The following is a 41546-nucleotide window of genomic DNA, read 5'->3' as shown; positions in this document are numbered from 1 at the left end:
CCGCCGACCTGATCCGACCCTGACCCGCCCCCGAGGCAGAAAGGAGGACGAGTGATGACGCACGGCAGATCCCGCGCGCGTGCCGCCGCCCACGCGGCGACCACGCACCGCCGGCTCGCGGTGCTGTTGGCCCTGTGCCTGGCGGCGCTCGCGCTCGGACCGCTGTCCGGCGCCCGGGCCGACCAGCCGCGCGGCGGCGAACCGGCACCGGCCGCCGAGCAGGTGCTGACCTGGACGGCGGACAACGACATCACCCGCTACCTGTCCGCGCCCACCACGGCGGTCGCCGGCGAGGCGACGCTCGTCTTCGAGAACAGCGCGGCCACCGGCAACACCACCGGCATGCCGCACACGTTGACGTTCGACAGCTCCAACCCGGCGTACAACAACGACGTGTCGGTGAACATCCTCGCCAACCCCAACGACGCCAACGGGGGCCGGTACGAGGTCGACGTCAACCTCACCCCCGGCACCTACCGGTACTTCTGCTCCATCCCGGGGCACGGCCAGATGCAGGGCACCCTCGTCGTCACCGACGGCGGCAGCGGCGAGGACACCACCCCGCCCGAGGTCACGGCCGAGGTGGACGGCGACCGGAACGCCGACGGCGACTACGTCGGCAGCGCCACCGTCAGCCTGTCCGCCACCGACACCGGCTCGGGCGTCGACCGGATCGACTACGCGGTCGACGGCGACGACTTCACCGCGTACGAGGCGCCGGTCGTGCTCAACACGATCGGCGAGCACACCGTGACCTACCGGGCGACCGACAAGGCCGGCAACGTCTCCGACGACCAGACGGTCACCGTCCGGGTCGTCGAGCCGTCCGGCGACGACACCACCCCGCCCGAGGTGACGGCCACCGTGGACGGCGAGCGGAACGCCGACGGCGACTTCCTCGCCATGGCCACGGTCACCCTCACCGCCACGGACGACGACTCCGGCGTGGCCGCCGTCGAGTACTCGGTCAACGGCGGCGCGTTCACCCGGTACACGCAGCCGGTGATGGTGCACAGCGTCGGCGACCACACGGTCGCCTACCGGGCGACCGACAACGCCGGGAACTCCTCGGAGCCGGGCACCGTCGCCTTCACCGTCGTCACGCCGGAGGACCCGGGCGAGCCCGGTGAACCCGGCGAACCGCCGGTGGAGTGCCCCGAGTCCGACGACCGGCCGCTGGTCGTGGTCGGCGAGGAGGTGACCGGCGTGCCCAACAGGACCGCGCCGGACGGCTGCACCATCAACGAGGTCATCGAGGACGAGCGCGGCTGGTCGTCCAAGGGCTCGTTCCTCAGCCACGTCCGCACGGTGACGGACCGGCTGTACATCGCCGGGCTGGTCGACGAGGCGGGCCAGGCCGAGATCGAGGAGGCCGCAGAACGCTCGGACGTCGGCGAGCCCGGCAACCGGGCGGGCTACGAGCGGATCCTCACGGGCACCGAGCAGTCCCTCGACCGGTGGACGCACGTCGGCGGCGGGGCCTTCGGCCTCAACGACGACGGCTCCATCACCAGCAGCACCTCCGTCCCCGGGATGGGCATGCTGTGGTTCCCCGAGGCGCAGTACGGCGACTTCTCGCTGCGCCTCAAATTCCGTGACGACGCCGGCGGTTCCGCGAACAGCGGGGTCTTCGTCCGCTTTCCCCGGGTGTTCAACCACCCGGAGGAGTCGCGTCCCGAGTGGGTGGCCATCAAGTACGGCCACGAGATCCAGATCTTCGACGGCCGGAACGGCGACCAGTACAAGACCGGTTCCGTCTACGGCTACGACCTGGTGAACCGGGGCGAGGGCATGCCGGTGCCGGGCGGGGTCTGGAACGACTACGAGATCCGGGTGATCGACCAGCACTACTGGATCTACCGGAACGGCTTCCTGATCAACGAGTTCGAGAACGCGCCGGGGCAGCTGTTCTCCCCGCCGCGCGCCGACGACCCGGGCACGGACGGGCGGCAGCACGACACGGGGTACATCGGGTTGCAGACCCACGGCACCTCGGACGTGATCTCCTTCCGCGACATCCGCATCCGGTCGCTGTAGCGACAGAACGCGCCGGCCGATGACCGACGGATGCCGTGGAGCGACAGGCGGCGCCTGATCCGCGACACGGCGAAGCCGGCCCCCTCCCGTGTGTGCGGATTCCAAGGGCCGTCGCAACACGGCTGATCAACTGGCTGTTGCCAGGAGGTTAGCCAGGCGCTCGGCTGGGGTTTCCCAGCCGAGCGTCTTGCGTGGGCGGCTGTTGAGCTCGGCGGCGACCTTCCCCAGGCGCTCGACGGCCTCAGGAGCCTGCGGGCGCAGGGCGTCACCACCTATCCGGAGTTCGACCCCGACGCGGTGCTCACCGCGCTGACCCGTGCGGCGCTGCCGCAGGCCGTGGCGGTGCCGTTGCTCCGCGCCCGGCACGACGAGCGGGTCGGAACTCGTCCTGCACTACACGGGTGAGCGCGTACCGGGGGGTGACGCCGCGCCGCGAGCTGACGTCCCATCTGCCGGAGGCGGCGGTGCCGAAGGTCTACCGCCATGTGGCCGAGTTCCGTTGAACTCCAACCGCGAGGTGGACCGGAAGGCACTGGCCCAGGAGGCGGCCGGCGGCTCAGGCGGGAGTCTTTGAATCAGCCCGCCGCACGTCCTCCACGACGGCCTGGAGCGCCTCGGCGAGCGCGGCACCCGTGGGGGCGTGCTCGGGGTCGACGACCCACTGCATCATCACGCCGCTGAGCAGGGCGTGGTAGAACTGCCCGACGGCGACGTGGACGTTGGGCGGCAGATCGATGTTGCCCAACAGCAGCCCCACCAGGCTCTCCTGGGCCTGGAGCTGCGCCTCGACGAAGAAGCGGCGCACCTCGGGCACGTGGCCGATCTGCGAGACCGCGTCGAACTGGGCTGCCCAGATCGGTCGGTGACGGTCGAACAGCTCGATCACCTGGGTCCACGCCTGCTCGAAGCGGCCGATCGGGTCCTGCGGGAGGTCCCCGGCATCGCTCAGGGCGGTCCGCAGCTCGGTCGCCCACTCGTCGAGCGCCTCCATGATCGCGGCGTTGAGGAGGGCCTCCTTGGTGCCGTAGTGGTAGCCGATCGACGCCAGGTTGGCCCCGGACGCCTCGACGATGTCCCGAGCGGTGGTGCGGGCGTAACCCTTCTGGTAGAGACAGCGCTTCGCTCCGACGAGCAGATCCTCTCGGTGTCCCATGCGAGACAGTCTAATCACAGGTTCAGAGATCTGTTTAGCACGAACGTGGTAGACAGATTTCGTCATAGACAGATTACTCATACAGATCTATGGTGCTCGCCATGAGTTACCAACGTGCCACCCGTAAGGAGTGGGCCGCCCTCGCCGTCCTCGTCCTCCCGGTCCTTCTGTTGTCCATGGACATGACGGTGTTGTACTTCGCGGTGCCCTTCCTGAGCGCCTCTCTGGAACCCAGCGCCACACAGCAGTTGTGGATCGTGGACATCTACGCGTTCATGCTGGCCGGGCTCCTGATCACGATGGGAACCGTCGGTGACCACATCGGCCGCCGGAGGCTCCTGATGATGGGTGGGGCGGCTTTCGGTGTCGCCTCGTTCGCCGCCGCCCACGCCGGCAGCGCGGAGTTACTGATCGCGGCCCGCGCCGTCCTCGGCCTGGCGGGTGCCGTGCTGGCGCCGTCCACCCTCTCCCTGATCCGCAACATCTTCCACGACCCCGGCCAGCGCCGCACCGCCATCGCGGTGTGGACCGCCGGCCTGTCCGGCGGCGCCGCACTGGGCCCGATCGTCTCCGGACTCCTGCTCGAACACTTCTGGTGGGGCTCGGTCTTCCTCATCAACATCCCCGTGATGGTGCTGCTCCTGATCCTGGGCCCGATGCTGCTGCCGGAGTCGCGCTCCCCCGACCCCGGCCGCTTCGACGTCCTCGGCGCCGTGCTGTCGCTGGGCGCCGTGCTGCCCTCCATCTACGGCATCAAGGAACTGGCCGAGGACGGCTTCAGGTGGTCGCACGCGGCCGTCACGGCCGCCGGGATCGTCATCGCCGTGCTGTTCTTCCTCCGTCAACGCACCGCCGCCAACCCGCTCATCGACCTGAGCCTGTTCCGTGACCGGGGGTTCAGCGCGTCCATCGGCGTCAACCTGGTGGCGCTCTTCGCGATGGTCGGCTTCCTGCTGTTCTCCACCCAGTGGATCCAACTGGTTTACGGGCTCGACCCGTTGGAGGCAGCGCTGTGGACTCTGCCGGCGCCGGTGGCGGTGGCGATCGCGACCTCGGTGGCCGCCCAGCTGGCCAAGTCGGTCCGGCCCGGCTTCATCATCGGCATCGGCATGGTCGTCGCCACCGTCGGGTTCGGCATCATGACGCAACTGGCGGCCGACTCCGGCCTGGCCATGGTGGTGGTCGGGGCGACGGTGCTGTCGGCGGGTGTCGGCATGGCGATCCCGCTGACCGCGGACATGATCGTCTCAGCGGCTCCGCCCGAACGGGTGGGCGCGGTGTCCGCACTGCCGGAGACCAGCAACCAGTTGGGCGGGGCGTTCGGCGTGGCCGTCCTCGGCAGCGTCGGAGCCGCCGTCTACACCAACGAGATCGACGACGCGACGGGCGGACTGCCCCCCGCCGCGGCGGAGGCCGCCGAGGGCTCGCTCGGCGGGGCCAACGAGGTCGCGAACCAGCTGCCGCCCGAGGTCGGCGAGCCGCTGCTGACCGCCGCCGGCGAGGCGTTCACCGACGGCATGAACCTGGCCGCCGTGGCAGGAGGCGCCGTGATGCTGGCGGGTGCGATCGGCGCCGTCATCCTGATGCGTCACGTCCGTATCCCCACCGGCGAGACGCCGGTGCCGCGGACGGAGCGGGCCGAGCCGGTCGACGCGGCCGACTGAAGGGCCCGCCCCCAGACCTCCCCCGTGCCTTCGATGCGGGCGAGGCCGCCGCGTGGTGACCCGGCTCGCCGCCGTGGTGTGGGTGGTGTGGCGCGGCAGCTCGTCGACCGCCGTGGCTGTGACGCTCTTGTCCTCGCACCAGAGACTCGGCTCGTCGGGGTGGTCGAGGAGGGCGAGGACACCGGTCGCGATCACGTTGGTGGTGGCCGCGAAGCCGGCGGTGAAGAGGAAGAGGATGAGGCGGTCAGCTCCTCCTCGTCGGGCTTGCCACCGTCGGCCGCCGCCGGAGCGCGGCGGCGCGCGCCGGCGCCCAGGCACCCCGCCGGCCCGGCCATGGAAGGCCGGCCGCCGGCGGGGGCGCCTTCGTGACCCGCCGGCTAACCGGGCTCGCGGAGCAGGCCGGCCGCGGCCAGGTCGTCCCAGAGTGCGTCGGGCACCGGCACGGTGGCGCGGGCCGCGTTCTCGCGGACCTGTTCCGGTGCCTGGGCGCCGACGGCGACGGCGGCCACGGCCGGCGCCCGGCGCGGGAAGGCGAGCGCGGCGGTCGGCAGGTCCACGCCGTGGCGCGCGCAGACCGCCCGGATCGCGGTGATCCGCTCGAACACCGCGGCCGGCATCGGCCCGTACTCGTAGGGCAGCGACGGGTCGGGCGTCGGGTGGCTGAGCGCGCCGGAGTTGAAGACGCCGGCCGCGACCACGGCGACGTCCCCGTCGGCGCACTCGGCGAGCAGGGCGGCGGCCGGCTGTTCGAGCAGCGTGTACCGGCCGGCGACCATGACGACGTCGACCAGGCCGGTGCGCACCGCGGCGGTCAGGGTCGGCACCGACTTGGAGCCGACGCCGACGGCCCGCACGACGCCGGCGTCCCGCAGCGCGGCGAGCGCCGCGAGCCCGGTGGCCAGCGCCGCCTCGGGCCCGGCCGGCGGGTCGTCGCCGACCGCGGCGGCCGGGTCGTACTCGTCGGGGTCGTGCAGGTAGAGGACGTCGACGTGGTCGAGGCCGAGCCGGTCGAGGCTGTCGGCCAGCGACCGTTCGACGCCGGCCCGCGACACGTCCCACACCCGCCGGTGGGTGCCGGGCACCGCGAAGCCGTTGGCGAGGTCGTCGCCCACCGGTTCGGGGCGCGGGGCGGCCGGCACGATCAGCCGGCCGACCTTGGTCGACACCTGGAACTCGGCGCGGGGCCGGCCGGCCAGCGCCGCGCCGAGCCGCCGCTCGGCGAGCCCGAGCCCGTAGTGCGGCGCGGTGTCGAAGCCGCGGACGCCCGCCGCCCAGGCGGCGTCGACCGTGGCCCGGGCCGCCGCGTCGGTGATCTCCCGTCCCAGGTTGCCGATCCCGGCGCCGCCGAACCACCAGGGTCCCGCGCCGGTGACCGGCGGGCCGCCGCTCCCCGTCACGCGAGGCTCCACACGAGGGGCAGTCCTTCGTCCTCGCCCGAGTAGTCGTCCTCGACCTCCAGCAGCTCGGCCATCCTGGCCTGCCAGGCGAGGTTGACCGGGTCGTCGGCGAGGGCCAGGCGCATCGCCCGGTAGTCGACGACCTCGATGTCGTGGAAGAGGTCCCGGCCGCTGCGCCAGATCCGCCAGTCGACGACGCCGGCGGCCCGCAGCCGCTCGGCCAGCTCCGGCGGGATGGTGGCGTGCACGCGGTCGTACTCCGCCTCCCGCCCCGGCTTGAGGCGGGTGTGGACGGCGATGCGCTGGGTCACGCGCCCTCCTCCTCCGCCGCGGCCTCCTCGGTCAGGAACAGCTCGACCACCGGGACCGCCACGTCGGGCCTGACCACCGGCAGGGTGAGCGTCAGGGTACCGGCCGGCTGGCCGCCGATGCCGGTGGTGACGGCCTTGATGTCCGGGGCGATCTCGCGGTGGGCGAGCTCGGACGCGTCGTGCAGGAACTGCGCGTAGGCGACCTTGCCGGCGAGCCCCGGCAGGTGCAGGTGCTCGAAGGGCCAGGTGAAGAGGTGCAGGTAGAGGCGGTCGCCGCGCCGGGTGTAGCGGGCGTCGGGCGGGGCGGTGAAGGTGGCCGGGCCCGCGCCGCGGATGGACCGCTCGTGCCGGCGCATCCAGGCGCCGATGCCCTCCAGGGTGGCGAGCGCCGTGGGGTCGAGCTCGCCGCGCCCGGTCGGGCCGACGTTGAGCAGCATGTTGCCGTTCTTCGAGACGCCGTCGATCAGCATCCGCACCAGCAGGTCGACGCTCTTGACGTGGTGGTTGTCGCGGTCGTATCCCCAGCTGCCGTTGAGCGTCTGGCACGCCTCCCACGGCACGGGCACACCGTCGACCTCCATCGGCCGGTCGGGCTGGTACTGCTCGGGGGTGACGAAGTCGCCCGGGATGTCGAGCCGGTCGTTGACGACGATGCCGGGCTGGAGGCGGCGGGTGAGCGCGAGCAGTTCCTCCGAGCCCCAGTCGTCGGCGCCCTTGCCGCCCCAGACGTCGTGGTGGTCGTCCTGCCGGTAGGAGAAGTCGTAGAAGAGGTAGTCGATCTTGCCGTAGCCGGTCAGCAGCTCCTCGACCTGACCGTGCAGGTAGGCGCGGTAACGCGCCATGTCGCGCCCCTCGTTCAGCTTCTCGACCACCTCGCGCGGCTCGTCGCGGCGCGGGTGGTGGCCGTCGACGGTGAAGTCGGGGTGGTGCCAGTCGATGAGCGAGTGGTAGAAGCCGACCTTCAGGCCCTCGGCGCGGACGGCCTCGACGAACTCGGCGACCAGGTCCCGGCCGATCGGCGTGTGCGTCGACGTGTAGTCGGTGAGTTTGGAGTCCCAGAGGCAGAAGCCCTCGTGGTGCTTGGTGGTGAGCACCACGTACCGCATGCCGGCCTCCTTCGCGGCCCTGGCCCAGGCCCGCGGGTCGTAGAGGTCGGGCTCGAAGCGGTGGAGGTAGCGCTCGTAGTCCTCCACGGTCCGGCGCTCGCGGTTCATGACCCACTCGTGGCGGGCGGGCAGCGAGTACAGGCCCCAGTGGACGAACATCCCGAAGCGGTCGTGCGTGAACCAGGCGGGTACGGACATGGGGTGGGGCGTTCCCTTCGTGATGGGGGGTGCGTGTGGTGGGGTCGTGCGCGGCGGTCAGCGGCCGCCGAGGCCGCTGGTGACGATGCCGCGGACCAGGTGTCGTTGGAGCAGGAGCAGGATGACGACGGTCGGCAGCATGGAGATGACGGAGGCGGCCATGACGAGGTGCCACTGGCTGCCCTGCTGGCCGAAGAACTGTTGGAGCCCGAGGGGCACGGTGGCGTGGGCGTTGACGTCGTTGACGACGATCAGCGGCCACAGGAACGAGTTCCAGTAGGCGATGAAGGTGAAGACGGCCAGCACGGCGAGGGTGGGCCTGGCCAGCGGCAGCATGACGCCGAGGAAGGTGCGGACGACGCCGGCGCCGTCCATCCGGGCGGCGTCGTCGAGTTCACGCGGCACGGTGAGGAAGAACTGCCGGCAGAGGAACGCGCCGAAGGCGGTGAACGCCCAGGGGATGATCAGCGCCTGGAACGAGTCGACCCAGCCGAACTCCTGCATCATCACGTACATCGGGATGACGAGGACGTCCTGCGGGATCATCAGGGTGGCCAGGAACAGCGCGAAGACCAGGTTCCGGCCGCGCCACCGCAGCCGGGAGAAGGCGTAGCCGCTGAGCACGGCGACGGTGACGTTGATGAGCGTGCCGACGACGGCGACCAGCACGCCGTTGAGGACGAAGCGTTGGAACGGCAGGTAGCTGAAGACGTCCGCGTAGTTCTGCCAGCGGATCTCCGAGCCCCACAGCGTGGGCGGGCTGGAGAACGTCTCGGCGGCGGGCTTGAGGCTGGTGGCCACCATGTAGACGAGGGGTGCGAGGAAGACCAGCGCGATGGCGACGAGCAGCGCGTAGCCGACGGCCTGCCGGGGCCGCGAGGTGGTCTGGAGGCTACTCATAGTGCACCCACCGCTTCTGGCCGAGGAACTGGACCGCCGTGACGCCGAGGATGATGACGAAGAGCACCCACGCGCCGGCCGAGGCGAGGCCGAGTTGCTGCACCTGGAACCCCGTGTTGTAGATGTACTGGACCAGGGTCTCCGTGGAGGTGCCGGGACCTCCCTTGGTCAGCAGGAACGGTTGCGCGAAGACCTGGAACGAGGTGATGAGCGTCATCATGGTCCCGAAGAAGATCGTCGGGGAGATGGCCGGGAACTTGACGCGCCAGAACGTCTGCCAGGCGTTGGCACCGTCCAGTTGGGCGGCCTCGACCAGGTTCTCCGGGACGGCGTCGAGGGCGGCGGAGAACAGCAGCATGTTGTAGCCGAAGCCCTGCCAGACGCTCATCGCGACGATGGCGAGCATCGCCCAGTTCTCGTCGACCAGGAAGTTGGGCGCCTGGACGCCGACGGTCGAGTCGAGCGTCGCGTCGATCAGCCCGCCCGGCTCGTACAGCATCCGCCAGACCACGACGTTCGCGACGATCGGCGTCACGGTGGGGATGAAGAACAGCACCCGGAACACGTGCCGGTGGCGGATCCTGGGGGTGAGCCAGGCCGCGAGGCCGAGCGAGATCATCAGGTTCAGCGGCACGTAGAGGACCACGAACCCGACGGTGTTGAGGATGACGGTCCTGAAGACCGGGTCGGAGAAGAGGTCGGAGTAGTTCCCGAGGCCGACCCAGGAGCGTTCGCCGACCATCGGCCAGCTCATGAAGCTGACGACCAGGGAGGCGACGATCGGCAGCAGGGTGAAGATCGCGAGGCCGACCGAGTGGGGGCCGGCGAAGACCGCGCCCCACCACGAGCGGCGGCCGGGTTCCGGGCCTCCCGAGCCCCGGCGGGCACCCGCCGCCCGGTCGGCGGCGGCGGGCTTCCGCCCTGGTCGGTGCTCCGGTCCCCGCGGGGGGCGTAGGGGCATCACACTCGTCACGTGCTCACCTCCGCCGGTTATCCGAGCTGGCCGGCGATGGATTCCATCGTCTCGGCGCCCGACCGCTGCCCGTTGACGGCCTGCACGGCGTACTGCGTGAGGAGCTGCGCCAGTTGGTCGCTCTGCCGGTTGCCGGGCAGCGGGGTGGACGCCTGCTGCGCCGCGGTCAGCACCTCCTGGGCGCCCTCGATGTCCGCGCTGTCGTACCAGGTCTGCTGCGCCGCGGTCCTGGACGGGAAGGCCCGGCCCTGCTCGGCGAGCGACGTCAGCACCTGCTCGCTGGTCATCGTGCGGATGGCCTCGAACGCCCGGTCCGGGTGGGCGCACTCCTTGGAGACGCCGAAGCCGGAGCCGGCGGAGAAGGTGGAGGGGCCGGTGGTGCCGGCGGGGATGGTGGTCACGCCGAGGGTGAAGTCGACGCGGGACTTCTGTGTCAGCAGCGACCAGGGGCCGTCGATGTACATGCCGGCCTGGCCGTTGACGTAGGCGTTGTCGTCCGCGCTGGCCTCGGAGCTGGCCTGGGTGGCCTGGCCGGCGTCCACCAGCGACGACATCCAGTCGAGCCCCTCGGCGAACCCCGGGTCGGTGGCGTCGAGGCCGCCGTCCTCGGCGATCACGCGGCCGCCGTTGTAGCCGAGGATCAGCGACTCGACGAACAGGTCCTCGACGGAGGAGGCGAGGATCGGCGTGCCGGCCTCCGCGAAGCGGGCGGCGGCCGCCTCGAAGTCGTCCAGGGTCCAGCCGGGGCGCGGTGGCTCGGCGCCGACCTCCTCGAAGAGGTCCTGGTTGTAGAACATCACCACGGGCCCCGTGTCGTAGGGCAGCGCGTACAGGTCCCCGTCGACCCGCATGCCGTCCAGGGCGGTCTCGTCGAACTCGGAGAGGTCGACGCCGGCCTCCTCCGCGAGGGAGTCGATCGGCATCAGGACGTCGGTGAAGTTGGCGGCGCGCAGGCTCTGGATGCTGACGATGCAGGGCGCGTCGCCGGCGCTGAGCTGGGTGCGGAGCTTCGTCCAGTAGTCGGTGAACGGCGAGCCCTGGATGGTGACCTCGGGGCCGCCCTCCGCGCTGACGGCGTCGGCGACCTCCTGCCAGGCGGCCTGGTCCTCGCTGCCGGAGATCCACATCGACCACACGAGGCTGTCCTCGGTCTGGCTGGCGGCGTCGGTTCCGGAGGAGCATCCGGTCAGCATGAGCCCCGTGATGGTGGCGACCGATATGACGCCCAGGGTGAGTCGTCGTCTCATGGCATGTTCCACTTCGTTGCGTTTGGCGGCGTTGCCTGGTGCTTGGTGTGGTGCGTGCGGGGTCTCGTGTCAGCCGGCTGAGTCGATGGTGCGGCGATGAAAACATCCGATGTCTTCGACGTCAAGGCGTTGGAGCAAACCGCGATTATTCCGTTCGTCGCATCTGGGTCCTCGGGAGGCGTTCAGCCGGCCGCACATTGGTCGGGTGTCTGGGTGTACTCCTCGATGGACTGTGGGTGCATCTCGGTGCCGGCGCCGGGGGCCAGGGGCGGGTGGTAGCGCCCGTGGCGGACGTCGACCGGGGTCACGAAGTGTTCGTGGAGATGGTCGACGAACTCGATCATCCGCTCCTCGACGGAACCGGAAACCGCGAGGAAGTCGAACATCGCCAGATGCTGGACGGCCTCACACAGACCCACGCCACCGGCATGCGGACACACCCGCACCCCGAACTTCGCCGCCAACAACAGGATCGCCACGTTCTCGTTGACCCCCGCCACCCGCGTCGCGTCCAACTGCACCACCGACAACGCCTCCGCCTGCAGGAACTGCTTGAACACCACCCGGTTCGCCGCATGCTCACCCGTGGCCACCGGAACAGGCGCGACCGCCCGGGCGATCGCCGCATGCCCCAACACATCGTCCGGACTGGTCGGCTCCTCCACCCAGGCGAGGTCGAACGGCCGCAACGCCTCGATCCACCGGATCGCCTCGGCCACATCCCACCGCTGGTTGGCATCCACCGCGATCCGCACCCCAGGACCCACCGCCTCCCGAGCGATCCCCAACCGACGCGTGTCGTCGACCAGATCACCCCCCACCTTCAGCTTGATCTGGCTGAACCCCTCGACCACCGCCTCCCGACACAACCGCGCGAGCTTCTCATCGTCATAACCAAGCCAACCGGGAGTGGTCGTATACGCGGGATACCCCTCGGCCAACAGCCGACCCTCGCGCTCGGCACGCCCGGGCTCCGCCCGCCGCAGGATCTCCAGAGCCTCCTCCCTGGTCAACGCGTCACTGAGATAACGGAAGTCGACCAGGCCGACGATCTCCTCCGGACTCAACGAGGCCAACAGCCGCCACAACGGCTGACCCGCCCGCTTCGCCCGCAGATCCCACAACGCGTTCACCACCGCACCAACGGCCATATGCATGACACCCTTCTCGGGCCCCAGCCACCGCAACTGCGAGTCATGCACCAACTCCCGCCACACCCCACCCAGGTCGGCCAGCGTCGCCTCCACCTCCCGACCGACCACAAACCCCTCCAACGCCCGCAGCGCCGCGACCTGGACGTCGTTGCCACGACCGATCGTGAAGACGAAACCGTGACCCTCCAGACCATCACCCGCATCGGTCACCAAACGGAGATACGCGGCCGAGTAGTCCGGATCCGGATTCATCGCATCCGAACCGTCCAACGTCCGCGAGGTGGGGAAACGTACATCGTGCGTATGCATGCCGATCAGTCGAGCCACAGACACACTCCCTCTACGGGATCTACGTCACGGCGCACCCTAGACATCCGATGAATCACCGTCAAGACTGCGGTGGCTTCCGCTGTTTGATCCCCACATCCCGGAGAGGTTTCGTCAAGACACCCGACCAATAGCGGGCCTTGAAGTGAACACGGGTATCCGGCCCACCGATCGGTGGGCCGGATACCCGTGTTCGCCTCCGGCTCAGGCGGACGTGGCCGCCGCCTCCTCGGCGGTCAGGCGCGGCGCCGCGGTCGCCATGGCGCGCGCCCTGGACGTGGCCGTCGTCGGGTCGGCCGGGCGGCGCGTGTGCCAGTCGGTGACCGCCTGGTAGGCGGCGACCACCTCGAGCAGCCGGTCCTCCTCGTAGGGCTGGCCGCCGAGGATCACACCGGACGGCACGCCGTTCACGAAGCCGGCGGGGAAGCCGATCTCCGGCAGGCCCAGGATGTCGAACGGGACGACGTCGGTCTGGAACACCACGTCGCACTCGCCGAGCACGCTCTCGAAGACCTCCCGCAGCAGGTGGTTCTTGGCCCGCTGGGCGGTGATCCACTCGTCGCCCGACAGCATCAGCCCCTGGAGCCAGGACAGCAGCGAGACGCCGAACTTGCGCGGGTCGTCGCGCAGCCAGTGCCGGAACGGCTCGGTGCGTTCCGCGAGCCGCGCGCTGTTGAACGCGCCGGTCAGCAGGGACCAGTCGTCGGGGTAGGCGACGTCGACCAGGGTGACGCCGGGGATGGCGTCCAACTGGTCGAGGAGCGCCCGGCGCACGTCGGTCGCGGAGTTCAGGAAGTCGGCCGGCACCCCGATCCTGGTGGCCCGGCGCAGCCGGACCCGGCCGCGCGAGGAGACCGGCGTGGCGGCCTTCACCAGGTCGGGGACGGACGGCAGGCCGAGGGTGCGCGGATCGTCGCGGTCGGGGCCGGCCATCACCGCGAGCATCAGGGCGGCGTCCATCGCGTCCCTGGCCAGCGGTCCGACGTGGTCGCGGGTGTAGGAGAGCGGGATCACCCCGTGGACGGAGGCCCGGCCCATGGTGGGCTTCAGGCCGGTGAGGTTCTGCCGGTTGGCGGGCAGCACGATCGATCCGCCGGTCTGGGTGCCGATGGAGGACGAGGCGAGCCTGCCGGCGACGGCGCAGGCGGGGCCCGTCGAGGAACCGCCGGGATCGGTGGCCGGGTTGTCGGGGGTCCAGGCGTTGACGGTGGTGATCTCGCCGTTGGGCCTGGTCGCCCTGGTGGTGGCCAGCGGCCCCATCTGCCCCTTGCCCAGCACGATGCCGCCCGCGCCGGTGAGCCGGGCGACCACGGTGGCGTCGTAGTCGGGGACGAAGTCCTCGAAGACGTAGGAGTTGCAGCGGGTCGGGACGTCCTTGGTGAAGAAGTTGTCCTTGATGCAGAGCGGTATCCCGGACAGCACACCCCGCGGGCCGCTGCCCCGGTCTGCCGCCCGCGCCGCGGCCCGGGCGGCGTCGGCCGTCACCTCGGCGTACGCCTGGTAGACGGAGTCGAACGCGGTGACGCGGTCCAGGTACGCCTCGACCAGGGTGGACGAGGTCAGCTTGCGGCGCTTGATCAGCACGGCGGCCTCGGCCAGGGTGGCCTCGGTGGGGTCGCGGCGCGCCTCGTCCCGGACGTCGATGTCGGGCAGCCGGGGCTCGGCCCGGCCGCCACTCGCCGTGCGCGACGGTGTCACGGCGGCGGGGGTGCTCGCGGCGGCGGGGGCGGCGAAGGCCGCGCCGCCGGCCACGGCCCCGGTGGCCGCGGCGGAACTCGCCAGGAAGGTCCGGCGGTTGAGGGCTCGACTCATCGGGCGTCCGCCCCTCCGGTCCAGGCGTCGGTGATCGACGGGTAGAGCAGTGGCGGTGCGGCCTGCTGCGCGTAGGCGGCCGCTGGCCGCCCCTCGACCGGGGGCGTCCAGCCCGCGATCGCGACGGGCGACGACGTGACGAACGACCGCAGGGAGCGCAGCGCCTGATCGCGCGTGGGCACGCCGGTCTCGGGGTCCGGCTGCTCGGGCAGCCGGTCCAGGTCGAAGCCGGCCAGTGCGAGTCTCGTTCGTATGTAGGCGTCCACCTGTTCCGAGGTGGGCGGCGGGGGTTGGCTCAACGCATCCTCCGTGGTGCTGGGCGAGGAGTGACTCGGCGTGACTTCATCACCCGTTCGTGACCGCCCGATTGAGGCCGCATATCACCATTGTTACCGCTGTTACCGGTGGTTCACCGAACGCCCGGCACCGACCGTTACGTCACGTCACCGGTGGCCGCCGGTCCGCGCCCGCGCGGACCGGCGGCCCGCGGGCGTCAGCCGGTGGGTTGCGGCAGGTCGGCCTGGCGGTCGTCGTCCTCGCGGTCGCCGCCCTCCCGCTCCCGGGACCGCGCGGTGGCCGGCCCCGAGGGGCGGAGGCGGTGGGCGACGGCCACCAGGACGAGGGTCAGCGCCAACAGCCCCGTCCAGATGACCCACTGCTCGGGCCAGAGCCCCGAGGAGGCGCCGTCCGGCGTGCGGCCGCCGTCGGTTCCGGAGACGATGACGGCGGCCAGGCCGACGATGGTGGCGACGACCGCGAGGCGGCCGGCGACGCGGGCGGTCAGCGGCAGCGGCCGCGGTTCCCGGCCGGGTCCGCGCAGCCGCAGCCGTTCGCTGGGCCTGGCGGGCGCCAGCAGCCGGAGCAACAGCAGCCCGGCGAGCGGCATCTGCAACGCCCAGACCAGCGTCCGGAAGGAGCCGTCGTACCAGACGTTCGTGCCGTACAGCAGGGTGTGCCACACGCTGAGCACGTAGACGACGATGATGAAGCGGTGCAACGCCCGCCACATGCGCGCGCCCGTCCGCTGACGCACGTAGTAGGCGAGCCCCAGCACGATGCCGAGGTAGAAGGCGATCAGCCCCAGCAGGATCGCGATCCGGCCGGTGCCCGACGGGTATCCGCCTGGCACGAACGCCTCAAGGAACGCGGTCCGCACCAGGTCGCCCGCGGCCTGCCCGTCGAAGTTCGCCTGGATCTCGGCGCCGAAGAAGGTGACCGCGTGCATGAACATCAGCCCGATGGTCGTCAGGCTGGTGGTGCGGTGCCACTTCTCGACGCGGGCCGCCGTCATCCAGCGCCACGGTGGACGGCTACCGGACCTGAGCAGGCCGAAGACGATGGTGACGTAGGCCCACAGCAGGCCGGACCAGCCGAACGCCTGGCACAGCCAGTACAGCCAGTACCGGGGCGCGTCGGCGAGGAAGGGCATCACCTCGGTGGTGCCCGAGGTGCCGTTCTCGACCCGGACCCACAACCACCAGAAGACGAGGCCGGTGATCACCAGGGCCAGGCTGGCGTCGGGCACCGCGGCGCGGGTGTCCGCCCAGAGGCCCCGCCCGTCGAAACGCCTGGCGACTCTTCGCCTTCCGGCCGGGGGCACGACGGGTTTCGTGGAGTCGGTCATCGGAGTCCCGTTCTCTCGGAGTGACTTCGCGGCCCAGCCCCCGGTGACGACCTCTCACATGTGTTGTCCCACGAGACTAATCGTGATGTCGACGGGCCGGAAGACGCGGGAACCCGGCGGTGTCCCGCGCCGCCCGGCCACGTCCGGGGCGCCCGGGGCGGTCAGGCCGCGGGACGCGCGAAGACGAGCGCGATGTCCGCCGCGTCGAAGCGCCAGCCGGCCGGTGTGCGGGCGGCGGCGCAGACCACCCGGACGCCGGCCTCCCGGTGCGGCGGCCGCCCCTCCCGGTAGAAGTACACGAGCTGGGTCGCCGAGGCGGACCCCCGGTCGCCGTCGACGGCCACCTCGACGTCACCGTGCAGATGCAGGGTGCGCTCGCCCTCGGGGCGGGACCGGCGCAGGTGGTCGGTCACCTCGTCGATCCCGCTCAGCCGGCCGCCGGTGGGCGACCGCACCGTCACGTGGTCGGCGTAGACGGTGTGGGCGTCGCCGTACCGCGCCTCGTCGAGGACGCGGGAGAGCCGCGCGAACAGGCCGGCGATCTCGGCCCGGTCGGTGGTTTCCGACATGAACCCATCCTTTCGTTGGCCACTCCAACGTTCTTTCGACCGACGATACCGCCGATCCATTGGTCACGCCAACGATTGCGCTCCTGTCACGCGGGCCCGCGCGTGGGAGGCTTGGAGCATGCGCCCCCGCGTGCGGCAGGTCGCGTCGGACACGTTCCTCGTCTCCGGCAGTGACACCAACTGGGTCATCGTTCGGGACGGCGACACCGCCACGTTGATCGACAGCGGCTACCCCGCGGACCGCGACGCGGTGCTGGCCTCACTGGCCGCCGTCGCGGTGGCGCCCGAGGCGGTCGCCGCACTGCTGTTGACGCACGCCCACGCCGACCACCTCGGCGCGGCCCAGTCGCTGCGCACCCGGTACGGCACGCCAGTGCTGGCCCACCCGGAGGAGGTGCCGCACGCCAGGCGGGACTTCCTCGACCAGGTGTCGCTCGGACAGGTCGCCGCCCGGGCGTGGCGCCCCGGGGTGGCGTCGTGGGCGGTGCGCGCGCTCCGCGCCGGGGCGACGGCGGACGTGGCGGTCGCCGAGCCCCGGCCGTTCCCGGCTCCCGGCCGCCTGGACCTGCCGGGGGCGCCGCTGCCGGTCCACACCCCGGGCCACACGCGCGGCCACTGCTGCTACCTGCTGCCGGACCGCGGCGTCCTGGTCGGCGGCGACGCGCTGGTCACCGCGCACCCCACCTCCCGGGTCGCCGGCCCGCAACTGCTGCCCGCCATGTTCCACGCGGACCGCGCCCGGGCACTCCGCTCCCTCACCGCGCTCGAGACGCTGCCCGCCGAGCTGCTGCTGCCCGGCCACGGGCCGGCGCTGCGGACCGACGTGCGGACGGCGGTGGCGCGGGCCCGGGAGTCGGCGACACGCACTGGCTACAGTGGGTGACCGGGTGGGCGCGGCACGTTCCGCCGGCCGGCAGCTCGCCGACGAGTCGAGGAGAGGTGTGGCATGACGAAGCGGATCACCTGTCGCAGGGTCTACGAGGACGTCTCGACCGACGACGGGCAGCGGGTGCTCGTCGACCGGGTCTGGCCACGCGGCCTGAGCAAGGAGGCCGCGCGGCTCGACGAGTGGCTGCGGGACGTGGCGCCCTCCACCGGCCTGCGCCGCTGGTACGGCCACGAACCGGCGAGGTTCGACGAGTTCAGGCGCCGCTACCTCGCCGAGCTGCGCGACGCCGAACACCAGCCGGCGGCCGGCCGGCTGCGCGAGCTGGCCGAGCACGACCGGGTGACCCTGCTGACCGCCACCCGCGACCTCGACCACAGCCAGGCGGCCGTGCTGGCGCGGTGGCTGGCCGACGGCCCGGCCTGAGGCCGGCCCGTCGCCCGACCGTGGCCGGACCGCCGCGCTCGCCACCGCGCCCTGCGGGCCCGGCGGCGAGCGGACGGCGGGGTCGAGCCGCGGTCAGGCCGTGGCGCAGGCGCTGCCGCTGAGGGTGAACGCGGTCGGAACCGCGTTGGTGCCGCCCCGGTTGGCGAGGAAGCCGAGGGTGACGGAACCGGCCGCCGGGATGCTGTTCGTGTACGCGGCCGGGGTCACGCTCACGTTGGCGCCGCTCTGGGTGGGCGTGCCGCCCCACATGTTGGTGACGGTCTGCCCGTTGGCGAACGCGAAGGCGAGGGTCCAGCCGTTGATGGCGGCGGTGCCGGTGTTGCGGATGGTGATCTCGCCCTGGAAGCCACCGCCCCAGTCGCCCACCACCCGGTAGGCGACGGCGCAGCTCGCGCCGGGCGTGCCGCCCCCGGAGGTGGTGACGGCGACCGTCGCCGAGCGGGCCGACCGGTTGCCGGCCGCGTCGCGCGCGTACACCGCGAAGGTGTAGGCGGTGCTCGCGGTCAGCCCGGTGACCGTGACCCGGTTGGTGGTGGAGGTGGCGACCTGGGTCTCGGCGCCGCCGCTCACCCGGACGACGTCGTAGGCGGTGACCCCGACGTTGTCCGTCGAGGCCGTCCAGCCGAGGGTGACCGCCGACGACGTCACCCCGGAGGCGGTCGGCGTGCCCGGCGCGGTGGGTGCCTGGGTGTCCCCGGGGCCGCCGCCACCGCCGAAGACGGTGGCCTCCCTGGACGTCTGGGTGATGCCGTTGACGCCGTTGAAGATGCGCTGGCCCCAGGAGCTGAGCTGGTCGGGGTCGAAGCCGATGGACAGGTCGAGGATCGGGTCGGTGTTGCCGCTCCAGGACCAGGCCAGGTAGCCGAGCCCGAGTCGCTGGGCGGTGGCCAGGATGGTGTCCTCGTCCGGGTCGCCGTACTGGTCGGGGGGACCGCCGAACTCGCCGACGACGATGGGGAGTCCGGCGTTGACGAAGGTGTTCAGGTAGTCGGTGATCGACTGGGCGGTGCTGTAGACGCTGTACATGTGGATGGAGAACAGCAGGTTGCCGGTCGGGTCGGCGTCGTACACGGACTGGGCGTTGGTCCGCATGACGTTCTGCCAGTCCTGGCCCCAGTTGGGCGCGTCCACCATGATCGTGTGCTGGAACCCGGCGGTGCGCAGCTTCTGCACGGCCGCGATGGTCGGGGCCGTCCACCCCGCCGGGTTGGTGTTGCCCCACGGCTCGTTGCCGATGTTGATGATGACGTAGTCCTCCTGGCCGACCAGCACGTCCCGGAGGCCGATCCAGTAGTCCGCCGCGCTGTCGAGGGTGGCCGCCGCGCCCTCCTCGCCGTAGCCGGTGGTGTCGTGCACCTCGAGCACGCAGATCATGCGGTTCCGCTTGCAGAGGTCGATGACGTTGGTGACGTCGGCGGCGTCGTTGCGGGTCCAGCGGTGCCCGTTGGAGAGCACGACGCGCACGGTGTTGGAGCCGTACGCCTTGATGTCGGCGAACGACCCGGTCTGGTTCGTGTACCAGGTGTGGGCGTGGTTGACGCCACGCATCACGAAGTCGTTGCCGTTGCCCTCCACCAGACGGCCGTCGCTGATGTGCAGGCCGACGGCCTCCGTGCCCGGCGACTCGGCCGGGGCGGACGGCGCGGCCTGGACGCTCTGGCCCAGGCCGAACAGGGTGACCAGCGCGGCCAGTAGGGCGACGAGGGACCTGGCCCGCGCCCGCGCGGCCCTCGTTCTGGTTCTCGATCTCACTGCGGCTCCCGAGAGGTGTCGGTCGAGCACGATGGAACCCGGTTGGATGGGAGCGCTCCCAGGTCACACGGATACACCGTTTCCCCGCGCCGTCAAGACCCGCGGAGCCGCCACGCCGACCCTTGACTGACTTTTGCCACGAAACCCTCCACCCGATGAGCTGGCCATATTCCCCGCGAACTGGCGACGTCACATGTATGGACACGACGCGAAGAGCGGGGTTAGGTTCTGCGCCGAAGCCAACGCCGGCCCGGATCACCGCAGATGGGCGCTGGCTGAGAACGATCGATCGGGACGGAAGACACTCCATGCGCGTACGGATTCCGCGTCGACTCGCCGCGCTCGCGGCGGTCACGGCGCTGCTGAGCTCCTGTGGCCTCGCCGGCGGTGACGACGATGTCGTCACCCTGGACTTCTGGTGCTGGGGGGATCTGCAGACGGCGCGGGTCGACGCGTTCAACGCCGCCCACCCGGACATCCAGGTGCGTCGCACCGACGCGGGCGGCGGAAACGACTCCGCGACGAAACTGTTGACCGCCAGCCGGGCCGGCAACGCCCCGGACGTCACCTGCGTCGAGTACCAGACGATCCCGGCGCTCGTGGTGTCGGACGTGCTGGCGGACATCGCCGACCACGTCGGCGGCCTCGCCGACGAGTTCACCGACGAGACCTGGCAACTCACCAGCTTCGAGGGGCAGGTCTACGGCGTCCCCGACGACGTCGGGCCGATGGTGCTGCTCTACAACCGCGCCAGGTTCGAGGAACTGGGTCTCGCGGTGCCGGCCACCTGGGAGGAGTTCGCCGAGGTCGCGGCGGAGGCCAGGGAGCGCGACCCCGACACCTATGTCGCCACCTTCTCGCCCACCGAGTTCGGCAACTTCGCGGGGCTCGCGCAGCAGGGCGGCGCCACCTGGTGGGAGGTCGACGACCGCCGGTGGACGGTCGGCATCGACGACGAGGCGTCCCAGCGCGTCGCCGGCTACTGGCAGGACCTGATCGACCGGGACCTGGTGAACGCCGAGCCGCTGCTGACGCCCGAGTGGAACAACCGGGTCAACCGCGGCGAGGTGCTGACCTGGCCGGCGGGCCTGTGGTCGCCCTCGGTGATCTACGGGATCGCGGAGGGGCAGGCCGGCGACTGGGCGATCGCGCCGCTGCCGCACTGGGAGGGCGAGTCCGACGCGGTGGCGTTCCAGGGCGGTTCGGCGCTCAGCGTCACCAACGACGCCGAGAACGTGGAGGCGGCCGTCGAGTTCGTCAGCTGGATGGAGACGGCCGCCGAGTCGACCGACGTCCAGATCTCCGGCGGGCAGTACCCGGCCTCGCTGAGCGGCCAGGAGGCCGCGGTCCTCAGCGATCCGCCCACGCTGACCGCGGGACAGGACGACTACTGGGACGTGGCGACGGCGGCCGCCAGGAACACCGTGCCGCACATCCAGTGGGGGCCGAACGTCACCACCGCGAACGACGCCTACGCCGACGCCTTCTCCGCCGCGATCCGCGACAGGACGCCGCTGACCGACGCGCTCGCCCGCACCCAGCGGGAGGTCGTCGCGGAGATGGAACGCGTCGGCTTCCCCGTCACGGGCTGAGGCCCGCCGCGCGCCGCCCGGACGGGCGGCGCCCCGGCATCCACCACCACCGTTCCGTCAGCAGCCCGGAGGGCACCACCCGCATGTCAGAAACCACCTCAGGCCCCGCGTCGGGCCCGGCCACGGACCTCGCGGCAGGCGCCGCGCCGGCGGCCGTGTCGGCTCCCGCGCCCGACTCCGGATCAGGGAACGGCGCCCGCGGCGCCCCGCCACCGCGGGCCGGCGGCGGCCGGCGCGGCCTCGGCGGGTTCCTCGCGCCCTACGTGTTCCTCACGCCGGCGCTCGCGCTCTTCGTCGCCTTCCTCGCGATCCCCGTGGGCTACGCGCTGTACCTCAGCGTCCAGGGGCTGCGGATCGTCGACGAGGGCGTGTTCGGCACCCGGAGCGAGGTGTTCGTTGGGTTCGCCAACTACGCCGACATCCTCACCGACTCCACGTTCTGGGCCGGGTTCGGGCGGATGGCGCTCTACGGGGTGATCGGGGTGCCGCTCACCCTGGGCGCGGCCCTGCTGTTCGCGCTGCTGCTCGACTACGGTGGCGCGCGGGCCCGCCGGTTCTCGCGAGCCGCGATCTTCCTCCCCTACGCGGTGCCCGGCGTCATCGCCTCGCTGCTCTGGGGCTTCATGTACCTGCCGTCGACCAGCCCGTTCAGCCATGTCACGGAGGAGTTGGGGCTCGGCGGGATCCCGTTCCTGGACGGCGGGTGGATCTTCCCCTCGCTGGCCAACATCGCCGTCTGGGGCGGCATCGGCTTCAACATGATCATCATCTACACGGCGCTGCGCGGCATCCCGCCGGAGTTGGCCGACGCGGCGCGGATCGACGGCTGTTCCGAGTGGCGGCTCGCGTTGCGGATCAAGGTGCCGCTGGTCGCCCCGGCCCTCGTGCTGACCGGCCTGTTCTCGCTGATCGGCACGCTCCAGGTGTACGGCGAGCCGACGATGCTGCGGCCGATGACCGTCGAGATCGACCAGACATGGGTGCCTTTGATGTACATCTACCGGGACGGGTTCATCAGGGACGACCTGCCGATGGCGGCGGCCGGCTCTGTGGTCCTGGCCATCGGCACGCTGGTGCTGTCGCTCGCCCTGCTGCGGGTCACCCAGCGTCGCACCTTCGGAGGGGCACAGTGAGCGCGTCGACCACCGGGGCGCGACGTCCCGGGCTCCTTCCGCACCAGCGGGCCCGGCTGCTGCCGACCGTGGTGCTGCTGATCGGGGCGTTCTACTGCCTGGTGCCGCTGGCGTGGATCGTCGTCGCGGCCACCAAGTCGAACACCGAGCTGTTCTCGACCTTCACCTTCACCCCCGGCACCGGGCTGCTCGACAACCTGCGCGAGCTGTTCACCTACCAGGACGGGGCGTTCGGGCGGTGGGCGCTCAACAGCCTGCTGTACGCGGGGCTCGGCTCGCTGCTGTGCACGCTGATCTCGGCGGTGGCCGGATACGCCTTCTCGCGCTACGAGTTCCCCGGCCGCACGGCGCTCTTCTACCTGATCCTCGCCGGGGTGCTGCTGCCCGGGATGCTGCTGGCGATCCCGCAGTACATCATCATGACCAAGATCGGCATGGTCGGCAGCTACTGGTCGGTCCTGCTGCCCGGGCTGATCTCGCCGTTCGCGATCTACCTCGCCCGGGTCTACGCCGACGCGGCGGTGCCGGTGTCGACGATCGAGTCGGCGCGGATGGACGGCGCGAGCGAGTACCGGATCTTCGGGACCATCGCGCTGCCGATGATGCTGCCGGGGATGGTCACGATCTTCATGCTCCAGTTCGTCGGGGCCTGGAACAACTTCCTGCTGCCGTACGTGATGCTCTCGGACGAGAGCAGGTTCCCGATCAACGTCGGCCTGTACACGCTGCTGTCCAAGGGGTCGGGTGAACCGTCCCTCTACAGCCTGGCGATCGTGGGCACCGCCGTCTCCGTCCTGCCGCTGATCGCGCTGCTGCTCTTCCTCCAACGGTTCTGGCGGCTCGACATGATCAGTGGAGGGTTGAAGGGATGAGCGGATACTCGTGTGAGACCGGCGGGCGGACGCTCCTATCCTTCGTCTGGTGAGCGGTCTTCAACGGGTGAGCGGCGGTCAACACGGAGACGGGCGGGGGCCGACGTCGGCCATCGACGCCTGGCGGGCGGCGCCGCGGCCCGCGCGCCCGGTGCTGCGCGAGCTGGTGATCCACGGGCCGCAGTCCCGCACCGACCTGGCCCGCCGGCTCGGACTCTCCTCGGGGAGCCTGACCCGGCTGACCAAGCCGCTGGTGGAGTCGGGGCTGGTCGTCGAGCGCGACGTCCGGCACGACCCGGTCAACGGCCGCCCGACCCGCCCGCTCGAAGTGGTCGCGGACCGGCTGCTGTTCCTCGGGCTGAAGCTGACCCCGGACCGGGTCCACGCCACGCTCACCACGCTGCGGGCCGAGGTGGTGGCGCGGGAGAGCGCCCCGCTGACGGCGCCGAGCCCGGAGGAGGTGGTGGCGGTGGCGGGCCGGCTCGCCGACCTGCTGACGGCGGCCGGCGGCCCCGCGGTCGCGGCGGGGGTCACCTTCGGGGGCGACGGGACGGTTCCGGCGCTGGTCGAGGAGAGCGAGCTGGTCGACTCCGGCATCCTCGGCTGGCAGCGGGTGCCGATCCGCCGGCTGATGGCGGACCGGCTCGGCGTCCCGTGCTTCGTGAAGAACGACGTGGCGGCGCTGGCCCACTCCTACCACTGGTTCGGCGAGGCGCGTGGCGTCGAGGACTTCGCGGTGGTCACGGCCGGGGACGGCGTGGGGTACGCGCTGTTCGTCCACGGTCGGGCGATGCGGATGACGGAGGCCGACGTCGGCGAGTTCGGGCACCAGATCCTGGACCCGGGCGGCCCGATGTGCCCGGCCGGGCACCGCGGCTGCGCCTCCTCGTACGTGACGACCCGCTCGATCCTGATGACCGCGGCCCAGGGCATGCGGCGCTTCCCCACCTACCGGGAGGTGCTGCGGCTGGCGTCGGACGGCGACCCGGTGTGTCGGGAGGCGGTGCGGCAGGCGGCGTGGGGGCTGGGCGCGGTGATCGCCAACGTGGTCAACGGCACCACCGTGAAGCGGGTGTTCCTCGCCGGCGAGGGGGCGGACGTGGCCCGCGGCTGGCGCGCCGACGTCGACGCCGGCCTGGCGGCCCGCCGCCGGGACACCGCGGGTGTCGAGATGACGGTGCGGCCCCACGACTTCCACGACTGGGCGCGCGGCGCGGCGGTGGTGGCCATCCGGGCCCACGTCTCGGACGCCGGCTGAAGGGGGCGAGGCGCCGGTGCGTCGCGTCGTGGGCGGATTCACGCGGCCGGACCGCAGCGACGGACAGTCGTCGAGCACGCGCCCCCAGGACGCGCAGGCGGCTTCCACGTGCCCCATGTGGAGTTGCCGTTCGGCGAGTAGCGCCCTGAATCGGACACCCGAGCTCCTCCACCCGCCAACTCGACCCGCCGACCCGCGCCAGCGTGGCGAGCACGTAGCCGACCTGGCGCTCTTCCAGCGCCGCCCGCGGCTTTCCTCCCCGGCCCACTCGGCGATGCTCCAGCAGTTCTCGCGCGGCAGGTCCGAAAGCAGCCCCGGCACCAGGTACCTGACCCGGCGCCGGGGTTCAACCCGTGCGAACCGGCCTGCTGTTCGGGACATCAGGGTCTACGCTGTGACCTGCGGCCGCCGCATGATCTTCGGTCTTCACGCATCGGTGATCACGGGTGGCCGTACCCGTCTTCACCACCTCGCGGTCACGACGTGCGACGACGGGGCCGTATCCCTTGCGTATCCCGCTCGGGACACGCGGCGTTCGCCCGCCGTCTCGTGCCAGGAGGACACATGCAACGCGGCGAAGTCTGGTGGGTCGACTTCGACGAGCGACGCCCGGTCGTGCTGCTGTCGGACGAGGAGTCATCCGAGTTCCAGGCGATGCAGGTCGTTGCGCCAGCGGGCGTCGACATGAGCGGCCTGGGCGTTGAAGTGGCGCTGGACGCCCTGGAGGGACTGCCCTTCGAAGGCGTGCTGCGGTTCGCGTTCCCGCGTCCGGGCTTTGCTCCTTGCACCTGGCTGACCACCGTGGCCCGGGACGACCTGATCGAGCGGGTGGGCGTGTTGTCCTCCGCGAAGCTCAGCGAGGTCGGGGAAGCCCTTCGTGCCGCTGAACAGAGGAGGGAGTGGACCCCGATGACGGCTGCCAGGTTCCACGAGATCAGGAATGCCCGCCGTCTCGGACGACTCGGGTAGGGCCCGCGTCTCGGACGCCCGCTGGCCGGTCCACCGTGTCGAACGGCTGCCGGGCCATGATGGGCGGCGGACGAGAGGAGCCCTGTGGTGGTGTGGGAGCCGGAACGGGTGGCCGCCGGGATGCGGTCGGTGGCGGAGTTGGACGAGCGGATCGTCGGGTGCCGGGCCTGCCCGCGGCTGGTGGCGTGGCGGGAGGAGACGGCCCGGGTGCGGCGGCCGGCGTTCCGTGACTGGGAGTACTGGGGCCGGCCGGTGCCCGGGTTCGGGCCGGCGGACGCGGCGATGCTGCTGGTCGGCCTGGCGCCCGCGGCGCACGGCGGCAACCGCACGGGCCGGATGTTCACCGGGGACCGGGCGGGCGACGTGCTGTTCCGGGCGCTGTACGACGTGGGTCTCGCGAACCAACCGACCTCGACGCACCGGGGCGACGGCATGACGCTGCGCGGGGTGCGGATGACGGCCCCGGTGCACTGCGCCCCGCCGGCCAACCGGCCGACGGTGACCGAACGCGACACCTGCCGCGCCTGGTTGACGAACGAGCTGCGGCTGTTGCGTCCCACGCTGCGCTCGGTGGTGGTGCTCGGCGGCTTCGGCTGGCAGGCGGCCTGGCCCGCCCTGGCGGCCACCGGCCGCCCGGCGCCCAGGCCGCGCCCGAGGTTCGGTCACGGCGTCCGGGTCACGCTGCCGGCCGTGCCGGACGTCGCGGGCCCGTTGGAGGTGTTCGGCTGCTACCACGTGAGCCAGCAGAACACCTTCACCGGCCGGCTGACCCCGGCGATGGTCCGCGAGGTGCTGACCGCGGCGGCGGAGTCGGCCGGCCTGCGGTGACCGCGGGTCAACCGATGCCGGAGAACTCCAGGCTGGTGATCCGATCGGTCGCCAGGTCCATCGACGCCTGCCAGACGCACGTGCCGAAGTCGCTCGCGACCGCGTGAGACCAGTCGCGCTCCCATTCGGACTGCCACCACTCGTCGCAGATCCCGTTCACCAGGAGCTCGCGGCGGCCGTCCTCCCCGGTCAGCAGGGTGTACTGGCGCTGGTAGCCCTCGTCGACGGCGATGCTCTCCGGTCCGCTCGCCCCTGGGAACTCCGCCGTCGGCGGCAGCACTTCCTCGAACCGCTCGACGTCGGACGCCTCCGGCAGGCTGGACTCCGCCGCCGTGCCGTCCCGCAGCGGCATCGGCTCCGTCGCCAGCAGCACGCCGTGCCAGCCGTCCCCCTCGACCCGGGTGACCTCGTCGCCCCCGCCGCCGCAGGCCGTCAGGAGGGCGCCGGCCAACAGGGCCGCGGCGACGCGCGTCTCTGGTCTCATGCCGATCAGACGGCGGCGAACGGCGTTCGGTTCACCCGCCGGCGGTGCCCGGGTCAGGAGAGCGGCGCCGTGGACTCCCGGATCACCAGGCGGCTGGGGACCGTCTCGACACCGGAGCGCGGCTGGCCCTCGATGGCGGCGAAGAGGGCCTGCGCGGCGGTGCGGCCGACCTGTTCGAGGTTGAGGTCGACGCTGGTCAGCGGGGGGCGGGAGCCCTGGGTGAGGATCTCCCAGTTGTCGAAGCCGAGGACGGCGACGTCCTCAGGGACCCGCCGGCCGCGTTCGCGGGCGGTCTCGACGACGCCGCGGGCGATCTGGTCGCTGCCGCACACGATGGCGTCCAGCGCGGGGTGCCGGTCGAGGAGCATGCCGGCGGCGGCCCGCCCCCAGCCCTCCGACCAGCTGCCGAACAGGACCTCGCCGACCGGCGGCAGGCCGGCGTCCGCCAGGGCGGCGGCCGCGCCGTCGGCGCGCTCCCTGGCCGCCGCGTATCCGGGGTCGCCCGAGACATGGGCGACCCGGGACCGGCCGCAGGCCAGCAGGTGCGCGACGGCCAGCCGGCCGGCGCCGACGCTGTCCGGCACGATCGAGAGGTCGGCCGGGTCGAGCGAGGGCGCGTAGGCGTAGACGACGGGCACCGGCAGGTCGGGGCCGAGTGACGGCCTGGGGTCGGTGCGGCTGCCGACCACGATGAGGCCGTCGACGCGACGGCCGAGCAGCGCCTGGACGTGGTGCTGTTCCCGGAGCGCGTCGCCCCTGGCGTCGCAGAGGAAGACCGCGACCCGGCCGACGCCGAAGGCGTCCTCGGCGCCCATCAGGATCGGGATGCTGAACCGCCCCTCCAGGTCGCCGGTGAGCAGGCCGACGGTGCCGGTGCGGCCGGCCGGGAGGCCGCGGGCCAGCGGGTTGGGGTGGAAGGCGAGCCGCTCGGCGGCCTCGATGACCCGGGCCCTGGTCTCGGCCCGCACCTGGCTGCGCCCGTTGAGCGCCTTGGAGGCGGTGGCCAGCGAGACGCCGGCGAGCCGGGCGACGTCGCTGAGCTTGGCGACCGGTGGCCGCGCGGGCGGCGACGGGCGGTCCGGTGGCTGTGCCATTGCCTGGTTCCCTCCCGCCTGTCACGGCGGCCGCGCGCCGTGCCCCGGGGTGAGTGTAGCCGAGCGTCGGAACGGCATACCGAAAGCTGTTTCGGTCCCGTGACCTCCGGCGTCTCGGCCACCCAAATCCGGTCTTGGCAGGACGGATTGACGGGCCGTCGATCCGCCTCTACCTTGCGCCCGAAAGCGCTTTCGGAAGAGAGCGGCACAGTCGGAAGGTTGCGCACAGAGGAGTCAGACCATGGGAAAGGCTGTGTCCGGCATCGCCGCGGCGCTCGTCGTCGCCGGCCTGCTCACCGCGTGCGGGGGCGGCGGCGGGAGCGGTGCCGCCGGCACCGGGGACCCGGAGGGGGTGGACGACGGCGCCACGCTGACGATGTGGACCCGGGCGGCCACCGGACCGCAGAGCGAGGCGCTGGTCGAGGCGTACAACGCCACCCACGAGAACACCATCGAGCTGACCGTGGTGCCGACCGACGACTACCAGGCCAAGGTCGGGGCCGCCGCCGGCTCCGGCGAACTCCCCGACCTGTTCGCCTCCGACGTGGTGTTCGTGCCCAACTACACGTCGAGCGGCCTGTACGCCGACCTCACCGAGCGGATCGAGGCACTGCCCTACGCCGACGACCTGGCCGGTTCGCACCTCGACGCCGGCACCTGGGAGGGCGCCCGGTACGTGGTGCCGCACACCCTCGACCTGTCCGTGCTGTTCTACAACCGCGAGCTCTACCGGCAGGCCGGGCTCGACCCCGACCGGCCGCCGACCACCCTGGCCGAGTGGGACGAACAGGCCAGGGCGGTCGACGCGTTGGGCGGCGACGTCGACGGCACCTTCTTCGGCGGCAACTGCGGCGGCTGCGGCGTCTTCACCTGGTGGCCGTCGATCTGGGCCGCCGGCGCCGAGGTGATGAACGAGGACGGCACCGAGGCCGACCTCGACTCCGACGTCGCCCGCCGGGTCTACGACACCTACCGCGGCTGGGCCGCCGACGACATCGCCGCGGCGGGGGCCAGGGACGAGACCGGCACCACCTGGACCGGGGTATTCCCCGAGGGCCGGATCGGCGTCATGCCGATGCCCTCCACCACCCTCGGCCTGATGCCGGACGACCTCGACTTCGGCGTCGCGCCCATCCCGGGGCCGGACGGCGGCGCCAGCACCTTCGTCGGCGGTGACGCGATCGGCGTCGCCGCCACCAGCGACTCCCCCGACCAGGCCTGGCACTTCCTGCGCTGGTCGCTGGGCGACGAGGCGCAGCTCGACGTCGTGGCGGCCGGCGGCGACGTCGTCGCCCGCACCGACCTGGCCGCCAACGAGCACTCCGCGGCCGATCCCCGGATGGTCACGATCAACGAGCTGGTGGCCGAGGGACGCACGCCGTACTCGCTGCGTTTCGGCCAGACCTTCAACGACCCCAACGGCCCCTGGCTGGCGCTGATGCGGGACGCCGTGTTCGGCGACGGCGGGTCGCTGGAGTCGGACAACCAGGCCGTCAGCGACTCGCTGAGCGACTGAGGCCCGGCGAACGATGAGGAGAGCCACCGAGGTCACCGTGTCCGGGGTCCGCGCCCGCGCGCCCTGGTGGCGGTCCCGTGCCGCCCAGGGCGTCGCCTACGCCGCGCCCACCGCCGTCTTCGTCGCCGTCTTCTTCGTGCTGCCGCTGCTGCTCGTGGGCCGGATGTCGGCCAGCGAGTGGCCGCTGCTCGCCGGCGACCGCGGCCTCAACCTGCCCGACAACTACACGGACGTGGCGGACAACCAACTGTTCTGGCCGGCCGTCAGGTTCACGCTGCTGTACACGGCGATCGTCACGGTGGCGCTGCTCGGGCTGGCGCTGCTGCTGGCGCTGCTGGTGCAGGAGGCGCGCCCGGGCGTCGGTTTCCTGCGCACCGCCTACTTCCTGCCGAGCGTGCTCGGGCTCGCCTCGGCCTCGCTGCTGTTCTGGGGGCTGTACAGCCCGTCGATCGGCCCGATCGGCCCGCTGCTGGAGCGGCTGGGGCTGGTGGACGGGCCGGTGTCGTTCCTCGGCGGTTCCGACTCGGCGTTGGCCTCCACCGTGTTCCTGGTGGTGTGGAAGTTCGCCGGCTTCTACATGCTGATCCTGCTGGTCGGCCTGCAACGGATCCCGGCGGAGGTCTACGAGGCGGCGCGGATCGACGGTGCGGGGCGCGGCCAGATCTTCCGCTCCGTCACGCTGCCGCTGCTGCGCCCCTCGCTGGCGCTGACGCTGATCCTGTGCGTCACCGGCTCGCTGCTCGCCTTCGACCAGTTCTTCATCCTCACCAAGGGCGGCCCGGACAACAGCACCGTCACCGTGGTCCAGCTCGTCTACCGGGAGGCGTTCCAGCGGCTCGACCTCGGCACGGCCGCGGCGCTCTCGATGCTGGTGCTGGTGGTCCTGCTGGTGCTGAACGCCCTCCAGTTCCGCGGCCTGCGCCGCCCCGACGAGATGTGAGGCGAGGGTTGACTTCCTCTCCCTCGTGATCGAGGGGGATTCCTACGGCTCGCGCCGTGGGGTTTTCTGCTTCGTCGCCGACTGCCCGCCCGGAGGACTCCGTTGAGGTCTTACACCGGCTCCACAGACTGTCACCGCCAGCCCGGCGGCCTTGAGGTTCTTGGCCATGTTGCGCACGGTCAGGTCCTCGATCACGAGCGTTTGGTTCTCACGCACGAGTCGAGTGGTCAGCTTGTGCGGGTGGTCCCGCCTGCGGTCGGTGATACGGGCATGGATCCTGGCGACCACGCGCCGGGCCTTGACCCGGTTCGCCCCGTCCCCCCTGGCCTTCTTCGCCAAGTGACGCTGTGCGAGGGCGAGACGGGCACGATCCTTACGTTCGTGCCGGGGGTTGGCGATCTTCTCACCCGTCGAGAGGGTCAACAGGTGATCCAGGCCCACGTCGATACCGACCACGCCATCGGTCGCGGGGAGCGGCTTCACGGTGGGGTGCTCGCACAGCATCGACTTGAAGCGGGGATACCTCGCCCGCTTGCCGAAGAAGTTCGCGAACGCCGTCTGCAGGTGCCGAAGTGTCTGTCGGAGCGGCACCGAGGACACCTCGTTGAGGTAGGCCAACTCCTCCGTCCTCCTCCACGCGGTCAACACGGCCGAGGTCTGGTTGTAGTTGACCCGCTCCTGCCGCGCCCACGCCTCCGTACGAGCCGCGAGCGCCAGGTTGTAGACCTTGCGGACGCACCCGAACGTGCGCGACAACTCAGCCGCCTGCGCATCGCCCGGATAGAAGCGGTACTTGAACGCCCGCCTCACACACTTCAAGGCCACCATCACAAACCATCGCCGCAACAGGTGAAGATCGAACCTGCGGGTCACGGCACCGCGATCCGTCCTGGCCGCGCATCGCAGCTCCCTGCGCTGCTCCGCAGGAGTCCGATTCCTCCCCCGCCTGAAGGCGGGGGTCTCCTCGGAGGCAACCGATGACACTCGGCCGCGCCTGGGGGCGGACCCCCTACTACGTGCTCGCCGGTGGTCTGGCGATCATCTTCCTCTTCCCGATGGTGTGGACGGCGTGGGCCTCGGTGGCCGGCCAGCCCGGCACCGCGCAGGAGGCCGGCTTCGGCCTCGGCAACTACCGCCGGCTGCTGGAGTACGACGCGGGCCTGTGGCGCTACCTGGCGAACAGCACCGTCGTCTCGTTGCTCACCGTGGCGCTGACGCTCGGGGTGTCGCTGCTCGGCGGCTACGCCTTCGCCCGCTTCGACTTCCCCGGCAAGAACCTGCTGTTCCTGCTCACCCTGGCCATCCTGATGGTGCCCTACGCCACGCTGCTGATCCCGCTGTACGTGCTGCTCGGCGACCTCGGCCTGCAGAACTCGTTCATCGGGCTGAGCCTGGTGCTGGCGATGTACCAACTGCCGTTCGCCACCTTCATGATGCGGATCAGCTTCGAGGCGGTGCCGCGGGAGCTTGAGGAGTCGGCGCTGATGGACGGCTGCGGCACCTTCGGGGCGCTGCGGCGGATCCTGCTGCCGGCGGTGGTGCCCGGCCTGATCACGGTGGGCCTGTTCGCGTTCCTGGCCGCCTGGAACGACTTCATCGCCCCGCTGATCCTGATCAGCGACGGCGACAAGGCCCCGCTGCCGCTGGCGGTGGCGAACCTGCGGCAGCAGAGCATGGGCGCCGTCGACTACGGGGTCACGGAGGCCGGGGTGGTGGTGCTCGCGCTGCCCTGCCTGGTGCTGTTCCTGCTGCTGCAACGCCACTACCTGCGGGGGTTCATGTCCGGGGCCCTGAAGGGATGACGGACCCGATGACGGACCCGATGACCGACCCGATGACCGACCCGATGACCGTGAGTGCACCGGTGCTGCCCACCACGGGCCGGCTGCGCCCGCTGTCGCTCGCCGACGTCCGGATCACCGGCGGTTTCTGGGGCCGTGGGCAGGACGTCAACGCGCGGGCGACGCTCGGGCACTGCCTGCGGTGGATGGGGCGGGAGGGCTGGCTCGACAACTTCCGGGCGGCGGCCGGCGGCCGGATCGCCCGGGACCGGCGGGGCCGTGAGTTCGCCGACTCCGAGGCGTACAAGCTGCTGGAGGCCGCCGCCTGGGAGCGGGCCCGCCCGGGCGGCGTCCCGCCGGCGGACGCCGCCGGGGTGGCGGCGCTGGTGGCCGCCGCCCAGGAGCCGGACGGCTATCTGGGCACGGCCTTCGGCCGCGCGGGACAGGCCCCGCGCTACAGCGACCTGGAGTGGGGGCACGAGCTGTACTGCGCGGGCCACCTGATCCAGGCCGGGGTGGCCCAGGCCAGGTCGGGCGGCGGCCCGCTGGTCGGGGTCGCCCGCCGGTTGGCCGACCACGTCTGCGACACGTTCGGCGCGGACGCGCCGGGCCCCGGCCTGTGCGGCCATCCGGAGATCGAGCCGGCCCTGGTCGAGCTGGCCAGGGAGACCGGCGAGCAGCGCTACCTGGACCAGGCGGCGCTGTTCCTCGACCGCCGCGGCCACGGAGCCCTGCGCCGCGCCGAGTTCGGCGCCGGCTACTTCCAGGACGACGTGCCGCTCCGGGCGGCCACGGTGTTCCGGGGCCACGCGGTGCGCGCGCTCTACCTGGCGGCCGGCGCCGTGGACGTGGCGGTGGAGACCGGCGACGACGAGCTGCTGGCGGCGGTCGTCCGCCAGTGGGAGGCGACGGTGGCGCGCCGCACCTATCTCACCGGCGGGATGGGCTCGCACCACCTGGACGAGTCGTTCGGCGAGGACTTCCAGCTGCCGCCCGACCGCAGCTACTGCGAGACGTGCGCCGGCGTGGCCTCCGTGATGCTGGCCTGGCGGCTGCTGCTCGCCACCGGTCAGCCGCGCTTCGCCGACCTGGCCGAGCGCACGCTGTTCAACGTCGTCGCGGCCTCGCCGGCCGAGGACGGCCGGTCGTTCTTCTACACCAACACCCTGCACCGGCGCGGCCGTTCGACGGTTCCCGACCCCGAGGCGGCCAGCCCGCGCGCCGCGTCGGGGCTGCGCGCGCCGTGGTTCGCGGTCTCCTGCTGCCCGACCAACGTGGCCCGGCTGCTGGCCAGCCTCGGCGGCTATCTGGCGACCACGGACGAGACGGGGGTGCAGCTGCACCAGTACGCGGACGCCGAGTTGACGGCGGCGCTCCCCGACGGCCGCCGGCTCCGCCTTCGGGTCGCCACCGGCTATCCGGTCGACGGCACGGTGTCGGTGCAGGTCACCGAGGCGCCGGGCGGCCCGGTCACCCTCTCCCTCCGGGTGCCCGAGTGGGCCCGCGCCGGGGCGGTGTTGACCGCACCGGACGGCGCGGGCCGGCCGGTCGCCCCCGGGGTCGCCGCCGTCACCCGGGAGTTCCGTCCCGGGGACGAGGTGCGGCTCGCGCTGCCCATGGCGCCCCGCTGGGTGGCACCCGATCCGAGGATCGACGCGGTGCGCGGCACGCTCGCCGTGGAACGGGGTCCGCTGGTGCTGTGCGCCGAGTCCGTCGACCTGCCGCCGGGCCACGAGGTCGACGCGCTGCGCGTCGACCCCCGGGTTCCGCCGGCGGACGAGAACGGCCGGGTCGTGGTCCGGGCCGAGCTGGCCGGCGCCGCGGACCTGGCCTGGCCCTATCCCCCGCACCAAGGGCCCGACGCGCCACGGGCCCCCGCCGAGGACGGCTTCCGCGCCGTCCTCGTGCCCTACCACTCCTGGGCCAACCGAGGCCCCTCCACCATGCGGGTCTGGCTGCCGGCCAGGGACCCCGACCGAGGAGGTACGCGATGCGTTTCCGGCACCGAAGAGGGCACCGCAGAGGGCGACGCGGCGCGGTCCTGACCGCCGCCCTCGTCATGGCGTTGACGCTGAATCCGGCCGGCGTCGCGCCGGCCGCCGCGGACAACGACGCGATCGGCTACCCGGAGTTCGGCGGCTCGGCCGAGCCCGTGCCCGAGCTGTCCGAGGGGTTCGCCGTCACCGGCACCCTCCGGGCGCAGTACGAGGCGGACCTGGCCGCCGGCGACGGCACCAGCTTCTGGATGGACCGGATGCTGGCCAGGCGCGGCGCCGACCCGGCGGGCGACTGGCTGTTCACCCGGGGCCGCGCCGTCTTCATGAAGGAACACGACCCGTCGCGGCTGGGCTTCGGCGGCAGCGTCGCCTACTGGGAGAGCATCGACAACCGCGCCGCCTACACGATCACCCTGAACGCCGGCGGCCAGGACGTCCGGCTCACCGAGAACGTCGGGCAGCGGGTCCAGACGCCCAGTCACTGGCGCAGCGAGTTCACCGGCGGTGGACTGCGGGTGGTCCAGACGAAGTTCATCACCGAGGCGAACGTGGCGGTGACCAACCTCCAGGTGACCAACACCGGTTCGGCCGCCCGGCAGGTCGGGGTGCGGGCCGTCTCGCCCTACGCCACCACGGCCGACGGCGCGGAGCTGACCGGCACCGTGCCGGCCCGCAACAACCTCACCACCCTCTACCCGCGGCTGTCAGGCGACGGCCTGACCCCGGGCGGCGCGGCCCTGACCGGCACGCTGGACCTGCCGGCCGGCGGGTCGGCCACCACCAAGGTGCAGCTGGGCTTCGTCACCGACGAGATCGCCGACTCGCGGGCCGCGTACGACGCGGTCGGGGACGCCTCGCCGGCCGCCGCGTTCGCCGGGCACGTGCGGCACTACAACAGCTGGTGGGTGGAGAACCTGCCGTACATCGACATCCCGGACGACGACATCGAGAAGACGCTGTACTACCGCTGGTGGCTGCTGCGTTACAACTACCTCGACGCCGACATCCCGGGCGGCGACTACCAGTTCCCCACCTCGATGGAGGGGGTACTCGGCTACAACAACGCCATCGTGCTGACGACCGGCATGTTCGTCGACGACCTCAAGTACCTGCGGGATCCGGTCTACTCGTACGGGCCCTGGGTGTCGGCGGGCGAGGTGTCCCGCAACGACCGCTACACCGACAACCCGGGTGATCCGGAGAACTGGTCGAACAGCTACACCCAGTACCTCTCGGAGTCCGCCTGGGACTCCTACCAGGTGCACGGCGGGCCCGAGGGCGTGGTGCGGAACCTCGCCCAGTACGCGGCGGCCGACGTGCGCGGGCAGCTCGACGCCTACGACACGGACGGCAACGGCCTGATCGAGTACGACTGGGGCGCGATGACCGGCAACGACGCCGACGCGGTGTCGTTCGACTGGCGTCCCGGCAACCTGGACCGCGCCGAGTCCGCCTACGTCTACAGCAACGCGCTGGCCGCCGCCGACGCCTACGCGCAGCTCGGCGAGGACGCGGCGGAGGACGAGATGCGGGCGGTCGCCGAGCGGGTGCGGGACGGCGTGCTCGAGTACCTGTGGAACGACGAGGAGCGCCTGATCCAGCACCGGCACGTCGCCTCGGGCGACCTGGTGCCGTGGAAGGAGATCAACAACTACTACCCGTACTCGGTCGGGCTGATGCCGACGCCCGACGAGGACCCGCGGTACCTGGAGGCGCTGCGGCTGTGGGCGGACGCCGACGAGTACCCGATCTTCCCGTTCTTCACGGCGAACCAGGCCGACAAGCGGGAGGCCGCGGAGCAGGGACACCCGGGCAGCAACAACTTCTCCGTCATCAACTCCACGGTGACGTTCCGGTTCCTGGCCTCGGTGCTGCGCCACTACCCGAGCGAGTACATCGACAACGACTGGTACGCCAGGCTGCTCTCCTGGAACGCCTGGGCCCACTACATCGACGGCGACAACAACTGGCCCGACCAGAACGAGTTCTGGGCCGACGGCAGCGCCGACCCGCAGGACATCGGCTACCGCTCCTGGATCCACCACACCATCCTCGGCACCACCAACTGGACGGTGATCGAGGACGCGATGGGCTTCCAGCCGCGCTCCGACGACCTGGTCGAGCTGTGGCCGATCGACATCGACTGGCCGTCGTTCGCGGTGACCGACATCAACTACCGCGGCACGGACCTGGCCGTGGTGTGGGACGAGCCGGGTGACGGCGACCGCCCGTACGGCACCGCGGTGCCCGAGGGCTACTCCGTCTTCCTCGACGGCGAACGCGCCTTCACCGTCGACGCGTTGACGCACCTGGTGTACGACCCGGAGACGGGCGGGGTGACGTTCCCCGAGGGCGGTGGCGAGGTGATCGCCGCCACCACCGCGGAGCTGGCCGCCCCCGACGAGGTGGTCTTCGACGCGGACGACCGGGTCACCGACGTGTTCGCCAAGGCCGGGCGCGACGTGACCGTCTCCGAGGAGACACGGAACCTGGCGGAGGGCGCGACGGTCAGCGCCTCGCACCAGGCGTCCGGCCGGCCGGCCTCGGCGGCCGTGGACGGCTTCACCATCAACGAGCCGTTCTGGGGCGCCGCCGGCTCGGGCGACCCGGAGGACTGGCTGGCGCTGGACTTCGGCGAGCCGGTCGACGTCGACGCGCTGCGGCTCCACTTCGCCAGCGACAAACGGGCCGGCGGCTACGCCGAACCCGCCATGTACACCGTCCAGTACCGGGACGGCGGCGGACAGTGGCGGGACGTGGAGTCCGCGGTGCGCGCCCCGACGGTGCCGCGCGCCAACCTGAACGAGGTGCGCTTCGACGAGGTGACGACCACCGGGCTCCGGGTGGTCATGACGCACCAGCCGGGGCACAGCGGCGGCCTCAAGGAGATCCAGGCGTTCGCCACCGGCGCCGGCGGCGCGGACGTGCCCAACGAGCCGCCCGGGGTCAGGGCCTGGCAGGACCCCGGGTACGCCATGGCCGGCGCGGCCCGGCTGGTGGGCGTGGTCAAGGACGACGCGCGGCCGTCCGGGACCCTGACCGCCCGCTGGGACGTGGTGGCGGCGCCGGCGGACGGGGTGGCGATCTTCGAGGACCCGACGGCGGCGACGACGGTGGCGCGGTTCTCCGAGGCCGGGACGTACCGGCTGCGGCTGACCGCCGACGACGGGGAGCGGCGGTCGACGAGCGACGTGGTGGTGACCACCGAGGGCGCGGCCGCCGGCCGGGTCAACGTGGCCCCGGCGGCGACCCCGAGCGCCTCGTACACCTCGGGCTGGGAGTCCGTGGCGGCGGTGAACGACGGCCGGGAGCCGACCTCGTCGGGTGACAGCCCGCGGTGGGGCACCTGGCCGCAGAAGGGCACCCAGTGGGTGGAGTACCAATGGCCGGAACCGGTGCGGGTGGACGGCTCGGACATGTACTTCTTCCGTGACGCCCAGCCGGGCGCCGCCGACGGCGTCGGCGTGCCGCGGTCGTGGGTCATCGAGTGGTGGGACGGCTCGGGCTGGCGGCAGGTGAGCGACCCGACCGGCTACGGCACGGCCGAGAACGCGTACAACGCCACGGGCTTCGACCCGGTGACCACCACCCGGCTGCGGGCCGTGCTCACCGGCCATCCCAACCTGGCGCTCGGGGTCCAGGAGTGGAAGGTGTACGCCCAGGCGCCCGAGGAGATCCGCCCCGTGCACGTGCCGACCTCCCCCGGCGTGGTGCCCGAACTGCCGGAGCGGGTCACGCTGGTGTACCCGGACGGCACCACCGCCTCGGCCGCCGTCGGGTGGCAGCCGCTCACCGAGGAGCAGGTCTCCCAGGGCGGCACCAGTGTGCGGGTGGCCGGCCTGACGGAGTCGCCGCCGCTCACCGTCTCGGCCACCGTCTGGGTGCGGGTCACCGGGGCGGTGGAGATCACCAGCGTCGCCGAGGAGCGGCTGCGCACCCTGGCCGGGGTGGCGCCCGACCTGCCGGAGACGGTGACCGCGACCTACAACGACGGCTCCCGGGACAGCGCCGTGCCGGTCGACTGGGACGAGATCCCACCCGACCGCTACGCCCGGCCCGGCACCTTCACCGTCGCCGGCGCGGTGGCCGGCACCGGCGTCGGGGCGACCGCCGCCGTGACGGTGCTCGCCGGCGCCTGACGTGGGAACGACACCCCGCCGCGGGCGATTACGGGCCGCGGCGGGGTGGTCCGGCAAGGAGGCTGTGGACCCGGCGTGGCCACCCGCCGGAATTCTTGAAATCCTGTGGAAGTCACACATGAATCACCCTCATCCTCCATGACAACTGAATTTACGGCGAATTCACGGGGCCGGTTCGACAAGCTCGCTCGATTCCGCTTAGGCTGCCAACTCCGCAGGTCACAGGAGTGTCATTACCTCCTGCATCCACAGTGCGCGGAATTTGCACCAGCACTTCACAAGCCCCTGGAGAGAAATTCGCCATGCCGGAAACCGAGGGAAACTGGAGCAGTCGGCTCACCGCTCTGCCGGACTCGGCGTGGCACGAGGCGCTGCTCGCGCTGATCGCCGGACAGGTGGCGACGGCGACGGGCCGGGCGGACTCCTCGGCGGTCGACCCGGCCACGCCCTGGCGCCGGCTCGGCGTCTACCGGGAGGTGGCCGGGCGGTTGCGGGACGGCCTCGCGGAGGCCACCGGGCTCGACCTGCCCGCCACGCTCTTCTTCGACCACCCCAGCCCGCTGGCGGTCGCCGAGTACCTGCGTTCGCGGCTGCTCGGCACCCCAGCCCAGGCCGGCGCGGAGGCGGCCGGCGCCGCCCACGCCGCGCCGCCCGTCGCGGACCGGGAGCCGATCGCCATCGTGGGCTCCGCCTGCCGGCTGCCCGGCGGCGCGGACTCGCCCGACGCGCTGTGGCGGCTCGTCGACGAGGGCCGGGACGCCATCGCGGGGCTGCCCGAGGACCGCGGCTGGGACCTGGACGCGCTCTACGACCCGGACCCCGAGCGGCACGGCACGGCCTACACCCGGCACGGCGGATTCCTGCCCGGCATCGACCAGTTCGACCCGGCCTTCTTCGGGATCGGCCCGCGGGAGGCCAGGGCCCTCGACCCGCAGCAGCGGCTGCTGCTGGAGATCTCCTGGGAGGCGGTGGAGCGCGCCGGGATCGACCCGGCCACGCTGCGCGGCTCCCGCACCGGCGTGTTCGCCGGCGTCTCCCTCCAGGACTACGGCCCGGCCTGGCACGAGGCGCCGGCGGAGGCGCAGGGCCAGATGCTCACCGGCAACGCCCTGGGCGTGATGGCGGGGCGCGTCGCCTACACGTTCGGCTTCGAGGGCCCGGCACTCACCGTCGACACCCAGTGTTCGTCGTCGCTGGTCGCCGTCCACCTGGCCGGCCAGGCCCTGCGCACGGGAGAGGCCGATCTGGCGCTGGCCGGCGGCGTCACGCTGATGTCCACGCCCGGCATGCTGCTGGAGTTCAGCAGGAAGCGCGGCCTCGCCCCGGACGGCCGCTGCAAGGCGTTCGCCGCGGACGCCGACGGCACCGGCTGGGCCGAGGGCGCCGCGGTGCTGCTGCTCGAACGGCTCTCCGACGCGCGGCGCAACGGGCACCGGGTGCTGGGCCTGGTGCGCGGCACCGCCATCAACCAGGACGGCGCGAGCAACGGCCTCACCGCCCCCAACGGCCCGTCCCAGCAGCGGCTGATCCGGCAGACCCTGGCCAACGCCGGGCTGCGGCCGACCGACGTCGACGCCGTGGAGGCGCACGGCACCGGCACGGCGCTCGGCGATCCCATCGAGGCCCAGGCCCTGATCGCCACCTACGGGCAGGACCGGCCGGCCGAACGGCCGCTCCACCTCGGCTCGCTCAAGTCCAACATCGGCCATCCGCAGGCCGCCGCCGGCGTCGCCGGGGTCATCAAGATGGTGGAGGCGATGCGGCACGGCGTGCTGCCAAGGACGCTGCACGTCACCGAGCCCTCGCCGCACGTCGACTGGTCGGCCGGCCGGGTGCGGCTGCTCACGGAGCCGGTGCCCTGGAGCCGTTCGGGGCGCCCCCGCCGGGCCGCCGTCTCCGCGTTCGGGGTCAGCGGCACCAACGCCCACGTGGTGATCGAGGAGGCGCCGGACGCGGAGCCGGCCGAGGCGACCGTGGCGGTTCCCGTGGTGCTCTCCGGACGTACCGGTGCCGCGCTGCGCGCGCAGGCCGCACGCGTCGCCGCCCACCTGGCGGAGCGGCCGGAACTGACGCCCCTCGACGTCGGATTCACGCTGGCCGGGCGTTCCAGGTTCGAGCACCGCGCGGTCGCCGTCGCCGCCGATCGGGAGCAACTGGCCGGCGCGCTCGCCGCGTTGGCCGCCGACCGCCCGGCGCCCCGGCTGGTCAGCGGCGCGGTGCGGCCCGCGCTGCGGCACGGCGGGCCGCACGGCAGGCTGGCCGTGCTGTTCACCGGCCAGGGCAGCCAACGGCCCGGCATGGGGCGTGAACTGCACGCCGTCTACCCGGTGTTCGCCCGCGCCCTGGACGAGGTCTGCGCCCGGATGGACGCGCTGCTCGAACGGCCGCTGCGGGACGTGATGTTCGCCGAGGAGGGCTCCCAGGACGCGGCCAGGTTGCATCACACGGCCTACACCCAGCCCGCGCTGTTCGCCTACGAGACGGCGCTGTTCCGGCTCGTCGAGTCCTGGGGGCTCACCCCCGACCTGCTGGCCGGCCACTCGGTCGGCGAGCTGACCGCCGCCCATGTCGCCGGCGTCTGGTCCCTCGACGACGCCTGCCGGCTCGTGGCCGCCCGCGGCCGGTTGATGCAGTCGTGCCGGGCCGGCGGCGCCATGGTCGCGATCCGCGCCGGCGCCGACGAGGTACGCGAGTCGCTGGCCGGGGCCGAGGGGCGGGTCACGGTCGCCACCGTCAACGGCCCGCTGGCGACGGTGATCGCCGGCGACGCCGACGAGGTGGAGCGGGTCGCCGCCGAGTGGGCGGCGGCCGGCCACCGGACACGGCGTCTCGAGGTCAGCCACGCCTTCCACTCGCCGCACATGGACGGCATGCTCGACGCCTTCCACGACGTCGCGCGGGGCGTCACCTACCACTCCCCGGCCCTGGCCGTGGTCTCCACCCTCACCGGCGAGCCGGCGGGCGAGCGGGAGCTGTGCGCACCCGAGTACTGGGTGCGCCAGGTGCGGGAGCCGGTCAGGTTCCTCGACGCGGTGCGCCGACTGCACCGGGAGGGCACCGGCGCCTATCTCGAACTGGGCCCCGACGCCGTGCTCAGCGCCCTCACCCCCGGCTGCCTGCCGCAGGATCCGGAGGAGACCGGGTCGGTGCTCGCGGTGGCGACCGCCAGGGCCGGCCGTCCGGAGGCCGCCACCCTGGTCACCGCGCTGGCCGAACTCCACGTGCACGGCGTCCCGGTCGATCTCCGCGCCCCCTACGAGGGCTCCGGCGCCACCCACACCGACCTGCCCACCTACGCCTTCCAGCGAGCACCAGGGCGAGCAGCACCGGGTTGGTGGTGCGGCTCGCGGCGATGGCGAGGCCGAGGGCCCAGAGCCACCAGGCAC

At 72.2% G+C, this 41546-nt stretch carries 31 protein-coding genes and 2 pseudogenes; 16 read left to right on the top strand and 17 right to left on the bottom strand.

Translation table 11 applies throughout. From position 1 onward, the window contains the following. Positions 1 to 54: 54 nt before the first annotated feature. On the top strand, positions 55 to 2037 hold the full coding sequence (locus tag E1283_RS00845) for an OmpL47-type beta-barrel domain-containing protein (RefSeq protein ID WP_132815467.1): 1983 nt from the start codon (positions 55 to 57) through the stop codon (positions 2035 to 2037). Positions 2038 to 2593: 556 nt separating this feature from the next. Here E1283_RS00845 and E1283_RS00835 read toward each other — a convergent pair. Further along, a complete protein-coding gene (locus tag E1283_RS00835) occupies positions 2594 to 3190 on the bottom strand; it encodes a TetR/AcrR family transcriptional regulator (RefSeq protein WP_132815463.1) in 597 nt (198 codons plus the stop codon). Between the two features lie 101 nt (positions 3191 to 3291). On the opposite strand from E1283_RS00835, the gene E1283_RS00830 reads away from it, so the two are divergent. Continuing rightward, on the top strand, positions 3292 to 4854 hold the full coding sequence (locus E1283_RS00830; RefSeq protein ID WP_132815461.1) for an MFS transporter: 1563 nt from the start codon (positions 3292 to 3294) through the stop codon (positions 4852 to 4854). A 377-nt stretch (positions 4855 to 5231) separates the two neighbouring features. Here E1283_RS00830 and E1283_RS00820 read toward each other — a convergent pair whose 3' ends face one another. The 11 genes from E1283_RS00820 to E1283_RS00770 form a co-directional block, all read right to left on the bottom strand. Further along, entirely contained in the window at positions 5232 to 6251 is a 1020-nt protein-coding gene (locus E1283_RS00820) for an aldo/keto reductase (RefSeq protein ID WP_132815459.1), read from the bottom strand. After that, positions 6248 to 6562 (bottom strand): L-rhamnose mutarotase, encoded by a 315-nt coding sequence (locus E1283_RS00815; RefSeq protein WP_207930248.1) that lies wholly within the window; start codon positions 6560 to 6562, stop codon positions 6248 to 6250. Before E1283_RS00815 ends, E1283_RS00820 begins: the two co-directional genes overlap by 4 nt. Then, entirely contained in the window at positions 6559 to 7866 is a 1308-nt protein-coding gene (locus tag E1283_RS00810) for an alpha-L-fucosidase (protein ID WP_132815457.1), read from the bottom strand. The genes E1283_RS00815 and E1283_RS00810 overlap by 4 nt, the downstream gene beginning before the upstream one ends. A gap of 57 nt (positions 7867 to 7923) precedes the next feature. Continuing rightward, complete coding sequence (locus E1283_RS00805) at positions 7924 to 8766, bottom strand: carbohydrate ABC transporter permease (protein ID WP_132815455.1); 843 nt, start codon at positions 8764 to 8766, stop codon at positions 7924 to 7926. Next, positions 8759 to 9739 (bottom strand): carbohydrate ABC transporter permease, encoded by a 981-nt coding sequence (locus E1283_RS00800; RefSeq protein ID WP_243744515.1) that lies wholly within the window; start codon positions 9737 to 9739, stop codon positions 8759 to 8761. The genes E1283_RS00805 and E1283_RS00800 overlap by 8 nt, the downstream gene beginning before the upstream one ends. 17 nt (positions 9740 to 9756) lie before the next feature. Then, positions 9757 to 10986, bottom strand: a complete 1230-nt coding sequence (locus E1283_RS00795) for an ABC transporter substrate-binding protein (protein ID WP_132815451.1) — start codon at positions 10984 to 10986, stop codon at positions 9757 to 9759. 182 nt (positions 10987 to 11168) lie between these two features. Continuing rightward, positions 11169 to 12449 carry an enolase C-terminal domain-like protein gene (locus E1283_RS00790; protein WP_207930252.1) on the bottom strand — a complete coding sequence of 427 codons (1281 nt, stop codon included), beginning with the start codon at positions 12447 to 12449 and terminating at the stop codon, positions 11169 to 11171. 222 nt (positions 12450 to 12671) lie between these two features. Next, positions 12672 to 14279 carry an amidase gene (locus E1283_RS00785; protein ID WP_132815447.1) on the bottom strand — a complete coding sequence of 536 codons (1608 nt, stop codon included), beginning with the start codon at positions 14277 to 14279 and terminating at the stop codon, positions 12672 to 12674. After that, positions 14276 to 14578: a hypothetical protein gene (locus tag E1283_RS00780; RefSeq protein ID WP_132815445.1), complete on the bottom strand. Its 303-nt coding sequence runs from the start codon at positions 14576 to 14578 to the stop codon at positions 14276 to 14278. Before E1283_RS00780 ends, E1283_RS00785 begins: the two co-directional genes overlap by 4 nt. Before the next feature lie 194 nt (positions 14579 to 14772). Continuing rightward, the gene (locus tag E1283_RS00775; RefSeq protein WP_132815443.1) at positions 14773 to 15903 is read right to left on the bottom strand and encodes a ferric reductase-like transmembrane domain-containing protein; all 1131 of its coding nucleotides are present in this window, start codon (positions 15901 to 15903) and stop codon (positions 14773 to 14775) included. A gap of 161 nt (positions 15904 to 16064) precedes the next feature. Next, complete coding sequence (locus E1283_RS00770) at positions 16065 to 16472, bottom strand: nuclear transport factor 2 family protein (RefSeq protein WP_132815441.1); 408 nt, start codon at positions 16470 to 16472, stop codon at positions 16065 to 16067. 118 nt (positions 16473 to 16590) lie between these two features. On the opposite strand from E1283_RS00770, the gene E1283_RS00765 reads away from it, so the two are divergent. Continuing rightward, entirely contained in the window at positions 16591 to 17355 is a 765-nt protein-coding gene (locus E1283_RS00765; RefSeq protein WP_132815439.1) for an MBL fold metallo-hydrolase, read from the top strand. A gap of 63 nt (positions 17356 to 17418) precedes the next feature. Continuing rightward, a complete protein-coding gene (locus E1283_RS00760; protein WP_132815437.1) occupies positions 17419 to 17784 on the top strand; it encodes a DUF488 domain-containing protein in 366 nt (121 codons plus the stop codon). Positions 17785 to 17877: 93 nt separating this feature from the next. Here the strand turns inward: E1283_RS00760 and E1283_RS00755 are convergent, their stop codons facing one another. After that, complete coding sequence (locus tag E1283_RS00755) at positions 17878 to 19557, bottom strand: cellulase family glycosylhydrolase (RefSeq protein ID WP_132815435.1); 1680 nt, start codon at positions 19555 to 19557, stop codon at positions 17878 to 17880. A 308-nt stretch (positions 19558 to 19865) separates the two neighbouring features. Here E1283_RS00755 and E1283_RS00750 point away from each other — a divergent pair, with 308 nt between their 5' ends. The 4 genes from E1283_RS00750 (at position 19866) to E1283_RS00735 (ending at position 24412) form a co-directional block, all read left to right on the top strand. Continuing rightward, the gene (locus E1283_RS00750; RefSeq protein WP_132815433.1) at positions 19866 to 21149 is read left to right on the top strand and encodes an extracellular solute-binding protein; all 1284 of its coding nucleotides are present in this window, start codon (positions 19866 to 19868) and stop codon (positions 21147 to 21149) included. Positions 21150 to 21232: 83 nt separating this feature from the next. Beyond that, a complete protein-coding gene (locus tag E1283_RS00745; protein ID WP_132815431.1) occupies positions 21233 to 22282 on the top strand; it encodes a carbohydrate ABC transporter permease in 1050 nt (349 codons plus the stop codon). Further along, positions 22279 to 23154 carry a carbohydrate ABC transporter permease gene (locus tag E1283_RS00740; RefSeq protein ID WP_132815429.1) on the top strand — a complete coding sequence of 292 codons (876 nt, stop codon included), beginning with the start codon at positions 22279 to 22281 and terminating at the stop codon, positions 23152 to 23154. Before E1283_RS00745 ends, E1283_RS00740 begins: the two co-directional genes overlap by 4 nt. A 49-nt stretch (positions 23155 to 23203) precedes the next feature. Then, the gene (locus tag E1283_RS00735; protein ID WP_132815427.1) at positions 23204 to 24412 is read left to right on the top strand and encodes an ROK family transcriptional regulator; all 1209 of its coding nucleotides are present in this window, start codon (positions 23204 to 23206) and stop codon (positions 24410 to 24412) included. A gap of 249 nt (positions 24413 to 24661) precedes the next feature. On the opposite strand, the pseudogene E1283_RS00730 reads toward E1283_RS00735, so the two are convergent. Beyond that, positions 24662 to 24793, bottom strand: a pseudogene (locus E1283_RS00730) (IS701 family transposase); the annotation flags it as partial. Between the two features lie 183 nt (positions 24794 to 24976). Here E1283_RS00730 and E1283_RS00725 point away from each other — a divergent pair. Both E1283_RS00725 and E1283_RS00720 read left to right on the top strand, forming a co-directional pair. Beyond that, positions 24977 to 25381, top strand: coding sequence for a type II toxin-antitoxin system PemK/MazF family toxin (locus tag E1283_RS00725; RefSeq protein WP_132815425.1), 405 nt, complete (start codon positions 24977 to 24979; stop codon positions 25379 to 25381). 120 nt (positions 25382 to 25501) lie between these two features. Continuing rightward, positions 25502 to 26209 (top strand): uracil-DNA glycosylase, encoded by a 708-nt coding sequence (locus E1283_RS00720; RefSeq protein WP_132815473.1) that lies wholly within the window; start codon positions 25502 to 25504, stop codon positions 26207 to 26209. A gap of 7 nt (positions 26210 to 26216) precedes the next feature. On the opposite strand, the gene E1283_RS00715 is transcribed toward E1283_RS00720, so the two are convergent. Next, the gene (locus tag E1283_RS00715) at positions 26217 to 26693 is read right to left on the bottom strand and encodes a hypothetical protein (protein ID WP_132815423.1); all 477 of its coding nucleotides are present in this window, start codon (positions 26691 to 26693) and stop codon (positions 26217 to 26219) included. 53 nt (positions 26694 to 26746) lie between these two features. Beyond that, positions 26747 to 27787, bottom strand: coding sequence for a LacI family DNA-binding transcriptional regulator (locus E1283_RS00710; RefSeq protein WP_132815421.1), 1041 nt, complete (start codon positions 27785 to 27787; stop codon positions 26747 to 26749). Positions 27788 to 28028: 241 nt separating this feature from the next. On the opposite strand from E1283_RS00710, the gene E1283_RS00705 reads away from it, so the two are divergent. Both E1283_RS00705 and E1283_RS00700 read left to right on the top strand, forming a co-directional pair. Further along, a complete protein-coding gene (locus tag E1283_RS00705; protein ID WP_132815419.1) occupies positions 28029 to 29303 on the top strand; it encodes an ABC transporter substrate-binding protein in 1275 nt (424 codons plus the stop codon). Between the two features lie 13 nt (positions 29304 to 29316). After that, positions 29317 to 30243, top strand: coding sequence for a carbohydrate ABC transporter permease (locus E1283_RS00700; RefSeq protein ID WP_132815417.1), 927 nt, complete (start codon positions 29317 to 29319; stop codon positions 30241 to 30243). A gap of 42 nt (positions 30244 to 30285) precedes the next feature. Here E1283_RS00700 and E1283_RS00695 read toward each other — a convergent pair whose 3' ends face one another. After that, positions 30286 to 31071 carry an RNA-guided endonuclease InsQ/TnpB family protein gene (locus E1283_RS00695; protein WP_207930250.1) on the bottom strand — a complete coding sequence of 262 codons (786 nt, stop codon included), beginning with the start codon at positions 31069 to 31071 and terminating at the stop codon, positions 30286 to 30288. A 149-nt stretch (positions 31072 to 31220) separates the two neighbouring features. On the opposite strand from E1283_RS00695, the gene E1283_RS00690 reads away from it, so the two are divergent. The 4 genes and pseudogenes from E1283_RS00690 to E1283_RS00675 form a co-directional block, all read left to right on the top strand. Beyond that, positions 31221 to 32045 (top strand): carbohydrate ABC transporter permease, encoded by an 825-nt coding sequence (locus E1283_RS00690; protein WP_132815415.1) that lies wholly within the window; start codon positions 31221 to 31223, stop codon positions 32043 to 32045. A gap of 8 nt (positions 32046 to 32053) precedes the next feature. Then, positions 32054 to 34069, top strand: coding sequence for a glycoside hydrolase family 127 protein (locus tag E1283_RS00685; protein WP_243744514.1), 2016 nt, complete (start codon positions 32054 to 32056; stop codon positions 34067 to 34069). Beyond that, a complete protein-coding gene (locus E1283_RS00680) occupies positions 34015 to 38160 on the top strand; it encodes an Ig-like domain-containing protein (RefSeq protein WP_132815413.1) in 4146 nt (1381 codons plus the stop codon). The genes E1283_RS00685 and E1283_RS00680 overlap by 55 nt, the downstream gene beginning before the upstream one ends. A 317-nt stretch (positions 38161 to 38477) precedes the next feature. Next, a pseudogene (locus E1283_RS00675) lies at positions 38478 to 41546 on the top strand (type I polyketide synthase); the annotation flags it as partial.

This window comes from Streptomyces hainanensis, assembly GCF_004348415.1.
Classification (GTDB): domain Bacteria; phylum Actinomycetota; class Actinomycetes; order Streptomycetales; family Streptomycetaceae; genus Streptomyces; species Streptomyces hainanensis.
This window is presented reverse-complemented; position numbering and strand designations above follow the sequence as displayed.

Bases quoted from the DNA above. Each gene is read 5' to 3' on its own strand.
- E1283_RS00790 (WP_207930252.1), bottom strand. From the start codon at position 12,449: ATGCATACGCACGATGTACGTTTCCCCACCTCGCGGACGTTGGACGGT.
- E1283_RS00810 (WP_132815457.1), bottom strand. From the start codon at position 7,866: ATGTCCGTACCCGCCTGGTTCACGCACGACCGCTTCGGGATGTTCGTC.
- E1283_RS00760 (WP_132815437.1), top strand. From the start codon at position 17,419: ATGACGAAGCGGATCACCTGTCGCAGGGTCTACGAGGACGTCTCGACC.
- E1283_RS00765 (WP_132815439.1), top strand. From the start codon at position 16,591: ATGCGCCCCCGCGTGCGGCAGGTCGCGTCGGACACGTTCCTCGTCTCC.
- E1283_RS00710 (WP_132815421.1), bottom strand. From the start codon at position 27,787: ATGGCACAGCCACCGGACCGCCCGTCGCCGCCCGCGCGGCCACCGGTC.
- E1283_RS00680 (WP_132815413.1), top strand. From the start codon at position 34,015: ATGCGTTTCCGGCACCGAAGAGGGCACCGCAGAGGGCGACGCGGCGCG.
- E1283_RS00845 (WP_132815467.1), top strand. From the start codon at position 55: ATGACGCACGGCAGATCCCGCGCGCGTGCCGCCGCCCACGCGGCGACC.
- E1283_RS00685 (WP_243744514.1), top strand. From the start codon at position 32,054: ATGACGGACCCGATGACCGACCCGATGACCGACCCGATGACCGTGAGT.
- E1283_RS00795 (WP_132815451.1), bottom strand. From the start codon at position 10,986: ATGAGACGACGACTCACCCTGGGCGTCATATCGGTCGCCACCATCACG.
- E1283_RS00720 (WP_132815473.1), top strand. From the start codon at position 25,502: ATGCGGTCGGTGGCGGAGTTGGACGAGCGGATCGTCGGGTGCCGGGCC.
- E1283_RS00715 (WP_132815423.1), bottom strand. From the start codon at position 26,693: ATGAGACCAGAGACGCGCGTCGCCGCGGCCCTGTTGGCCGGCGCCCTC.
- E1283_RS00725 (WP_132815425.1), top strand. From the start codon at position 24,977: ATGCAACGCGGCGAAGTCTGGTGGGTCGACTTCGACGAGCGACGCCCG.
- E1283_RS00750 (WP_132815433.1), top strand. From the start codon at position 19,866: ATGCGCGTACGGATTCCGCGTCGACTCGCCGCGCTCGCGGCGGTCACG.
- E1283_RS00770 (WP_132815441.1), bottom strand. From the start codon at position 16,472: ATGTCGGAAACCACCGACCGGGCCGAGATCGCCGGCCTGTTCGCGCGG.
- E1283_RS00705 (WP_132815419.1), top strand. From the start codon at position 28,029: ATGGGAAAGGCTGTGTCCGGCATCGCCGCGGCGCTCGTCGTCGCCGGC.
- E1283_RS00785 (WP_132815447.1), bottom strand. From the start codon at position 14,279: ATGAGTCGAGCCCTCAACCGCCGGACCTTCCTGGCGAGTTCCGCCGCG.
- E1283_RS00700 (WP_132815417.1), top strand. From the start codon at position 29,317: ATGAGGAGAGCCACCGAGGTCACCGTGTCCGGGGTCCGCGCCCGCGCG.
- E1283_RS00745 (WP_132815431.1), top strand. From the start codon at position 21,233: ATGTCAGAAACCACCTCAGGCCCCGCGTCGGGCCCGGCCACGGACCTC.
- E1283_RS00830 (WP_132815461.1), top strand. From the start codon at position 3,292: ATGAGTTACCAACGTGCCACCCGTAAGGAGTGGGCCGCCCTCGCCGTC.
- E1283_RS00835 (WP_132815463.1), bottom strand. From the start codon at position 3,190: ATGGGACACCGAGAGGATCTGCTCGTCGGAGCGAAGCGCTGTCTCTAC.
- E1283_RS00805 (WP_132815455.1), bottom strand. From the start codon at position 8,766: ATGAGTAGCCTCCAGACCACCTCGCGGCCCCGGCAGGCCGTCGGCTAC.
- E1283_RS00775 (WP_132815443.1), bottom strand. From the start codon at position 15,903: ATGACCGACTCCACGAAACCCGTCGTGCCCCCGGCCGGAAGGCGAAGA.
- E1283_RS00695 (WP_207930250.1), bottom strand. From the start codon at position 31,071: ATGGTGGCCTTGAAGTGTGTGAGGCGGGCGTTCAAGTACCGCTTCTAT.
- E1283_RS00690 (WP_132815415.1), top strand. From the start codon at position 31,221: ATGACACTCGGCCGCGCCTGGGGGCGGACCCCCTACTACGTGCTCGCC.